Raw genomic sequence first — 57252 nt, forward strand, 5'->3', positions numbered from 1 at the left:
TCTCACTTAGCACCAATTCAGAATTTAAAACCTTAAACGATTCAGCATTCGCCCTTGCTCCGTTGTCTATTACTTTGAAAGCAGGTAGTATCTTAGTTGTATCCAAGCTTATACGTGCGCCTACTACATCTTTACTTAAGTCCGCCAATTCGCTCACCTCTCATAGGGTTCAGGAAACTTTTCCTGCCCTGAATACAGAAAAAGAGGCATCCTGCATGATTGCGGATGCCTCTTAATTTACTTGGCGAAGAAACCAAGATCAGATAGTGACTTGACCTTCTTCGGTTTTTTATTCTCCACATTGCCACCGTGAAGAATGATTTCAAATTCCCGGTTTCTGTTCTTGGCCTTCATGAGCGCTCTAATTTTTGGAATAGTCATATTAGGCCACTCCGAATCAGAAATACCATTGCTCACACATAAAGCCCAAAGTTCTAACCAGTCCGTTTCATGCTCATCCTCGACAGGGTTAGACTCCTCCTGTTCATCTTCCTCATCTGACTCTTCATCTGGAGGAAACGACTCAGAATAGAAATCGGTCTAACAAATCATCCAGTACTGCAATACCGTCCTGGTCAATCAGTTCGTACTCTTTTTCCGTTATTTCCTCAACCAGCACGAGATTAAACACCTTTTTGTACATTTCCTCCACTTTAGGCCAGTCAACTGCTTCCCGGTCTTCGGTAGCCTCCCATTTTTTCCGGCCTATCGAAAAGGAAAACTTGTGTACTACACCATCCATTTCTTCACGAACCTGACGGATCAATGCAATAGTCCCGATCTTCACATGCTTTTTGATGCCCTCTGCCAACCGAATTTCTGAACCTATATTAAGAGTTTTATCCAACTGTTTGTCTGTACTCATTAAATTTCCTCCTCAATGTATGTAACCCCCTACCTGAGCGATAGGGGGTTTAGTTAGTAATTGATTAGATACCGAAAATGATTTCTACTGCATATCCACTAGGATTCTCTGGCGTGATATCCGGCTCCATAATCTCCAGCGCCAATGTATTGGTGGTTGGCTTTTTGCGCTCTTGGGACACGTCCAAAGTCCCGCCGCCGAGAGCCTTCCAAATAGTGAGCTGGCAAGGGACTTCTTTACCGTTCCGATCATCGGTTAAGGAAAAGCGGTGTACCAGTTTAAATGGTTTCGGACGGCGTTTACCACTTAAGCTACTTCTTGTAGCATTCTCTTTTGACCATTTGAACGTAACGGTTATTAACTTCTCTTCGTTTGCAACATCAGATGTAATTTTACCCTCGGTAATTACATACTGTTCTGCTGTTGGAGCAGATGCTACACGAGTCAGTTCAGTGAGTTCTCCTGAGGCAGTATCTTTTAAATACACACGGTCACTCTTAGCGACAAAAGTTCCGCTATACTTTGAAGGCGCTTTTAGCTGATAACCATCCGTAGCAGTCAAGAATCCTTGCTCCACTTCGTCAAATTGAACCGTACCTTTTTCTGATTCGGCCCCTTGAGACAACTCAGCGAGGATGTCTGAATAACGAGGAACCTCCATAGAGGCTTTATCCCCTAAATCCTTAGCAGTATAGTGGAATGCATATCCACTATCGCCGCCCATTACTTTGTCCCAATCAAACTGTAATTGCAAAGTTACTTTCGTGATTTTATCATCAAGAAACTTGAGCCTTCCGCCTTCTTCATAAACCTGCGCTGACCCCACACCATCAAATACTAAAGGTTGCATATAGTTTCATCCTCCTTATATGTGAACACAAAAAAACTGGTCAGCTTATTTGACCAGTTCCCATAGACGCTTATCAATTTCTGCAATGCGACTGTACTCTTTGGTTAGCTTGTAACCCTGTTTTGGATTCCATATCCCCATGATACCCAATCCTTTAGCAAGCGCGATTTTTTCAGCAATCAGCGTTTCCCACTCGGTAGGTTCTGGTTTAGGAGGATTAGGTTGAGTCCAATTCAATTCGGCTTCATAAGTTGTACCAGCAAGAGTAACAACATTAAATTTGTACTTCTTGGTTGCATTTGCTTCACTAAACCATAGAGTTTCCTGATCATTCGGTTCAATTTTAACCCCATCTTTTTCAATACTGGATACGTTGGTTTTAGCCAAAGAAACTCGCTTTTGTGCTGAATCCAGCAGCTCATATTCAACGTGGTTAACACCATTGTGATCACCGGATCTCCCCGTTGCTTTCCATACAGCTGCTTCTGCCATTCTCCTCACCTCAATTCATTCTCAAGTAATCAACATCGAAAATTGCTTTGTACCCCTTAACCCCTTGGATGCCAGTAGCAAAATCTGAGTCATAGGACAGCACACAAAGATAGGACATAAACCCCTGTGCAAACAACCTTTTTTCGTGCAAGGTTTTGAATGCTCTTTCAAATAGAAGCTTTGCTTCATATGCTGTCTTACCGTAAAAGTCGATACAGAACTTGCCTTCGAACACCAGTGGATTAGTGGCATATCGTCCCGGCATGACATATTGGCAGATATGTGGAACTGTATCCTTAGAAACCGTTATCTCAGGCTCCATGCCTTTCGTAAATCGCTTTACGACATCAGCAGAGGATGATGAAGGAGTAAGCTTCAACATGCTCATAAGTTCCGAATCTTCTTTCAAAGCATTCTGAACAGCATCAATAAGTTGTAGGCTCACTCCCGTACCTCCTTGAAGTATCTGTGATACGGAAACTCAGTTATTACACGGCTAATGCCATCCAAAATACGTTTCCGGTTAGACTGAATTGCAATACGCAGGAAGTAGGTTGGTGGTGTGGCCCTAAATGAAGGATCAATATCACCGCGCTCCGCAAGCTCCTCCAAATCTACTCCAGCATATCCCCCACCTGATTCCTTAATGGTACCGTCAATCGCTCGGTACTTTCCACGGTAACGACCTACAATAATACGATCACCTTTGGACCTCAGTCGGTTCCATGCTTCACTATTCATGTAGGTTATTAAACCGGGATTTTGGCTGCTGTCTGCCATCTTGGAGCCTTTACCGAATTGTTCAAGCCACGCCTGCCAGTAATCCGCTGTAATGTCGCCTGAAATCATTTGATTAGCAAGCACGAACATGTGCATCTCCAAATGGTCCCGAACTGCTGGATAGTACCGTATGCCACTTTTGGCTGTCAGCATGACCAGTTTCGTTAGTCCGGTAATTTCAACAGCCAGCTTATTCTCTAAATCCTTTGCGGCCCGCACTGCATCATATCCCGTAATCATCGGCGATCCTCAGATAGCTGGATGTGCAACAGATTAGGATACTTGATCCTATCTACGACATCCACCTGGTATGTCTTCCCACCCATCGCTATCCGGTCAGGTGCAGACAGAGTTGAATCTTGTGGGTCTTTTACGTCAACCGTTGTTTGCAACTGTAGAACAAAAACAGTGCTGGGTAATAGTCCTGGTTCCTGTTGCTGTAACTGTGCTGAAACATACTGTGCGAAGCAGACAACATCAGCAGTAACGGACACAAATTCAGGATCACCTATCGGGTTATCGTTTGAATCATAGGACTGCTGATAGCGTTGGACTTCAATTAAAGCGTTCGTTTTAATCAGAGAACAGTACTTGTCCTTCTCAGTTGTTGTACGTAGAGTCTGTACCAAATACGACGATTCGTTCTGAACTATATCTCCCGGCTTTACAAATGATTTCGAAGAAAACAAACCATTGTACATATACTCTTTTCCGATAACCGTTGTGGCTTTCGTTTCCCTAGACAATATAACGACATCAGGCTCACCATTGACAGTACAAGGTGAATGCCTATGAGCGAAGTCTTTAAACATTAGTGACGCCGCCTTTCTCTCGCCCGAGTCGGCCCAGCTACACCGAATACCGGAACATCTGTCCCATGCTGTACTGTTGATATGGACTCGATAAACTCATAGGCTTCATAAACAAGCTGAACAGCGTACTTATTCCAATCAACAGCCTGATTTTCAAAAGAGAAGTCAAAGTCCTTTTTAGACTTCTTGATTCTCGCTGTCATGGAAGGGGCCAGTATGGCAGCAACCATACAAACGGCTGCTGCATACACATAATTTTGATCATCGCCAGTTAACTCATCATAATCAGGAACGGCTTTTACAATCCTCGATTCTCCAATGGGTAAAACAGAAAGAGCGTCTATGTCAGCATCGGATATTACATCTTCACCAACTCCCAAACGCCCTCTAATTTCCTCATGATATGTTTCAGTAATGAGTATCTTATTTGCCATCTGCTGCACCGCCAGCAGCACTGATAGCCTGTTTCAATTCTTCAACACTCATTTTGGTGTATCCGGGTATTTTCAATTCCTTAGCTGAGGCTTTCAATTCTTTCAACTCACCGTCGGACTGAAGAATATCAATTTGCTCAAGTAATTCTGCTTCTCTCGCTTTGGACTGTTCTAATTCAGCCTGAAGTTGCAACTCCCGTTCTGAAGGTGAACCATCGACAGCTCCGTTAGCATCTACAATTTCCGCAAGCAATTGTCCGGTTGCCGCATTACAAATTTTTTTCTTTGCGATATCTACAAGACCATCAGGGGCATCTGTTACGATGTCCCCCGAATTGTATTGCCCAACAGCATCAACCAATACTCTTACAGTTGTCATAAATTCGATCTCCTCCCTTACGCCACTGTTGCGAAGATATGCCAGTTAACGTATTTCAGACGCGGTAGCACTGTTGCACCATTGATGGCTTGCCATTGATCGGGGTCTCCTTTGATCAACTTAGTCAGTGCAAACTTTCCTGTATGACCGGTGAAAATGTCTTCATAGTTATTCGGGCCGGTCACAAGATCCATAATTGAGCCTGTCATACCTTGACCGATTATGATTACTGCATTATCTGGAATGAACGGATAGAATACGCCAGAGTCATCAATGTAACCACCATCGTAAACTTCATACTTAAGACCATTCAAATTTTGGCTGACAATTTCAGCAAGCGAACCGTCAGTGACAACATCTTTACCAAAAGTGTACTTGATCAATTCGCGGATTTTAGCATTCTGCTTCAAATAGATATCGACTTTCTTATTAACAATAATTTTAACAGGACGAGCCCCACTTCCTCGGAATCGAAGTGACCAGCCATCCAAGTCAGCCAATGGATCTGCTGTTTCGGTATTACTCCACAATACGGATGCTGTTGGCTTGTTACTAGCTGGAACACCATAGTCAATCGTTCTGGCTGGTTTGGTGGATGTGGCTGGTACAATAAGTTTTCCCGTTAATGACTGCCATCTCATCCACTCAAACCGTGTCTCAAGGCGAAGGTTCAGACCGACCATTTTCTCAATCATGTATTCTTCGCCCCACTTTTGCTCAAGACTGTTGCCTGGCTTTCTCAATGTAGCAATCTTTTCACGGTCAATAACAACCTTTTCTCTCCATTCTTGGTTCGTGAAGTTCATGTGTTTCACCACAGGTGGAGTATGAATAGGTGAAGGATCATTCAATCCTGTAGGTGGCGTCATACCCGTGTCGTCATAGGTGATGTCGTATTCAATAGTGAGTCCAAGTTCCGGTTTGAAGTCAACTCCATTGGTTAGCAGTTGAGCCCCTCGAAAGCTGTTAATATCTGTTCGGATGTTCTGAACAACTTCCGTAAGGAAATATGGATCAAGTACGTTTGCCATGTGTGTTTATCCCCCTTATACAAAGCAGCAAAGCTTCAGCACTGTTTTAGCTGCTGCATCTAAGCCAGTCAATTTGGATGAATCAAAAATACCTGCAATCCACGCAGATGCCCCGATATCAGAAAGTGTTGTGTCATGATCATTATCAAGGATACACAGTGCCACTTCGGAGCCGTTGGTTGCTGCGGAACTATAAGCTACCGCTTTATCCTTATCCGCTCCTGCTGCTGTGATCTTGCCTATAATCGTCCCTTTTTTCAGGATTCCTTGCCCTTGTTTCAGCAAGATCCCTCCCGGTAGTTTAGCCTGAAGGTCAGTAGACGCTAGAACCTCCGTAAACTCTTGAGTAATAACCTGACCGGGACCAGGAGCGCCATTATACTGAGATTGCATCATAATTATTTATCCTCCTTCAGCAGATTACCTCTGCCTGTGTTCTTAAGTGCCGCCCGAGCTTCTTCACGAGCTAATGCTTTAAGTTGTTCTGGAGTTTTCTCGCCACCATCATTTTGTGAGTTAGTTGGTGGTGTTCCATTCAGTGCTCCTTCAGGAAGGTTTACATCTTCTCCTTGTGTATGGCGACCACCTCCGCCTAAGGCGGCTTGTGCCTGCGCCTCATACGTTGCACCGATCTTTTCAATTTCAGATACTGGCAAATGAGATAATGCCGTTTTCATAGCTTCTACATTAAAGGCCTCACCAAGAGCACGGACGCCAGCTCCGCATGCTTGTTCGGTGACCTTCACCTTGTACATTGCTCCATCAGCAGCTTGAACACTTAGCGCCGTAAGCTTCGCTGGGATTTCTGCGTCACTTTCAACGCCCAGTGCAGCCCGTATTTGTCCAAGCACACCATTAGCCGCTGCCAGAGCAGTTGCTTGGGTTTGCGCTGCTGCCAAAGCAGCTTTTTGTTCTTCATTCATAGTGTCATCTCCTTGGGCCAGTGTCTCGGCCTTTTCTTTTGTTTGCTGCTTAGATACAAAAGCATTCATACCGCCTTTGTTGCTGAAAAAATAAAAGACGCGTCCATCGCCATCAAGCGACTTCGCATCTAAAGGTAATGGTTCGTATTCAGTTTGTCGCTGCTGATCAGCTTCAGCATGTTGTTTCACCGACAGAGATTCACGTGTTATTCCAGCACCTTCATATCCTCCATCAAATACAATGGAGTTTTCCATGATATATCCATCATCCGCGAGAACAAGACATTCTTTGTCATCGTACGTTTGCCCACGAATGTGTGAACATGCTGAGGAACCATAATAATCACTGCCACAAATGCTACACGTATGCTTCGTAGTAACAAACCCTGCCGAGGTATCAAAGATAGTTCCTGAATCAATACCGGTAGCAAGTTGATCCGTTGAGATCCCATTAGCTTCTAGCCCCTTTGCCATGTAATGATCACCGTAAAGTTCCAGTTCCCCTCCCTCTTCGATAATTCGACTGTCAAAAGTTCTGCCATACGGGAAAGATAAGGCTTCCCACTTCTGCCACGGATGGTCAACCAGCAAGGCAACTCCCTCTTTAACTTGATCTGCCATTTTGCGTAGGAAGTTTGGAGTAATCTTCATTTTGTACTTATCAATACGCTTGGTTCCAATGATTCTCGCTTGAAACACATGAGTCTGTTCATCGGTTAAAGGGACCAATGCTTTTTGATTGATCTTCGCCAATTGTTCGGGTGTAGGTTTAGCCATATTGTTTATTCACCTCCCTCCGATGGAGTATTTTCTTCATTCGAATCAGATTCATGCTTCTTTACAAGCAGAGGAAGTAATTCAGCAGGAATTTTGGCATTAATACCAAGAGTCCAACGTATTTCCTCAGCAGCTTCCAAAGGTGTGATGTAAAAATTCTTCTCCGCTATGATGTAGTTATCGATCTTTGAACGGCGGTCACGTTCAATTTCATTTTCAGAGCGTAGATCTATGGGGAGATAGTCAGCTTCAACCTTTGTTTGAGTCCCCTTTACTCTTGCAGACAACGAAAAAGCCCGCTGCCAGAAACGTTTGGTTACGCTCCGCGCGGACTCTACATTTTTGATATATATTTGAGTGTCAATCGAACTGTATGTTTCAGTTGATCCTTGATGCCTGGAAAGGATGGTAAGCAGTGTTTTTAGTGAAGTAGCCATTTGAGTATCAATGATATCAATCAGCTTCTTAATATCAATCATTGGCCCAGAATTACCGCCTTTGAGGTATTCCACCTTTACACTATCCCAGTGTACAAGGGCATCGTCTGGATTGAGTGAGTTGAAATGGTTTATCATCTCTTCCATTCGCTCTTTAAGCCATTTCTGTTGACCATCGGGATTACTTTTCAAGTTGTTCGGCATATTCTTCAGCATGATTTCTTCCAGCATGGAGATATCAAGCCGTGGATACCCCTGGTTATGGACCACTGCTTTTAGATCCGCTAACACCTGAAGATGAAAGAATACTACTTGCAGCACTGGAAGCATAGGCGTTCGTCCATAAGGATCATCAACCATAGGATCAAACTCTTCATAGATGAATGTTGGTGTGTCAATCTTTTTGTAATTGCCAAACCATTCTTCATTTGTGCCCCTTCTTGGGTTCTTTACATACTGCCACGGTGTAAGTCGATTAGTATCTGGCTCCCTACGGAACCAAATTAAAGCTGGATCAACCGGGACAATATCAATGACATTGTTACATCGCTCATTCAGTACTACTTCGCCAGCACATGCACCCCGAACCATAATCATCATCCGTTGAATCGTGTCCAGTTTATTTAACGACCGTCCATGCTGATATCCTGGCGAAGGTAAGGGTGTGTTTAGCATAGTTTTTAGTTCATCCAGTACCCGTTGTCCGGCCTTATCTGCGTCCCCATTTGGCTTCCTCGCTGTAAACGTTAATTCAGTATCTCCCATACGTAAGTATGTGTACAAAGCATAAGATACATCTGGGTGGACGGATACAAGAAGCTCAAGTAATTCCTCTGCTGTATAGCTTTGCAACTTGGTAAGGTCAATATTGTGAGCCTGTTGATATTTCTTTGGTAGCCAGTTAAATATGCCCCACGGATTATGATTATTAGGTACTGTTGCTCTGCCTATAACCATCATTTGTCGTTTTACTGCTGCGGGAAGAACAGAGTTTGCAAATATATATATGGCTTTATGGTACCATTTCAAGATTTCACCGCCTTTCTTGGCAAACTTCTATGAATAAAGGATAACATCCGTTTTATTCGGATTTACTACTGATTTTCGAGAGGATAGGCATTATGCTTACATATATCTTCTTTTAAGGCGGAATATTGGAACAAAAAAAGTAGTCAGGAAAAGTTTCCTGACTACTTATAATATCGTAATGTTTAGTTCACGTACCTATGGCATTACGTTTTATTCTACAATTTCCAGATCCAAGTATTGTCCATCCCAAACATCAAGTTTATACTTCCCAGGCGGCAACTCGCCTGTAGAAATAGTAACCGGTTTATTTACTTCACCATTCGTAACAATTATCTTTTTACCCCAGTTTTCTGCAACCAAATCATCGTAGTTACTTTGGCTTCCCCAAACAAATGTATTTAGTAGATATACTTCTGAAACGTCTGAAAGAGAGAATGTAATATCCCCTCCTTTTTTTACCTTTAACATATTCCCGATAGGTTGAATCATTGTAATTCTGACCGTTCTTCTATCTCCCCAGGTCTGAAATTCTTGATTTAATTCACCATTTGATGTAACCACGGAGCCTGTGACTAAACGGAATTTATAAATCAACCGATCCTCCAAATGTTTAGGCAATATAAAGACTTTATTGTCCTCAACTCTTACAGCCCCATCTTCCTTTGTGAAAGGCGTAAAAGGACCGTCACCAACAGACCACTGAACGATATCTTCCGTTGTCTTCCCATCAGCAAGCTGTAACAAACGGTTATAATTAAACGAAAATTGATCAAGTCTATCCTTTCTTTCAGAATATTGAGTATATATCGGTGACTGATCCAGAGGCTCGTTCTCATCCAAAACCGTTATTTCCTTACTACGATAGGCACCATTTTTGTCATAAACGGTCAGATCAAATTCAAAGTTGTTAGGATAATCCCAATGATTAATATCATATGTCGAGAAACTGACGGAATTATTAGCCGGAACCTCCATTTTCAGCACCTCGCCGCTTTCGACACCCAACTCAAGAGATTGCAGATTACGGTAATCTATGAAATCACTTGAAAAGTAAGCAGTGCCATCATAAGAGCTAGTAAAATAAACGGACTCTCCGACTGTTACTATTTTTTTAGGAACAGAAATGCTAGCGTCTCCATTATGCTCTGGTGCTTGAGGTGTATCATCTTTCTTGTCGTCATTTTTTTTATGATCATCTTTTTTTGGATTATCGGATTCATTAGAGTCACTAGAAGAACCCCCACCGCCGCCTGATGATGTTGTCCCTTGTGATCCTAATGTATTTGTCGAATTGCCTATCGTGACCTTAACATCGCTATTTACCTTGTCGCCATTTGTCACAGATTTAGGTTTTGTTTGAAAAGAAACATTTTCAGCATTAACTATGGCCTTATCAACAGAACCTAATCCTATTACCTTGGCAGCAGCATTAAGCATTAGAGAGAGAATAGAAGATTCTTGTGCCGTATCTATAGTTGTACCCGTAGCGTTGTCAGCTACGTTTAACGTATCAATTTGTCCGTTTGGAATGTTTACATTAATAGCGAATGCTTCCACGTTCACCGTGTGGAAGTATCCTGTAAGGCTCACATTCGATTTTGCTGGGAGCTCATTTGTTAGAGTAACCCGATCAACACTAGCCCCCTGTGAGACATCCAAGGCTGCGCCCGTCTTAATTTTCACTTCACTTATGGAAGTTGCACCTTCCGCCACCAAACGAACGGTTCCATCCACTTTGTTTACGATGATACTAACTAGCACAGAATTGTTCAGATGAACGCTATGCTCTCCACCGCCGTAAACGTAGGTTTGACCGTGGACTTTGACATTCTTCAAGAATACATCGCCGTTCCCAACGGCTTTCCCGATAATTAAATCACCCCCAATTTCCGTATTTTGAAGCGTTACACCCGTTGTGTTGATGACAACATTGCCTGACTGCTTGGCGAGTCCAGTTGAAGGTCCATATGTTCCTGATTCTCCATACCAAGCACTAGAATGATTCACAGCACGATCCAGAATCGTGACCGCCTCAGCACGAGTCAACGGTTTTTGAGGCTGAAATGTACCGTTCTGGTAGCCTTCAATAATGCCCGCTGCCACTACAGCATTAACGGCCTTTTGGGACCAATTGTGCAGAGATGCGCCATCTTTAAAGGTTTTATTTGAAACGGAAGAAGGGATTTGAAGCAATTGGTTTATGGTCACTGCCGCCTCTTCTCTACTTAATATTTGCGTAGGGCGAAAGCTGCCATCCTCGAATCCTTTCATATATCCAGCATAAACTGCATCCGTAACGGTTGGAGCAAACCAATCATCTTTATTTACATCGGTAAAAGATACTGCTTGTCCTGGCTGAATTTGAAATGCACGATTTAGTAAAGCAGCCCACTCACTTCTCGTAATCGGACGATTCGGCTCAAAACGAGCGTTTTCTACACCCGAAACCACACCTCGGTGGCTCCATTTTGTAACGCTATCCGTTGCCCAATGGTTCGCCATATCCCCATAAGGTTGAGATACAGCAGAACTTTCTTCCTTTGTTACTTGGTGTGAACTATCGGCTGCAAATATGGGGCTAGCCCATACAGAGGTCGCTAAAATTCCAGCCGTGAAAACATTAACCCACTTCTTCATCTTTTTTGTCCTCTCATTTATGTAGTGTTAAATCAAGACTATGTACCTAATATTTTAGGTATATAGAATCACTTACCTATTATTACAAGATTAATCGATGATGTCACTACTTATTAATCCATAAGAGGATTTTTCTTGAATAAATATCAAAATAATGACGTCAGCCCGACTTGAGAATTGCCTCTACACAAATGAGATTCTTGTTGATTTAGCCTACCATATTCGTATACCATTCAACATGATCACGAAACGCGTACATGCCTTCTCTGAACCCCTTACAGCATTTCGTTCATAAACAGAAGTAAAGCTTAAGACATACATTCAATCCTACAAAATTAAAAGAAGAGCCCCCGAAGGTTGCTCCTAATTGAGAAACAGCTTAGCCCAATAATATAAAATAACCAGAACACCTACACATGCTAGGATTCCAGTTAATCTTTTTCCAAGTATTTTTTTAATGGGAATGCATACAACACACCAAAAGACTGAGGCTAAAATAAATATTAATAGCTTGTTTCCTCCTACAGCACCCCATATATCTACATTTGCACCTTCAAAAACATTCAAAAATATTCCTCCCTAGTTTTTGTCTAATTCCAAAATTATATATCCACTCCCTTTCTCGCTTTTTATCCTGCCTTCCTGGTTACAGAATTCTTTTGTTTAACCTGCAGAATTATTTCAATAAGCTGCTCTCGGTTAATCAAGCGAACGTTATTGGACCTTGCCAGTTTGTATGCTTGCTCAGTGTAATCGCTATTTGTCACAACCCATGCTGAAGATGCGCGATAATGAGCTACCGCACCGTAAACCTCCTGAACCGCTTTAAGCCCAACATTTTTACTGTACCGTTTCGCCTGAACTACGATACGCTGACCGCTTTTTGTAAGAACCAAATCAGCACCGTAATCTCCAGCAGCTTGTGTAACCTCAGCTTTGTATCCTTGAGCACTGAACAAAAGTCCTAAATATTTCTCGAATTGACGCCCATCCATTTTATCAATTTCAGCAATCCCAGAATTACGTAGTCTTGTTGCAGCAGCCATTTGACGATAAAAGATAAATGATATGACCATTGCTACTGCTACAAAAGATGCAAAAACAGAGGCACCGATTGAACCCGTAACTGAGTAGATAAAGAAAAACGGGGCTATTAGCGCAATCCCTGCAATAGCCTCTTCAATAGAATTTTTTTTCTGCTTTCTTCTCCGTCTTCTAGCCATTGATAATTCCCCCTTATTCTGTATATATCGTCAATAAAGTGATTGGAATTAATAGGTAGAAGGAAAGCACGCTACGGAATTGAACCGCGCAAGGGGTCCGACCAGAATGTTTCCAATGGTTAACGTTACCTTGTCGCTGCGCGGGCTATGTAAAATGGCCGGCTCATTGGCCGACCTAATCACCGAGGCAGAAAGCTATAGTGCATTCCTTATTTGATTATCCATGATACAAATTTACCACATGAAAAGTCTAGTGACAGATCATAAAACAGTCATTTTTCAATCAATTAGATGTCATCATTAAAACTCCGACTATAGCATATTAAAAAGACCACTCGCAATTGAGTGGCCCCAAGAAAGGTATGGTACTATATGGATTTACGTTTCCTTATCTATACTGACCTACAAATGAGATATTATCAATTGTTGCTGAAGGATCAGCAAAAGTTACAAAATCAAGGGCTCTATATCTGTAGGTTTTGTCCATTGTGTACGATGTTTGTTTACCAGAGCTTGAACCACTAAGCGTAGTGTCTACTGTCTTCCCGATGTTCCCTTGGTCATTGATAACCCCAAAACCAGTGAATCTAACGCCAGCAGTTATGTTTCTCGCTTTACCATTCCCATCCCAAACTTTCATATAAGCCCGCACTTCACGATCAATAATACCATTGTCAAAAGTTACGTACCCATCCATTCTACCGTCAATACCCTGTGAATTTTTGTATCCACTAAAGGTCTGTCTTTGGACAGCTTGGGTGCTGAATTCACCTGATGCTGCTGGTTTAATTGCATATGTTTTTACAAATTCAGCATCTTTGTCGGACAATGGCTCGTTAAGATCATATGAATTGCTTATTTCTGTCAATCTTGCTTGAATATCATTATCCTGTGTTACACTTTCAGTGTTTTCTTCTGCGAATGCGGACATGGCTGGGAGTAACAACACCATAATAAGCGAAGCGATGACACTTTTCTTAAATCTGATTTTCACAAGTACCCCTCCAGTTTTTTAACATACGATAAAAAAATTAATACCATACCGTCTCTACCGTAAAAATATACCATTGGTAAATATAGTTTTTCAACAAAATATGGTTATTTTGATCATAATTAAGAAATAAGTCCTTTTTTTATTCAAAAAAATTAGTAGGAAGTACCCAACCTAACACATGAAGGAAGCTTAACAATATTGAATTAACTTTGTTACGCGATGTTTAAACAACAAAATTGTTACAACATAGAATCTTATGGCGATTTCTATTTTTCCCAGAATAATTCAAGTATGCTATAGTGAATATAACGCAATTTTCAGGAGGTGTTCTAGCTGTGGTGATAAACTTCGCAAGTTTATTATTGGGATTGTTGGTATTGGCCCTTCACGTAGCTTTATGTATTTGGGTATATAAAGACATAATGAAAAGCGGAAACAGCTACGCGTGGGCTGTAGGCTCGGCTATAGTAGTTTGGCTTTTTCCGGTGCTAGGATTTATTGTATACCTGGCGCTTCGCAAACACATGAGATTTCTACACCAGTGAGACATATAGACAAAAGGGAGTGCAGAGGCACTCCCTTTCCAGGCTGTCGAGAAAGTCTCGACAGCCTATTTTATGTTAATTTTGTTTAAGACGACACCGCGTTAATGTTGTATAATATAGGTAACTATTGTAGAACGGATGGTGTTGATATGCTACGCTCCAACCGCGAAAAACAACAATCCTACGAATTTGTTTCCATCGAAGATCTGGTTCCTCAAGATCACTTGCTCCGCAAAGTAGATAAGTATATCGATTTTTCGTTTATCGATGATAAAGTTCGACCACTGTATTGTGCAGACAACGGGCGTCCTGCCATTGATCCTACCGTATTGTTTAAAATGATCTTTCTCGGTTATTTCTATGGCATTCGCTCAGAACGGCAACTCGAGCGAGAAATTCAGACGAACCTAGCTTATCGTTGGTTTCTGGGGTTGGGCTTAACGGATAAAGTTCCGGACCATACGACGATTAGCTGGAATCGTCGCACTCGCTTTAAAGACACCACGATCTTTCAAGATATCTTCGATGAAATTGTGCTGCAGGCGATCTCTCACCGAATGGTGGGTGGGCGTGTTCTCGTCACCGATTCCACACACGTCAAAGCCAATGCTAACAGGCACCAGTACACCAAAGAACAAGTGTTGCAGAATACTAAAGACTATATGGACGAGCTGAACGAAGCGGTGAAGGATGACCGGAGAAACCACGGAAAAAAGCCTTAAAATCCCGAGAGGAAGTGAACGAAGAAAAAGAAATTAAAGTGAGCAAAACAGACCCGGACAGCGGCTATATGATCCGTGATGGCAAGCCCGAAGGCTTCTTCTATCTGGACCACCGCACGGTGGATATGAAGTACAATCTGATTACGGACGTGCATGTGACACCGGGGAATGTACATGATTCTGTCCCCTATTTGTCCCGTTTGGATCGCCAAAGAGAACGTTTTGGTTTTCAAGTAGAAGCTGTTGCACTAGATTCAGGTTATTTAACAACGCCGATTTGCCAAGGTTTGCAGAACCGAAAGATTTTTGCCGTGATTGCTCACCGAAGATTCCATCCCAGACAAGGACTGTTTCCGAAATGGAAGTTTGAATACGATGCCAAACGCAATGCGTATAGATGCCCAGCCCAACAGGAACTGCCCTACCGAACGACGAACCGTAAGGGATACCGGCAGTATGCCTCTGACCCAGCCCAGTGCCAGCATTGCCCACTGCTAAGTCAGTGTACCCAGTCTCGAAACCACCGCAAAGTGGTGACTCGGCATGTCTGGGAAGACAGCAAAGAGTGGGTACGGAGCAACCGGCTGAGCCCATCTGGTAAAAAGCTGTACCGCAAACGAAAAGAGACGATTGAGCGAAGCTTCGCGGATGCCAAAGAGCTCCATGGGTTTCGCTATTGCCGTTTGCGCGGTCTTCCAAACGTCAGGGAACAAGCCCTTATGACGGCAGCCGTGCAGAACATGAAGAAGATGGCGATCCACCTAGATCGCCTGGAGAAACAGGGGTAACCCCCTGCTTCTCCAGAGACCAGAGCATTATGATGTAAAAAAGAAACCCGCGTCTCAAAATGACGGGGTTTCTCGACAATCTGAAAAGGGAGTGCAGAGGCACTCCCTTTCTATTTTATCCGATTACCGCTGTATTCAATTTAGTATAAAAAACCTGTAAGCGTAGGGCTGCGGCAAGAATAGATATAGCGTCTGTTTTAACCCTTGCAAATGTGCTCTCGCTAATCTCCATCTCCCCACAACTGATATAATCAAATTCCCCTTCATCATCTAAGTAGCTCCGTTGAATAACCTCACGCTGAATGCTGGAAAGTTTACTCATTGCCATATCGAGCAACCGATCCTTAGCAGCCATCTCTGCTTCCTTGTCCACGTTGTATGTGGCGATTACCACTGTCTACTTACTGATCGCATTGGTGGACTGATGTTCTCTATATGAATAAACCCGATAACCGTACCTAACAAAACGAATTTTCCAATTTACCTTCTTACTCCCACACTGCCTATTAAAGGAAGCATAATATGTGTAGCCGGTTCCATTAAATATTCTCCAAATGTCAAAACAAAAGCGTCAGCTCGGTCTGGTGACTTGAGCCCACGCTTTTTCATATCCTTCTTACTTTCAAGCAGCATTTTACCCTTGCTGGTCATGTTCCATTTACGTGCTGTAAGTTGGGTTATAAGAACATCGTCATCAGGCAATTGAAGAACGCTCACATCTCCATTAATGAAATTACTCATATTCTGTTCCAATTGATCCTTAATAGAGGCCCACATTTCAGTAACTAGGTTTCCATAGTGCTCATCTAATGAAGAAGAACCATTGTTAATTGGAATGATTTCATATGGTAGCCCTTCTTCAGCTACGATTTCATTTAGTCGATCCGTTACTCCTCCGCCAACGCCGCTATCATCGACTCTTATTCTAATTCGGTTCAAATATGGATGAGCAACATGCAACTCTTTAGCTAGGTTAATCACCCAACCAGCAGTAACCATTGTGTCTTTCTTGAAATGATGGTGTTCCCCTACAACTCTTGGCCCTATACCAGCAAACATTGAGGTTTCATCATCACCAAATCGTGCAACGTCAACGCCTATGGTTAGCATATCTCCAGTAGGTTCCAATTTCACTTCTTTAGCTGCAAATTCAGCTACTTCCAGCGAAATAAATGTATCCGATTCTCCACGGGGAAATTCACCTTCAACCCGGACCCTCCATACATCGCTGCCTTCACCATACTTACGCTTGAGCATGGCGATATTATCCTTGCTGGTTCTCGGGCTGTCTAAGCATGACACCTTGCGTGTTTTATAATCTGCTCTATCCTTATTGTGCGAATCATAAAAAACACCCGACGTTTTTGTCGGGTTGCCGCACATCAATATTTTATTGAACTCACCCGATAGAGTACCTAAAATAGCCTCCATGATTGGGTCAGCAACACCCGATGCCTCATCCACGATAAAGAGCATATAGTCCTCATGGAAGCCTTGCATATTCTCGGGCTTGGTAGCTGTACGAGCTGTAGCGAACCAGCGTTCCTCATAGTTCTTCATGTATATTTTAGTCTTTGTCCACTTAAGGATTCGTTTCAATACCGGGCTCTTAGATTGCCATTTATTAATCTCAGCCCACAACACATCATGTAGTTGCTGCCTTGTAGGAGCTGTACAAATCACTTTTGGATAAGGGAAACATGACAGAAACCAAAGGGCTGTTGCAGCTTCCAGCCCAGTTTTTCCTACGCCCTGACCTGAACGTACTGAAACGCGCGGATTATTAGCTAAATCCATTAGAGTGCTTGCCTGCCAATCATCAGGAAAGAACTTAAGCATTTCTTGACAGAACAATATAGGATTCTTACGGTACTCAGGAATCCGTATCTTGAATGCTTGAAGCCTCCGTTTCGTCTCCGGCGAGTCCTTCTGCTTCATCACCTACCACCGCCTCTACCCAATCGTCAATTAGATCGTCTTCTGTATTTCCTTCTCCCGTGACTTTTGCTCTTTCAAGTTCAAGTTTCTCACGCTGCATCTTAAGTTTTTCGTCTTCAACCATTCGTTTATGTTTGTCTGGAAGCAGATCCATGTATTTAGTCAGCACATCCAATGCCTTAGTTTTATCGTGTAGTTTAACACTTACGCCATCCTTGCCCTGCTTGACTTCTGAAACCAGAGTTCCATCAATTTCATCACAGTTCTTAAAAGAGACATAGTTGTATCTGTACTTCTTCGTTTCTCCAGTGTCAGGATCAAACACGGGGTCTCCTTCCAAGCCAAGAACATCCTCTTCCTTTTGACCGAACTCCACGTAGTCCGTTATGTCTGCAAAAGCAATTTTCATGTACTCCATCAGCACGCGTTGAGCATTCAAGCCTACCTCGTCGATCATGGATTCCTTATGCTGTCGAATAATGTTTTGAATTTCAACTTTCTTCAACAGAGCGAAACCAATCTGGTAGGCAGTTTTCTTGCTGTACCCCGCCGCAATGGCTGACCTAGTAGCGTTGAAGTCTCGAAGGTATTCATAAGTGAATATCCTTTGCTTAGGCGTTAAACCATCCGCATCGGGAATTTCAGGTTCCAGTTCTTCAACAACAATTGGAACGCTCTGTGCTTTTTTGGAACGTTCCATATTACCGGAACGTTCCGATACTTTTTTCGGAGCGTTCCGTATTTCTGGAGTAGCAACTTTTAGTTCTTTAGAGAGCGCATCAACTGTAAGTGGGGTAGCATATACTTCTCTTGGCTTATCACCCTTATATGTACCGATAAGTTTGCGCCGCTCCATTTCATCAATCAGTCTGGCTGCTCTGCTATAACCTATCCTCATTCTTCGCTGCAATAAAGAAACCGAGGCTTGTTTGGCCTCGGCTACAATTTGAACGGCTTTTAGAAAAAGCTCATCCGAATATGATGTTGTTTCTTCATCTTCATTTGGAGGTTCCTTCTTTTGATCAGTTTTATTCCCGTCGGAACGCTCCGTATGTTTTGCTTCTCCAGCAATCAAACTCTCCCACTTATCTTTAGCCTTCCATCCTCTTACCGTACCTTCAGATACACTAAGTTGAGAGGCTATATCTGTGAGACGTATGTTGCCGGAACTGGCTTTGTATAAATCGAATGCTTCGTCCCGTTTCGGATCTCTCTTTCGTCCCATATTTTTCTATTCACCCCTTTTGATAATGTATCTAAAGCTAAGGAAAAGTTTCCTGAACAAGAAATAAGAAGCCGCAAATTCATTGGCCTCTTATTCTATAGATTCAATATATGATTGTTTTGATTAGTTGTTACTGCGGTTTATCCATGCGTTTACATGCATATATCCTAAATGGAACTAATAACTGAGTGTCGTCTAACATAATTGCCATCCGCTCTCTCCATCCCCAGTTATGCTATTTTAGGTAATTGATAAGCTATCGTTAGAATACAAAAAGCCACATCAATATGGCATTAAAAAGGTTGTTCTTGTCATCTTACAAGTACCCTTGTTTTTGCTGCCCATTTAACCATTCTTCACTACATTTGCAGCACCCGGTGTTCGCCTGGCTCTGCTCGATCAGATCATATATTTAGCGCCTGCGCCGAGAAGCATCCAGCCATTCCGGCGTCCAAGCAGCATCCTGGTCGTCCGTTTTTCTTCCAGGAGGAACGATCACATCTATGGCGTCAAGCAGATCGGGGCTAAGCGTCAAATCAGCTCCGGTTAAATATTGACTCAATTGTTCCGATGTGCGCGGCCCCACGATGATTGAAGTGACGGCTGGATGGCTCCTGGCAAACGCGACAGCCATATGCGCCAGCGTCATACCCGCCTGATCTGCAACTTGCTGCAGCTGATTAATGACCGCAAACTTTTGCGCATTTTCCGGCAATTCCGGATCGAGCATGCGGGCAACAGGCCCTTTTAAAAGCGCCGCGCGCGCCCCACTGTCCGCTGCCCGACCGGACGCATACTTGCCCGTCAGCAGCCCGCCTGCCAGCGGGCTGTAAGTCAACAAAGCGAGATCGTGGTGCCGAGCGACTTCAGCAATATCCATCTCGATGCTTCGGTTAAGAATCGAGTACGGAGATTGCTCGCTAACAAACCGCTGCAAATAACGACGTTCGCTCACTGCCTGTGCATCTGCTAGCTGCCAAGCCTGGTGATTGGAAGTGCCGATATAATGGATCTTGCCTTCTTGGACCAGATCGCTCAGCACGCCCAGAATTTCTTCGAAAGCAACGTCCCCAAATGGGCGATGCAGCTGATATAGATCGATATAATCCGTTTGCAACCGCTGCAAGCTTTGTTCGACCGCTTGCCGAACCCAGCGGCGGGAAGCACCGCCTTGATTTCGCCCGCCATTCGGCTCAGCCCCAAATTTCGTTGCCAGGATTACCTCGTCCCGTCTACCCTTGATCGCTTCACCGATGATTCTCTCCGATTCTCCGTCCCCATAACGGTTGGAAGTATCGATCAGATTGATGCCGGCATCCAGCGCCTTCTGAATGATTCGGATCCCCTCTTCTTCACCGGCGAGTGATCCAAATACGCCCCCTCCCAGGGCATATTGACTCACCCTAACGCCCGTGCGCACGAAATCCCGATATTGCATGAATATCCATCTCCTTTTTAATGAACAGGTGTTGATAAGGTTCATGGAATTCATTATAATAAGGCCAATCATTCAGAACAATCAACAATCTAGGCGAATTGTTCAATAAAAAACACGAAAAGAACACTGTCCATGATGTTTAGCTATCGAAAGGAGTACGGATGATGGAGAGAAGTACGGATCTGCGAGCAGTCCGAAGCCGTAAGCTCATCGAGCAGGCGCTGACGGACATCTTGAGCAATCAAGGGATCAAGGAGTTAACCGTTAAAAATCTGGCGCAAAAAGCCGGCATTAACCGCGGCACCTTTTATTTGCATTACAAAGATATTTTCGACCTAGTCGAACAAACCGAGTGGATGCGGGGCTTGCTTGAAATATTCGAGCCCATTCGGCTGGGAGATCTGATGAAGCATTCGGATGAGAAATCTCCTTTCCCGGCTATCGCTGAAGCCTTTCGATATATGCATCGTCATGCTTCTATTTTTAGGGCTGTCTTTCATTCCTCGGCTCCCGTCGAATTCAGAGAGCGGCTGCAGTACCTGGTCGGAACCCGTTTGTACGAAAATCTGAAGCAGGATCAACCCGATTCTAGTTGGTCCGTTCAGCCCGCCGGTTATATCATCGCATATTTAGGTTCTGGTCAGTTCGGATTGATTCAGCATTGGTTCATGACCGGTCGAACACTCTCCCCGGACGAAATTGCCTTGATGCTGACTCGGTTTATCCGTAATTCCCCCTGTCTCTCCCATCATTTTTGGAGTTCTGACAGCAAAAAATCGCGGATCGAAATGACGTAAAAATTGTAACGATAGTGATTGGGGTAGTCATTTACCGTCTCAGTACCACCCCGACAAAGTGCGTCTCTCTTCCGCCACCACATTCAAAAATTACAGGAGCTCTGCTGCGAGCTGTTTGAGAACTGGCGGCGTAGAGATGAGTTGACCGTCAGACTTGTTGCCCTTAACGTAAGCCTTGTCCTCACGAGCATAGTAACAACGCCTTGGCCCTCTACAATCGGGAAGCCGCTCTCATCGTCAATCAGCGGAGTTTGTACGTGCTTTCCATGCTGAGCAGCGTGTGCCTCGTCATGAAGGTGCAAAATACCTTCTGAATCCAAAAATGCAAAACGCGGTTGTGTAGACATGATTAATGTCCTCCTGTTTATGGGTTTGATTTGTTCCTGAATAAAGTGTAAATCTTTTCTACTATGTACCTACTACGGATTTACATAGTTCCTACTGTCAGCAGAAAATAAAGTATTAGACTGAGCCTAGAAATTGAAACAGCGACAACCAAGGACGAGAAATTAAAGTCCTAGACTGTCGCTGTTCCATTCAACTAACGTTAGTTGAGTCATTAGCTAAGGATCGAATCAAATCAGTATAATTATTTCACTGATGAGCGTTTCATCAAATTCGTTGAGGAATCGAAACGGTTCGTTCATTCACCACATTCCCCGTATTTAGAGTAGTTTTTGGTTCGATTAATAGTAAATGGACCTCTTCTTCAGCAATTGGCTGATGTTCAACTCCTTTAGGTATAATAACAAACTCCCCTTCGTTAACAGCTATTTCACCATCTCTCAAACGGATTAGTAGTCTCCCTTTCCATACGAAGAACATTTCGTCCTCGTGATCATGGTGATGCCAAATGAATTCACCCTTGATCTTTGCCATTTTTACGTATGAATCGTTCAGCTCCCCGCCTATTCTGGGATTCCAATAATCAATTATTTGCAAAAATTTATCTTGTACATTGACCTTCGAAATCATGAAATTCCCTCCTCATTATTGGTAACGTGTGCTGCATTTTGCCCCGGCTAGAAACTCCTTTTTCCCCATTCACCTCCTCATGATCAGATAACGAGGTACTCAATCACTTGGTTTTGGTGTAAATCCCTCTTATTCACTAAGTTTACATACTGCGATGCATCACGTAAAATTAAAAAATGGTGTATAGTTAATCACATTTTGTGATGCAAAAAGGAGAGAGTTGTTTTGGACATTAGATCTTTGGAGGTGTTTAAGGCAGTAGCAATTGAACAAAGCATTACAAAAGCTGCTGAGAAATTGAATTATGTACAGTCCAACGTTACTGCACGAATACAACGTCTTGAGCAAGAGTTGGGCGTTCCTCTGTTATATCGATATCATAAGAAGGTATCCTTAACGCCTGCAGGACGTGAACTGTTGCCGCATGTAAACAAGTTGCTTTACGATTTCGAGGAAGCGATTGAGGCAGTTAAGCTTTCTTCTGCCCCGCGGGGAACTTTGCGCATTGGAGCTATGGAGTCAACTGCTTCTACACGATTGCCATTGATTTTTACACAATATCACAAGAAATTTCCACAAGTAGAATTAAGCTTATATATGGCACCTACTGTAGATCAGGTTAGTACCATTCTCAAGTATAAGGTAGACGGCGCATTTGTGGATGGGCCAATTCTTCATCCGGAAATTGTTGAATACCCTGTCTTTGAAGAATCTCTAGTTTTGATTACAAGCTACTCTCCGGAACCATTCCAATTAGAATCGATTTTACATGAACCACTGCTTTCGTCATTCGCGCATTGCATCTATTTGGGACGTTGGCAGCGATGGCTAGAGGACAATGGCTATGCTCCTATGAAGGTGATGGAATATGGCACTCTAGAGGGTGTCCTTAAATGCGTTGAAAACGGGTTAGGAGTCACTGTCTTACCAATATCTATGGTTGAATCACGGATGCAGGGAAGACTTAACTGTCATCCATTACCCGAACCGTACAGAACAGTGCCCACTGTGTTTATAAGGCGTCGTGACTCGTACATGACCAGTGCTCTCTCTCGATTTATGGAGCTGGTGGGTATAACCAATCTGTGATCTGTAGCTATTTGCCAACTTAGAGTATATTTGAAAATATAATGATTTGCCCCAGAATCCCCTTTAATTTTCACCTTACACAATGGAAGTGATTGATAAACCCAATGATACTATCTTCTTCATGCATTACTTCATTCCATTTCATTATCCATCAGCTATATTCAAACAGATTTAAACAATGAATAATGCATATAAACCATATATTACTATGGTAAGTCACTAAAGATAACTGCCCGTTAGCTTAATGAAGCATCGTCAAGACTATTACTTTATTTTTCAGTCTAGAACTAGACACCTACAATAAAGACCGCAAAGGCTTAAGCCCTTACGGTCTAAATTACTTCTGGCATCCTGAGTCTAATTTCTCCTTCTTGGTTTCGGCCCCGACCATAGTCGATGATCACAAAATCCAATGTTCGGTTTACTTTAAGACTTTTCGCTAAATTTTCTATGACCTTTCGTCTTTTGTCAGCGAATGTCGTAGCTGATATACCATGAATCCCTTTTTTATACTCTCTGCTCATGTACTGTTGAGCTTTTAGATACTTCATCCCATCTAGGAACAAAAGTTTAGCAGCAAGCCTTTCATGCACATCTCTAATGTTAGAGATTGCAAAACGGATATTGTTTGTAATGAGGAGATAAAACCTGTAATTTATGTGACGCTGATCCTTGAGCAAAACAGCATTTGCCGTCACGTCTGCTATCAGTTCTTGACCTGTTATCCTTTTTGCTACAGAGCCTTCGGCTGAGAGTAAGTCATAAGCCGACATTCCGTTTTTAATCTGCTCCAATGAATGTTCATAGTTTTTTATTACATCTATTAAATCAGTGTATTTGTTTAGCAGCCACTTTGTTTTTCTTATATCTACTGCATCTACATCGTCAAAAAAGTTTACTTGGACTATTTTCTGTGTCTCGGTAGAATCATTATCAGATTGGGCGCTTAAAATTACAGACTGAGCAAGTCCCATAAACATGCATCCCTTCAAAATGTAATTTAACATTAAATGACTCTTCAATTTTTTATAACAATATAGCTATATGAAAGTGATTAAAAATCTGCAATCAGCTATTTATTCTATCAAAGTTTCGTCTCACAGTTGTTTAATGGCTCACTTGCCTCATAATTTAAAGATATTCCAGGGTTTTGGATTATGAAATTGACTCCTGATTCATTCATCTATAAACTGAACGTTTTTTATCAGCTCAACCAAATTCCCATCCCCGAACTCTCCTATAAATTAATATCGGGGGATTATGCTGCCCATCACACATTCCCCCGATCGATACGCCGGGTGCATTAATGAGAAAACTAGGGGTTCTGAGACGCTACTAAACGTCTCCTCTTAGTAGACAATTATCAACAATATTAAATTATAGTTCTTTAAGCAATATGAAATTATGGTTTTTTAAACGATTTTAATTTTTTTCTACTCAATCATTTATATAATAGATAAAAAAATTGTAGGTTGTAGGGAAAGGGGCTTAGCCCCAAAAGCTTTAAGTTCTGGGGCTCTCAAAAAAACCGCGAAAAACTTCACCGATCATCAGAGTCATTCCCAACTCAACCAACTTCTCAAGAATTGTCCAGTATTGTTCCGAAGTAACGACAATCATATTGTTATGTACTCCGAGAGCAAACAAACTGACAATCAAAAAAGATATGATACCGAACTTAATGTAGTTTCTCATTTAATACACCTCTTGTTAGATTTTTTCGACGTATCGAGCTAACGAGGTGCGCATTAGGCCATCCATTATGAGGTGACTATCTAAGCTCACCCCGTTGTATCGCCATATCTATAGTACCATATATTCCAAATAATAAAATACATTTATAACGTCATTTGTCCCTTGACAAAATGATATAAACATTAAAATAGGTAAATTGGAATAGGTTTAATTAAATTCATTAAAGTTTATGTTCCTACCACTTTAAACACTCAGCTAATTATCTCCACTACATTATGTTATCTGCATCTATTAAGCGTGGTTTATCTGGCATCTATATATCCTCCCTTAGTGGGTGTAGGACACCCTGCATTGGTTAAATCATCATAAGTGTTGAGTTAAAACTTCGTCTCTCATATTGTCAACAACTTCATTTAACATATTGTTAACCTCAATTAAATCTGATAAAATTAAATTCAAAAAATTAGGAGAAAAACATGGACTTTTTAACAGTACTTCTCATGTGTATTCCGCTTTATGCTGCATTCAGAGCTTTTATAATCACTCGTGATCCAGAAGCAAAAAAAAGAATCCCAAAAACGACACTAAAAGCTCTAACTTTTTTTGCTTACTTTATATTTATCGTTTTGGGATTTTTTATAATTACAGAAGGTATAGAATACCTCTCTCAGTTATAATTGAATTGGTAGTTGCAAGTAGTTTTATAAATATGAAGGGATTTAGAGTACGGGGGTATAGGCTGCTATGCCTCAACCCTCCTCAAATATTCCGTAGCAAATCCTCCGACGTACCCTTCAAGCTGCACAACCTTCGAACCGTACAAGTCCCAAGGCTCTGATTCACTGTCCATACCTTATCCTTGTACTTCTCCTTACGGGCCTCATAGCAACCGTGCGTTACAACCTAATCGCCTTTTTGTAGCTTATATGTCCGTTCATTCACCTTTACCGCCTCCTTGGGAAGCAGAACTACTTTGATAGGAATCAGGGATTTCAACCTTTACAGGCGGTCGATCATACACAGCCAGGATTAATCCTTTGCGGAAATATTCCAGATAAAAATGAGTTCGTATTATTTGACCTTCGCGTATAAACTCGAACTCTAAATAATCTCCTTTAATGTCAGTTATAGTCCCGGTTACATCTATTTCATCGCCGCCCTCGTCTTTACCGGAAATACGCGCCCGCATCCAACGTAAATTGGGGTTAAACGCCCACGACTGTACTGCTAATTCCATTTATAATCGTCTCCTTTTAGGGGGATAGGGTAAGAGGCCAGAAGGCCCCTGTTTAGGCGTTGTACGGCAGTTCTTGTACCTCTGCTTCACAATCTTCATCCGTCATGGTTTCAAGCAGGCTTTCCTCATAGCCGATCTCACGCAGCAACTTACGATCATTCGTTTCTGTAAACATGTTCATTCGCTCCTTTGATATTTGTATTGGGTAGGGTAAGAGGCTGTTATGCCTCTCCATCATCAGCGTCTGGGCCTTCCCCGTATAATTCCGCACATGCTGCTGAATCGGGCCGCATAAACACACAGTCATCCCCGGTCACTTTACAAATGAAGCGGTTAGTTTCGGGATCATATCCCCCGGATGCTTTACATGACCTGTATATCTCTCCTTTATAGGTAGTAGGGGGTGTATCCCCCTTAAAATAGGGTTAATTGACGGTTGTCGAAGTTCATTAACAACATTTCCTCTGTGTCGATATCTGCGCCGGAACCACCCACCACTTGCTTATGTGCGTCGAATGGATCTCGAGTGAAGTCGGGGTAAAGCTCCTTTACAAGCTGATCGTCGTAGTATGACAAGACGACTTTTCCACGTACATTGTGCAGCAAGTCCGCCAGGTCGCGATGGTCACGCTCTGTGAAACTGCCTGCGTAATATTTCTCCCTGCCCACGTAAGGCGGATCCACGTAGAACAGGGTATGAGGATCATCGTATTTCTCAATAATCGTCCGAAAGTCTGTATGCTCGATCATTACGCCTTTCATCCGCTCTGCGAAGTCCGGCAGCAGCTTACAGGCGCTAAGGTATCCATTCGCCGGGCTTTGGCCAGAAACTGTACTGTGCCGCCAGCCTGTTTGCGGAACCTCTTCCGCATTCCCCTTGCCTATGGCTGACCGATTCAGATAGAAGAAACGTACAGCTCTTTCAAATTCATCCTCCGGCATCGCTTCACGTTTCCACCGTTCATACAACTGCCGACTATATGGCAGCGACTCACAAGCTTGCCGAAGCCGTTCAGGATCCGTTCTGTTCACCAACAGAAAATTAACAACCAGTCCGTCAATATCGTTGTATACCTCATGGGTTATTCTCGGCTTTTGAGCAAGTACATGAACCGCGCCGCCAAAGGGTTCAACATACTTTCTATGACTGGGGAACTTGCTTATGATGTGCTGTGCATATTTACTCTTACCGCCAAACCAGATTAATGGGCTGCGTACTCCTTGCATTGTCTATCCCCCTTATGGAGGGCTGTTCCCTCCTTCTTATCCCCTATGGGCTACTTTTTTGATTTGTCCCAAGAGTTTGATGACACAATTTTCACAGTACCAGCAACATTGTTCAGTGTGTATTTCCGTTCTTCTTTGCCGTTTTCTAACTTGTTCCAAGGGTCTATGTGAAAAGAAATCCCATCCTGCTTATTTAAATAATTGGCTACTACGTTCCAAGCTCGTTGTACATCCTTTGGTACTTTTCCCATTGTTATGTCCTCTCTGCCCTTGGGAGGCTATATTTAATCCTCGAATCGTTCTCCATAGCCATAAGATGGAGATGGTTTACTGAAATTGTTCAAGGCATCGGATATCATATTTGTAAAAACAAGCATTTCTTTATCATCCATAGACTCTAGCAAACGCACTTCTTTAGCTTTCAAAGTTCGCCCTGTCGCTGAAGTAATCAGTTCAACGACTGGCTTTATGCTCTCCAAGCGTTCTTTTTTCTCGAATTCCACACGTTGCCGCGCCGCTAGTTTACGGTTGTGCTCTTCCCAATCCTGTTCATCGAACCAAAAGTAATCGCCATATTTATCACGGAATGCCGATATCCAAAATTGAAGGAGTTCTTCATTTGTTTGTATCCGATCATGGCAAGGCCAGCAGAGCCGCAGTCCGTTTGTCTTGACTCCTCGCCCTTTTCTCCCACGCGGATAAACGTGATGAGTAGTCGTAGCTTCGGCGGCTTTGCAACATTCACAGATTCCGTTTGAATCAGCAATCAGTTTCGCAATTACATCCTTCGGGAATTCTCCACGCTCCTTGGTATTAGGCCGTGACTGGTGGTGAGAGAGAATATCTTTCTTCCATTCAGGAACAGGTTTTTTATCTTTTTTCCGTTGTCCTAGGCTGCTGTAAGCCTTCTTTTGCTTTGGCTTTTTCTCCGGCTTCCAAAATGTTTGATGGGACATTCCCCTCGCCACCTTTCCAACAGATAATTCGTATTCCCTGTGCTTATGCTTATATTTTGAGCCTAAATCACTACGGCTCCACTACGGATTTTAGAGGTTCAAGCAGTCCTGCTTCTTCTAAAATCGAATAATACTTATATCTTTCTAACGTTGTTACGCGCACTTTATTTATCGTATGTGATGCGTAGAAGGCTACAGCCTGCTGTACCTCAATAGGCTCTTCATCAAGCTTGTTTAAGTCGAGCATTTTCACGAACTACTCTCCCTTGTAAGGCGATTATATTTTTCTTCAAAATTATGCTTTATGTCAGGTGGTAAGGTATCAATGGCATCATTCCAAGCGTTCAATAATTGGTTGTTATGAGAATTATATTTTTGTATCTCCACATAACGTTCGGATAATGCTGTGGTGAATTCATCCGCTTCTTGCTCCGTCATATCCACCCCTCCTATATGTTTTTTTGGTTCCAGTACAATGTTGCTCGTTCGGATACAATGTAGAGCGTAGGAAAAGTTTCCTGAGTTGATTTTTTGCTTGTATCAATCTCACCTGATAATCTCCACAATTCTGCGGACTTCCATTATTCTATATCGTATATCGAATTGCAATTCTTGACCTAATAATATACGATATCGAATATAGAGTCAATGCATATTGCTAATAAATATTCGGTATCGTATAATTCGACTGAGAGGTGAAGTGCATTGCTTAAAGTGAAACCGAATTTGACACCTTTGTTAAAAAAGAAAGGTATCATTCAAATGGAATTGTCTGAAATGACTGGAATTCCACAAGGTTCAATTAGTAGATTTGATAAAAATAGTCGCCATGAAGCCTGGCATTTATTTGCTATCGCTAAAGCGTTAGATGTTACGATTGAAGATTTGTTTATTGCTGAGGAGCAAGAGGATTAATTAAGAACCCTCTATGCTCCTTTTGTTTTGCCTAAATCGGATTAAGAAGTCTTTCAAGCCGTATAACTTCTTTCTGGAGGTACTGAATTAAATCAGCTGCCTCCTCCAACGCCATAAGCTTCCAGTCATAGGCCGTATCAGATACCTGGTCTATTGTGGTTCCATACTTCTTGAGGCCTTTCTCATTTTGTTTGTCCAGCAATTCTATGATCCGTCGTGTTACTTCTGGACGTACAATTTCATTTTGGGAGTGTTTCATTTTATCTCCTCCTCCGCTTCCGAAAGAATAAGCGCATTACCCTCAAATTTCATCTCCGCTTGATTTGAGTCACTTATTGGCCCCCAATGGTTATTAGTTTGCATGATACGAACAATATCAGTGGCATATGGTTCGTCTGTGTTAACTACCAGATACGTATTAAGTGGAGGCTTTCCATCCAGAAGCCGCAGCTCCTGAACCTTCCACAAAATACGAGATAGATCACTTTTCTCACGTTCATCAAGGTATTTATTGATATCCTCATTTTTTAATACGGTGAATTTTACTTGCATTCCGGCTAGTCCTGACATTTTTCCTCTCTCCTTCTGCTTGTTTTAAAAGTTTATTGATAGCTCGTTTCCGATCCGCTTTTTCTTTCTTGAACTGCTTGATTGGAATGAATTCTCCTCGTTTTTTAGTGAGTATATCAATAAGTAAAGTCGGATATTTTGCTTGGAATAATTTCAATTTGACACGGAATGTCGATGTCTCTACACCCTTGATATCTATTACTCGCTGAGTATCGTCCAAATTAGTGACCAGAAAATCAGCAATGTAGGTCACTTTTGGTTTCTCCTGTAGTATAAATACAGGGTGGCACTTGAAGTCTTTGATTTCTCCATACTTGCGCTGACGAAGGAGTTCTTGGCAATACTCTCCCTCTGCTTTGCTATCAAAGAGAGTACCTATCACATCTAGTTCATACCTTTTTACAATCCATTCCTCAAATAACGTTCCGTCCTCCGTGACAATGACCTTTTTGGCATTATATTTACTCATCTTATCCAGCCACCCTATAAGGAAGAACAATGTAGAAACTGGACTCGTCACTCCGAAGAGTGAGAGGCTTTAAAGAACCTGTGTACCCGAGTGTAATTACATCATTTTCTAAGACCTTCAAAGCATCCAACACATATTTTGCGTTCAACGTCAGGTTGAAATTTTCTCCGTTGAAACTAATTGGCGTTATACTTTCTGTTGCCTTGCCCGTTTCCTTACCCTTACCTCGAATGTTAATTTCTCTTTCTGAAACAGAGAATGTGACAGCGTTATTTTTTTCTTCTTTCGCCAATGTAAAAATAAGCTCTAATGATTCGATCAGTTCTTTCCGGTTCACGGTTATTTCGGTAACTGCTTTAATAGCCATAGCATGGGTTGTATCAGGGTAAATACCTTCTAGAACACGAGAATAAAATATAAATCTTTCTGTTCGTGCAAACGCATATATCACTTCTCCGCCAGAAGACTTGGAAAAACCGAATTCTACTTCATCGTTATCATTAACGATCTTCTGTAACTCAATTATTCCTCTAGCTTCAATAACTGCCGTTCCGATATCTCCAATATCAAATTCTCTCTCAGCACGGGCCAGTCGGTGTCGGTTCGTTGCCACCATTTGAATTTTCCCGGTCTGAAGGATAACGTTTACCCCTGTAATGATAGGCAATGACTTTCCGTCTATATCTGCCGCGAAAACTGTCTTTTTGATCAGATTTTTTAAGTCTTTTCCCTTAATTTCAACAAACTCATTTTCATTTATCTCTGGAGGAGCAGGATATTCTTCTGGAGGCATTCCAGTAATCTCAATTTCCTTATTCCGTGACTTTATGGTGACTTGATTCCCATTTTTAACTTGCAGTTCTATTTTCCCATTGATCTTCTGGAGAATATCTAATAGAACTTTGGGCAGAGCAGCCGAACCAGTCTCTTTGATGTCTATGTTTTCTTCGACAAATGATTGGATAGTTGCTCGGTCATCGGTACCAGTAACGGTTACCCTGTCCTCCGTTGCCTCGATCAAAAAGCAACTCAATATAGGGATTATTGCTTTTGTTGAAATCGCCTTACTGGCATCTTCCAAAGCCTCTGCTAATAGAGCACTGTCCACTACTATATTCATAAGGTTTGATCTCCTTTTTCGCATTAGGATTGCACTCCGGGCAAGGTCCCAGCATTACGATGGAGCCTTTGAACTGAAATGCCACCTTACTGCCGCTGCAAGTTCTACACATACCCTTAAACCCTCCGTCTATTTCTACCACCCACCGGCAGTATCTTTACAAATGGTTCTATTCGCTCAAAGATCCGGGCCGCTTTTTTGTCATTCTGTTTCTGTTCGCTCGGCTTGCTGTCTTTCACATTCACCAAATGCTGTTTCAGCTCACTCATGGTTAAATTCGATGTGTAGATCGTCGTTAGGCGTTCCATCCGCCGCTGAAGTATTGGTCCCAGGACTTCATCCCTTGTCCAAGTCGTTAATGACTCGGCCCCGATATCGTCCAATATCAACACAGGAACAGTTCTCAAAGCATCAAGTTTGCTTTCAACAGTCTCTGTCTTTGAGCCAATTGCATCCTTGACCTCCAGTAGAAAATCAGGAACATAGACCATCAGTACGCTTACGTCACGCTTAGCCAACTCTTGGGCAATGGCTCCAACAATACGACTTTTGCCTACACCCATTTGACCGTAAAAGTACAAACCTTTTGTTGTTTCACCTGGTACAAATTTATCACAAAAGTTTATTGCCGCCGCAATTGCAGATATCCGCTGCGGGTCAGGTTCAATGTCTTCAAAGGTGGCATTCAGGATGTGAGCCGGGATGTAGTGACTCTTGATCCTCTGACCTATCCCTTGTTCCCTTTCGTAAGCAGCCAACAATGGGCATTTTCGAAGTCGAAAGACCAGTTCATCACCTTTGATCGGGCTAGGTTCTGCAACGCTTGTATGCCCCTTCTGTTCGTTCTGGCAATCCAGTAAACCCGGACACTCGCTGCATTTATCGCAATAGGATATATGCTGTGACAGATCTCTATATCTTTTTGGTTCGGTCAGATCCTCGGTTTGTTCAGGAAATTCATTCTTTAATCGCTGAACCTCAGGGTGGTTTGCAAGATGTTCAAGCGCCGCAGCCTGTCTTTTAGCAAAACCAGCGGGTATTAATGCCTTTAGTTCTTTACCGAAGCTCTCCATATGGCATCAACCTCCCTGTTTAGCCCTCAGTTTTGCAAGCATGCTTTGAATGTCCGACTCGGTGTATTCGCTTGGTGGCACATCTATTTGTGACTCAGGCTTACAAGTCAAAGCACTTTCGGTCCTCTCCCCCTTACCAATATCTTCTCGTAAGGCGTGTAAGGAGAAAATAATAGTCGCACAATAACTCAGACTCCGTATCTCGTCGCGCTTATGCTTGGGTTTGAAATTATCAAAAGCCTGGTCAATGCCATCTAAAACAGTTTGAAGTGGTACGCCTTCCTTGATTAGCTCGTCTATCGCTTGATCATCAGCAATCGTTATCTCTAGGCCCTTCCCACGACGACGAAGATATTTATCAGTAACAGCCTGCCGATAATCAATATCCGAAGATGATATTTCATTCTGTTCAGAGTCAGTATCTGTTTCAGAAGTGGCAGGAACGGTACCTTGCCGGGAAGACGGTATCCCCTCATCTTTGGAATTGATTTCATTCTCAGCCGTTAAACAACAACTACTGTCTTTAATATTGTCTTTAAACATGTCTTTAGGAGTGCCTTCATCCTTACTCCCACAAGGGTTTTCATCCTCTTTGACTTCCACTTTTCGTAAGTCGTCACTTACACTTTTCGTAACTCCTGACTTACATTTTTCGTAACTTCCCACTTCATCACCCGCCTGTTTACTTACACTTTTCGTAACTTTATATACGGTAAGATTTATTGAAATAAGTTCCTTGAATTTTTCCTCGTTCCATTCTTTAACAAGACTTACACGCCATTCATCATAATTTTTATTTAAAGAATAGATTTGCTTACCGTCCCACTCTATTACTTTGCACTGCTTCAGATAGGTAATTTCCTTCTTAGCGTCCTGTATACGTACACCACACAGCTCAAAATTAGTTAGTAGAGGGATTGTTGCACTTTTCTTCTGGCATCCGTAGGAAAGCCGCAAAATGAGTTTTAATATCTTTTGCTGCCTCTCAGTAAACTTCCGGCTTATGATCTCATCCCAAATGCTGTTGGCTATTCCTATGAACCCGTCTTTTAATTGGGGACTTACCACTCACCTCACCCCGGTACTTTCTGAATACTATCTAGTCCCGCTGGCGTTGTTTCCAAACTCCGCTAGTAGAACCTTGAGGCTATATTTTAAAGAGTTAATTACTTGGTCATTACTTTCTACAGCATTATTCCAGCGGACTTTATCAGCTTCTGCATCTGCTTCTTGGTTGCGAAGTTTGATTACCGCCAACTCCGCTCGCTGCTCCCTAAGATTCTCTGCCGCAATATACGCTTCTGCATAAATACGCTTTCTCTCAGCATAGATCCGCTTATACTCTCTTACGGCATCAGCAGCCTTACGCCCCAAGATAACCTGGACTTCTGTCAACAATTCAATCTTACGAGCCAGGGTAGCAGGGTAATCATGGCTGCATTGATCCGCAAGGCTATAAAGCTCTCCGAGCGTATATTGTTTTTGTTCAGACAATGCAGCCACTCCTTTTTTATACATGCGCTCCTATATGGAGTAATCGTTCTCTAACCTCAGGCCAAAGGTATGCTTGTCCACCTTCTCCATTTCCATCCCGGCAGAACCATTTTGAAATAGTTGGTTTCCCGCCAGTGACATAATCCCGTAAGCCTTTAACCCAGGATGATTCTGTACTCGACATAGCCAGTGAACGAGTGTAGAGAGACATAATTCGAGGTGGATCATACTTTTTCTCACCCAGTCTGTGCCCCAAGAAATATGGGTTCCCTTCGGTTTCCATCAGACCAAGTCGGCCATTATCTTTTTTAAAGAACTGGAATTTACGAGAGGTCCAGTTGATTTCATATAAGTAATCCAGCACGCTATTCGCTAGCTTAATCCTTCCGTCTTTCCCAGCTTTTTTAGCTGCTGTATTCCACTCCTTTAAATTAGCCTCACTAGGAATGAATCTGGATTTTGGGTTGTGATGACCTGATTTCTTCGTCAGTTTTCTAAGTCTGTTTTCGGGTTTTGTAGCAAGGTCAAACAATTCGAAACTTGCCAAGTTGGTATAGTAGTCTTTATTAACTATGACCCACCACATATTATTGATATTGTGGTAGACGGTCCCGCGCATCAACGTTCCTTTTCTGCCTCTGAAATATTTCACTTCGCCGTTATTTATCCGTATCCCATCTTTATCGAGAGCGTTATAATCAGGAAGATTTTCTGAACTCCAGTGTCTGCTTGGCGAATTAAGCTTATGAAATACCCTAGCGTATGACGTTTTTAGTACTGGTTCAGAGTCACAAGTAAATCCTTCCTTCAGTAAAAATTGTTCCATATATCTGACTTCAACTAGAAACCGCTTTTGGAGTAGATAAGGCATCTTTTCAAATTTGTTAAAGTCATATCTACCGCCGTGTGGGTTCTCTACATTAATTTCTTGATAGAATTCAAGTTTTGCACCACAGTTATATTTTTCACCAACAAACAGAAGTTCTCCCTTGTTGCCAGCAAAGTGATCCTTAGAAAGGATAGAATAATCACGGTCAATTCGTGGATCAGATCCAATGACAAAACCTCTATTTCTCATCATGTCTAACATTCGTAAAAAGACAGGATGGGATATTTCTTTATCGCCTCTTACAGCTATGCTTGTATTCCAAATGCTAAAATCCTTGTCTCCTCTCACAAGACAGGCCTCCTATTTTCATTTTCAAAATCTTGTGTTATACTTCCGTTGAATTGTTTATTAAGTGATCGTGTTGGTAGCACGATTGTTCTTCTGGACTTTTCTGTCTTTTCTTTTGCGGTATAACTTACGGCAATAGTAATTACAGAAAAGTCCTTCTTCTTTTGGATTAGGAAACTTTTGGCCTGCAAAGACTTCTTTCCCGCAATGCTCGCAGATACCTATCCCTTTACCGGATATTTTGTATCCCGATGGTTTAGGAGCTTCTAGGCCTTCATATTCCTCGTTTTTAAATTTCTCCAACTTGCTTAATTGAGCAGTTAGTAAGTCTATTTGAGCATGAATTTCGTCATTAGGTAGCCCAAATTTCACAGCGTCAATGCTGTCCTCATATAACTCACGTAATTGCGCTCTAAGCACCCTAGATTGTTTATGCTCGTCCAAGTCCAACTCTCTCAGCTCCATATCTCCGCTTCAAGTTCGGATATTCTAGTTTTTAATCGCCTTTCTTGTTCCCTCAAAGGCTTCATCTTCTGAATGCAAACGTGATTAGGCCATGGACTATCTGTAATAGCATATTGAGTTTTATAAATGGCCCGAAGCTTTTGTTCAGTTATTTCTTTTTCCTTTTGAAGAGAAAGCTTTTTCTTATCCTGCTCTGTCAGCTGTAGCATCTCAATATCTACCGAATGTTGACAATTCAACCAACGATGCATGAGTAATACAGCGGCTATAAGCGAGTCTGCTGGTTGATCCAATGTAAATTTGAATCCTTCATCATCCACAATAGGAATAGAGTAAATGGTTTGCATTTTGCTACTCATTTTGACTTGCTCTTGCGTTGTATATTACGAACGATAATGGCATGCTGTAATTCGTTTTCGAACCAGATACGAGCCAATTCCGGTAGAGTCATAATCATTCACCCCTTAGATATAGTCTTCTGGACGAAAGTCTTTAACGAAGTAAATGGAATCATCAAAATCAATGCGCCGGATGTGACTGTACTTCGCGACTGAGAACAAAACTTTCAACTTACTCCAAATCATGCGGCGATATTTTCCGACCGTTTCGTTAAATTTTCCATCTGTCTCCTTGTAACGATCTTTTGTGAGAGTAATGGACCTAATTCTTACTGCATCCTGTAACTGATAGCATTCAGCATCCGTCAGCGTTACACTGTCCCGAACCTCTTGAACCATCATCTGAACTTCTTCCACTTTTTCAGTTACATCCAAATGCATTTGCTTAATACCGTCTACGAGGCCTCTAATTGCCATGCCTTGGGCTTCTGTCAGTTGCATTTGCTTTTCAACTACAGACAAAAAATCTGGCTGCTGATTAGGATTAATTAGTTTCATTTTTCTACCACCTTTCTACCGTTAACGGCTGGACGAAGTTGTTCAATGAAGGCTTCCAACATATCCAAACTTTCAGACAACCGTTTCTTTTCAGAGCTACTTGCACTGCCTATTGCCCCCAACATGAAAGAAGTAATTCCAACCTTTTGCAGAAACTGTTTCACATGGATACTCACTTGGATCGTGTTGCTGTCCGCTTCAAAGCGAAGCTTCTTCATTTGAGCAGCGGCCTCCTGTTCGTTGAAGTCGTCTGGCTGCTGAAGCTTAAGAGCTTCCAACTCTTCTTTAGTTCTCTGATAGCCACTCTTCAATTGTTCAACTTTCAAACGCTCTTTTTCTAAATCCTCACTGATTTTGTTTTTCCAATATTCGTCCCGCTGCTTAAGTTGGGCCTCGGCTTCTTTTTCCTTCTGCCGGATGAACACAGTGGTTTCTTCTTCATGACGTTCTACAGCGGCAGATACGGCATCCTCAAGTTGATCTACAGGAATGGCATCTTTGTACTGTCTTTGTAACTCAAGCTTGTCCCGCTCTGCCTGCTCTGCTCTTTCCTCTGCCTCACGCACAGCAGCTTCGAGCCGAGCTTTGGTTTCTACAAATGCTTTGTGAGTGCTAATCAAGCCTTCATCAAGCTGCTGAATGATTTCAGGAGTAGCATTTTCCGCAATGAACTTCGCTTTGTCGTACTGCCTGCCGGAACCAAAGCCTGCTTGATCCGCTACAATGTCCCGCACTTGTCCGGTTGGTTGGTCAGGAAAATTTTCCGTACCTCCAGCCATACGCTCTTTGGCCTTCAAACGTTCGACTTCTTCAAGTCGCCGCGCCCATTCTACTCGCTCGGAAAAAGTGAACTCCTTACGATGTTCATTCTCGGAAATCTCAAGCTGAAGTTGATGCTCAAAATCCTTGATTTCCATAACTCTTACCGTCACTTCTGAGCGACCAAGGAACTGATGCGCTCTCAGTCGCCGCTCTCCAGCAATTAACTGATAATCCGGTGTTACTACAATAGGGTTAATAAGTCCATTTTGCTTAATATCCTGTGCCAGTTCTTCTATCCCGCCAAAATCCTTTCGGATTCGGTCACTGACTTTGATCTTGTTTATATCTATTTGCAAGTTTTTTCTCCTCTCTTTAATAAGTTATCTTTAAGAGTGGAAGAGTTCTCGTTGATCCAAGAGAAAACATGATCTCTTGGATATCTTGCTCTGATTTGCTTGAACTTCGGAAATGTTGGAATATCTACGATTTTGTTCACTGCCGAAAGCTCTACTTGTAAAATTTCTTTGAGGTTATTTTTGGTGAGCAGTGTGGGGAAATTGTATTTTTTTCTCCCTTCTTCCACTCCTAACTCATAAGCCTTCTTTACAAGTTCCTGTACATACTTATCAATCTCAGGAATATGAACAGTCATTGTCGTTTCCATCTAATCATTCCTTCTCATTTTTGTTTTTCCAAATGTCCAGCTCTTACCATTAAATCTTCATAACTTAAGTCCAACGCGTATGAAAATTTTTTTATAGTATCTGGTTTAGGCGTTCCTCTCTTTCCAGTTTCAATTCTTGAAATTTGAGCAATACTTATCCCCGATAGTTCTGACAACTCAATTAGGTTCAGACCTTTCTTTTTTCTACGTTTTTTTAGGTACACACCTAAAGCATTGGTCATTGAAAAGCCACCTCCTTTTTCCTTCAGGTAAATGATACCATCGTTTTTCTTTTTGGTAAAATTTATTTATCGCCGTTTTCTAGTATAAAATTAGCTAATACGCTTAATTTCATCTGTTTCCTTAATAATCCTAACTAAATATTTACCTCTAGGTAAAACCATGTTATTATGTTACCAATAAGAAAAAAGGTGGAGTTGTAGTGTCAAACGAACTTGGTATTTGGATTAAGCATGCACGTGATAGCAAGGGGCTAACATTAACGGATGTTTCAAAGATATCGGGGATAAGTATTGCTCAATTGTCAAGAATTGAGACGGGTAAACGAAACGTACCAAAACCTGATACGTTGAAGAAAATTTCTTCAGCTTTAGATATATCCTTTAATGAATTAATGATAATTGCTGGACACATCGACGTTGATGATGATGATGTATTAATCAAGATTGATGATCAGAATTCCAATCTTTACCTTGACGAAAAAATTAAACAGGTAGCACGTTTGCTTGTAGATGAAGAGGGTAATTTTTTATCATTTCTTCATAAAGAATTGTATACAATTTTTGGTTTAATTGAGATTAATGATGAAACTAGCGCTTTTTACGAATTATATAAGAATGGTTTAATTGAATATGAAAACGATCCTGACACTCTCACCGAACTCACCCAAGATACTTTTAATTTAGTATGCAACCTCGGTATTCTGAAAGAAGTTATTTTAGAAAAACTAAATCTCGAACAAAAAGAATGGATTTTAAATGAGTTAACAAAGATATCTAAACGACATAATTTATCGAAATCTTCAAACTCAATTGAAGATGCTGCCAAGAAAATATCGTTAAAAGAAACCAAAGATTTAGAAAAGTTCCTTAATCAACCGGAAATTAAGTTTAACGGAAAGCTAATAACAAATGAGCTGAAACAACGAATCTTAGGTTATGCTGAAGCATTAATTGACCAAGAGAAAAAAGACCTCAAAAAATGATTTCTAACCTTAGACAAAAAACTCCCTTCTACTTTTTAGGTTTATAGCTGAAAAGCTATTTCCTATACAAACAAAATCGAACATATATTCTTAAAATAAGAATATATGGTTATTTTTTCAATCCATTAAGAGGAGCGTTTTAGTATGGCATCATTTAAAAAATACAAAACAAAGACAAAAGGAACACTCTGGATGTTTAAAATTGATACCGGAGTCGATCCCCAAACAGGGAAGAGGACAAATACAACACGCAGAGGATTTGCTTCAAAACCCGAAGCTAAGTTGGCCGCTGATGAATTAGAGGTTCAATTACAAGATGGAACCTTGATAAATGAAAGTAAAAACATTTTAATTAGTACATTTCTTGAAGACTGGTTAGAAATATATAAGAGGAAGACTGTTAGGGATAACACTTATAAACAACATAAAAATAATATAAAAAAACATCTAGTTCCAAACTTAGGATTCGAAAAAGTCACTAAATTAACCAATGCTCAATATCAAAGTTTTATTAATGAAATGATTTCAAAGCGTAGTAAAAGAACTGTTGAGATTATTCATACAACCATGTTGAGTGCTATGTATAAAGCTGTGGAATTAGAAATAATTAAAAAAAATCCTTGTTCCAAAATTACTATACCTGATCCAAATATCAATAAACTTAAATCACCTGATACTTTGAAATATCTTACAAAAGAAGAGGTATTTGATTTTTTGAATGCTGCTTTTAAGGATAATTGGAAATACTACATTTTTTTCAAAACTCTGATTGAAACTGGTCTAAGGAAAGGGGAAGCTCTCGCTCTACAAAGGGCTGATGTTAACATTGATGAAAAAAGGATTATAGTCAACAAAACATTAGTATACGATGAAATGCAATATGAAAATTTTTTCTCTCCGCCAAAAACAAACGCTTCAAACAGAAAAATTCTGATAACGGAAAATTTATCAAGAGAATTGAAAAGCCACATACTAAAACAAAAAGAAGACGAGTTGCAACTAGATCAAGCCGACAGGAATGATTTTGGATTAGTTTTTAATCGGGGTGACGGGCTACCATTCGCGAAATCAACTTTGCAACGCGCTTTTAAAAGGATATGCAAAAACGCAGGTATAGATAAGAGCATCACAATCCATGGACTCAGACATACTCACGCTGTTATGATGCTAGAATCAGGAGCTAGTATGAAAGAAGTCCAAGAAAGATTGGGTCACGCTTCTATTGAAGTCACTGCCGACATTTATGCTCATATTACTGAATTTATTGAGGTGCGTAGCATAGATAATTATGCCGCCTATATGAACTATCCCCAAATTAAATAGTCGCGGTCAAAATCGCGGTCAAAGTAGAAAATCCACCTTTCCTCAAACTAAAAAGGAAAAGCCCTGGCATGCTCAAAAAGCAGCAATACCAAGGCTTCGAGTATTTTAATACAGCGTCAGATATTGATCGCGTTCCCACTGGTGAACTTGTGTGCGATACATATCCCATTCAATTTCCTTAAGCTCATAGAAGTAGGCCAATGCATGGTCACCCAGTGCGTCAGAGATAACTTCGCTACGAATAAGTTCAGACAAAGCTTCTTTCAAGTCTGCAGGCAGACTTGGAATGCCTTCTTCAATCCGCTCTTCTTCAGACATCACGTAAATGTTACGATCAATCGGAGCTGGCAGAGCCAACTGACGTTTGATCCCATCCAAACCAGCTCTCAGCATCACTGCCAAGGCCAAATAAGGATTCGCTGCCGGATCAGGGTTACGAACTTCGACGCGAGTGCTCAGACCACGAGACGCGGGAATCCGAATCATTGGACTGCGATTGCTTGCAGACCAAGCCACATAACAAGGCGCTTCATAACCAGGTACGAGACGTTTGTAGGAATTTACTGTTGGATTCGTGATCGCTGCCATTGCACGTGCATGTTTCAGAATACCAGCCATATAGTGGCGGGCCGTCTGGCTTAATCCGAGTTCGTCCGTTTCATCATAAAATACGTTTTCATTGTCCTTAAACAACGATTGATTGCAGTGCATACCAGAGCCATTTACACCAAACAAAGGTTTTGGCATAAAGGTAGCATGCAAACCATGCTGACGAGCAATCGTCTTAACAACGAGCTTGAACGTTTGAATCTGGTCCGCAGCTTTAATCGCGTCTGCATATTTAAAGTCAATCTCATGCTGACCAGGTGCAACTTCATGATGGGATGCTTCAATTTCGAAGCCCATCTCTTCAAGCTTAAGTACAATTTCACGACGGCAGTTTTCACCCAGATCCATCGGAGCCAGGTCAAAATACCCGCCTTGGTCATTCAGTTCTGTAGTTGGCTCGCCTTTTTCATCCGTTTTGAACAAGAAGAATTCAGGCTCTGGTCCGACATTCATCGAAGTGTATCCCAGCTCTTCGGCTTCCTTAAGTACACGTTTCAAGATGCCCCGTGGGTCACCTGCAAATGGGACTCCATCCGGCTTGTAAATATCGCAGATCAAACGAGCTACACGATCCGAGGTTACCCAAGGGAATACAACCCAAGTGTCCAAATCCGGATATAAATACATATCAGATTCTTCAATACGCACATAACCTTCTATGGAAGATCCGTCAAACATCATTTTATTATCCAATGCCTTTTCCAGTTGACTAACCGGAATTTCAACGTTTTTAATAGTGCCCAGCAAATCTGTGAATTGCAAACGAATAAAACGAACATTTTCCTCTTTCGCAATCCGAAGGATATCTTCTCTGCTATAACTCACTCTAACCTCTCCCTTTCTGTAACGACTATATACGAATCAGTTGTTCTATAAATTACTTAAATGATGAGACCTGGTTTTAAAGTAAGGCAACCTTATACCAAGAGGTAAGTCAAAGCATTATCTCTTATTGAAGAACCGTGATAATTCACCTTGGATCAGGGATACCTGTCCTGGTCTTTTGCCTGCAACAAGTTGTTGTTTCAGCAAGCGGTGAAGCTGAGTATCAGACATTTCACGGCGTTTAACTTCCGTATCTGCAGTAATAACCGTAGCTTCCTCCGATTCCTTCGTAACCGGATTCATGACTTGTTTAATTCCCGCAATGTTAACACCTTTCTCGATCAACGCCTTAATTTCAAGCAGACGCTCTACGTCATTAAAAGAAAAAAGACGTTGGTTTCCCGATGTACGGGCAGGAACTATCAAGTTATGCTGTTCATAATAACGAATCTGACGCGCTGACAAGTCCGTTAGCTTCATGACAATACCTATTGGAAATAAGGCCATATTTCTGCGAATTTCGTCGCCCATTTGTCATCAACCTTCCAGTGATCTATTATACACCTTATTGTACATTTAGCTGATGCAAAGTGTCAATGACATGTTAGAAAAACTCACAATAATTTACGTTCTTTCATCGTTTGCAGAGCCATAAGCACTCCAAATTTAACATGAGAGTAGGTTAACCCCCCCTGCATGTAACCAATATAAGGCTCACGAATAGGAGCATCTGCGGATAGTTCCAAACTTCCCCCTTGTATGAACGTACCTGCAGCCATGATAACTGGATGCTCATAACCCGGCATATCCCACGGCTCCGGCACCACATGGCTATCCACAGCAGCCGCACGCTGAATGCCCTGTACAAAAGCAATTAGATGCTTTGGTCCACTAAAAGAAATAGCCTGAATCAAATCCGTACGCTCTTCATGCCAGGCAGGTTTGGTCTCAAATCCCATCTCTTCAAAGACCGCAGCTGCGAATACGCTCCCTTTAACCGCTTGCCCAACCAGTGTTGGAGCAAGGAATAGTCCCTGAAATATGCCTCGTGTAGTACCTAGCATGGCTCCTACTTCTCCACCAATTCCAGGTGCAGTTAATCGGTAGGATGCCAGTTCTACATACTTTTGTTTGCCGCAGATATATCCACCCGTTTCTGCAATGCCACCACCGGGATTTTTAATCAACGAACCTGCCATCAAATCGACACCGACTTGAGTAGGTTCCAGCTTCTCGGTAAATTCACCGTAGCAATTGTCAACAAAGACAATGACGTCAGGTTTTATTTCCTTCACACGTGCTGTCATTTCTTCAATATCTGCTACACTAAACGAAGCTCTCCAATCATAACCGCGTGAACGCTGAATACCGATCACTTTGGTATTGGCATGGATCGCAGACTCCACCGCTTCCCAGTCCACATTACCTTCCGCTGTTAGTGCGGTTTCCCCATAAGTAACGCCAAAATCCTGCAATGATCCTGTTCCGTCGCCGGGCTTACCAATCACTTTGTGCAGTGTATCATAAGGCCTCCCAGTAATGTATAACAGTTCATCCCCTGGACGCAGCACACCAAATAAAGCAATGGCAATTGTATGAGTACCCGAAGCAAAATGCGGACGCACCAACGCTGCCTCCGCACCGAACACTTCCGCATAGACTTCTTCCAGCACCTCACGTCCCCGGTCATTGTAAGCATATCCCGTCGAACCCGCAAAGTGGAAATCGCTCACTTGCTTCCGCTGGAATGCCTGAATTACCTTCCACTGATTTGAATCTACAATATGATCTATGTGCTGTATACGTTCTTGTATTTTATGTTCTGCCGTTTCCTGAATTTTCTGTATTTCTGGACTAAAAACTACCATTTACTTTCTTGACCCTCTCTCTTACGCAGCCTTAGGCTATTCATGTTATATTATTGTTCACTTTGAACGATGAGCATTATCATTCTATTGACCCAAAAACATCATTAGATGTTAACCTTCTGTGAACTCGCTGAGCGCATGACCATACTTTTCGTACTCGCCTCTTTGAATTTCAACTTCATAAATGACATCATTGCCATCATACTCTGTCAGTAGTACATCTCCAATTCGATAAAGCACCGATGTTAAATCTCCACGTTCCGCAGGAATGCGAAATCTCAGCGTATCACCACTCAGATGCTCTTGAATCAGTTCACGAATGCCCAGCAAATCCCCTTCATCAAAAGCGCTGATTTTCAAATAACCCTCCCCGGAAGGAAGCATTTCGAGTTGCTCAGGGGTACAGGCATCTTTTTTGTTAAATAATACGATCTGAGGCTTGTCCGCAGCCCCTAGCTGCTGCAAGATCGTCTCTACAACTTTCATCTGTTCGTCTCGCATATCCGAAGACGCATCCACGACATGCAAAATGAGATGTGCCTCATTCGCCTCCTCCAAAGTAGCCCGGAAGGAAGCCACCAAATCATGAGGAAGATTTTGAATAAAACCGACCGTATCCGTAAGAATAACTTCTTTTCCACTCGGAAGTTCCATTGTTCTGGAGGTAGGATCCAGCGTCGCAAACAGTTGGTTCTCAATATATACATCGGCTGCTGTCAGTTGCTTCAACAGCGTCGATTTGCCAGCATTGGTATAGCCAACAAGTGCAACCTGAACAATACCGCTCTTTTGTCTGCGCTCCCTGTGCAAATACCGGTGACGGGTCACTTCCTCCAGTTGGCGTTTCAGATCACTGATTCGGTCACGGATATGACGACGGTCTGTCTCCAGCTTGCTTTCACCAGGACCACGTGTTCCGATTCCGCCGCCAAGACGCGAGAGGTTTTTGCCATGTCCAGACAAACGGGGGAGTAAATATGACAACTGCGCCAGTTCAACCTGAATAATACCTTCCCGGGTTTTTGCACGTTGAGCAAAAATATCCAGAATCAACTGTGTACGGTCAATAATTTTGAGATCCAGACTTTCTTCCAGATTCCGTACTTGGGCCCCCGAGAGCTCCTGATCAAAAATTGCTGTATTCGCTCCCAATTCTTCAGCAACTGCACGTAATTCCTCTACTTTTCCTTTACCAATAAACCATTTTGAGTCCTTGGCTTCCTTATTCTGTGTCAGGACGCTCAGTACTTCAACTCCCGCTGTCTCAGCCAGTTTCACCAGCTCATCCAACGAGTATTCCGTATTAATGCCAGATCGTTTGACTTCATCCGTAATCAGACTGACCAGAACCGCCTTGTCCTGCATTTCGGTTTGTGTATCATGAGTGGAGTTCGCCATATTGTTTGCTCCTTTATTTTCATGTCAACTCTCGAACAGAGACCGACCTGATGTTCAGGCCGGCCCCCCGTTCGATGTCATACCATTCGATGTGATTCAGATTCCTATTATCGCCTATCTTTTATCCATTTTCAAATCCTCTGGACGCAGCGTCATCAATTCCTGTTTGCCGGGTTGCCCGCTCCTGTACTGATTAAGCAACCTGACAGCTTGGTGCCGAATCGCTTTTTCAATCACATTACGAACATAGCGTGCATTACTAAATGCATGAAGACTGTCATTACGCTCGTTTAGCAAATGCTCCTTCATTTTAATTATGGACTGAGGCATGAGAATATAATCCCGCTCCTTGGCCATCATCTCGGAAATTTGGATGAGCTGATCCACAGTATAATCAGGAAAATCCAACTGGATTGGAAAGCGAGAAGGAAGACCAGGATTCGTTCGTAAAAAAAAGTCCATTTCCCCCGAGTATCCAGCGAGAATCAAAATAAATTGATTTTTTTGATCTTCCATGGACTTTACCAAGGTATCAATCGCTTCTTTTCCAAAATCCTTTTCCCCTCCGCGTGCCAAACTGTAAGCCTCGTCAATGAACAACACGCCGCCAAGAGATTTCTTTACCAAATCTCGCGTTTTTTGCGCCGTGTGACCAATATACTCACCGACCAGATCAGCCCTCTCCACCTCAATCAGATGACCTTTGCTCAGTACCCCCATTTTTTGCAGCATTTTAGCGATAATGCGGGCCACTGTCGTTTTCCCTGTACCTGGATTTCCTTTGAAAATCATGTGATACACGTGTGCATTGCTCAACAGTCCTGCATCCGTGCGCATATGGGCGATCTGCAAAAAGGCATATACCTCAAATACCAGGTCTTTGATGTTATCCAAGCCGACGAGATGATCGAGTTCTTTCTGAATTTCCTGATAAAGACTGAGATACTGCGGTAGCGCCTGTGACTTGGTTGAAGCCACTGCTTCCGTCTCGTCCACAGTCACCGAAGCTATCGGCTCCGGGCTACGCAGCACGACATTAATTTGTCTGGAAGGTCTCTCCTCCGACCGCTTGCCCGCGGCGATTCCCCGTCCGTTCATGCATCCATCACCTCAACATTTCTTCAGGCACAGCTTACCCTATTAATGTATTCGGTCTGGCATGTCCTTATTAGCATAAAAGCAACGGGAACGTGCACAAAGCCTTTTCTTTAATTCAGGCAACCCAAGTTTGAGCGCTGATCCACCACCGTTGCAGCGTCCATTTAGCGTATGCCAATACTTCTCTTGATTGATGAATTGGCATATTCAGCACTTTAGATTCCGTCAGAGCCATCTGAGGATGATCAAACTTTAAGAATTGAGCAATCTCCATCGCCCGAGGGCCATGATAGCTATGTGTGATGATCACGGTAGAGGTCCATCCATATTCCTTCATAATGCGCTGGCTATAGAGCAGATTTTCGTAAGTACTGGTCGCATGGTTTTCCAACACAATATGCTGTACAGGGACCCCTCTATCTACCAAATAGCGTTGCATGCCCTCAGCCTCCGTATACGGAAAATCGGGTTTATCCAGTCCACCACTTACAATTAGACGCTGTACCGTCCCGTTGCGGTATAAGCGCAAGGCTTCTTCCAGCCTTTCCTTCAATCCAGGACTGGGCTCAGCCCCCCACATAGAAGCACCTAATACGATACCAATTTGCACTTGCTGGAGCGGAGTGGTAGAGGCGGCCGTATTCATGTTCCACACTCGGATTCCTGCCCATACCAATCCGATCAAAATGAAAATTATCAAAGAAAGTACAAGACGCTTGGTTACCATAGATATTTTCTTAAGGCGACTCTGCCTGCTTTTCAACTCAGGGCGTTGGGACCCGATGTCTTTAATCCACTGCAAAACTTTCACCGTTCTCTCTTGAAATCACCGTTGTGAAACCATTCTGCCCGGTGTTTCAGCGACATTTTAAAATAAGGGAACACGTGGGCATCTATCTGATGTAACACATCAGCCGCTGTACGGTTAGCCAATTCTGCCTCTTGCGTTGAGATATGCCCCCTTTGTAGCGCCTCCTCCAATTCATCCTCATCCACCAGGAAGATTTCACCGTTTTTAAGCACCACAACATCCAAATACAGATCGTCAAACCAAGGGACTCCTTGATCGGTCACACCCTGATTTCGGCAGGTATCAATATACCATTCAACGATTTGCTCCCGATTGTCAAACATAGCAGTCACCACATAGTGCTCACCTTTTGGATAATATTGCAGCCAGGAATATCCTTTATCGGCTATGCAAAACGTATGACCACCGTAACTCTTCCATAACGGCTCCTTGAGACTCAAAATGGTATACAGGGTCACATATCCTGTAAACGTGTCACTTTCTACATACCGGCAAGCAAACTTGCGATTGGTGATTCTGCGCCAGTTGGCCCGGTCTCCGAATTTGCGCTTCATAAATGATGTTCCTCTCCAACATTGGTAAAACCAGCTTACCATATTTAAACTGTACACTCAAAAAGAACCCCTTTATAACAGCAAAAAAGGTATTCTCAAACCGTGAAACGGTCTGAAAATACCTTTGATTTGAAGCCAATATCATCTTACATAAAACATATTCGCTAATCCCGGTTGTGACGTCCACGATTGGAGTTTGAATGACCGTTGGAATTGCCTTCTTGAGTTCCATCCGTTGTGACTTCAGTCGTAGATGCATCCGTATTTTCTGGATTTACCATAGTATCTTCATCAGAAATCCCTGCATCCGGCGTAGTAGTCTGACCATTTTCCTGATTTGTATCGTTTCCATTGCCGGAATTGCCATTACTGTTACCTGTGCCTCCAGCACCATTCCCATTCGTATCTCCAGGAGATGCCGGAACCTGACCTGAGCCATTATTGTTATTGGTACCGCCAGGATCTGTATTTCCCTGATCTGTACCGTTTTGTCCGTCTGTAACTCCGCCATTATCCGGTAAGGTTCCATTTTGGTTAGGATCAGTTCCTGACTGTGGATCAATGGGAGTAGTCTCTGCCGGAATTTCTACACGGATCGTATTAGAAGCCTCGGATTCTTTACCATCCGCCCCATAAGCTACTACATAATATTCATATGTGTTTCCAGCTATAGGAGAAGTGTCTTCACCACTCGTACCCTTCATGGCCTCCATGATTGCCGCAAAGCCTGCGTCGGAAGCCCCTTTGCGATACACGCGGTATTGTACATTATCCCCCGTCGCCGCAGTCCAGGACAACGATACAATTTGGGTGTCCTGACTATAAGACCCGCTCAGTCCGCTTGGAGCGGTAGCCTGAACCGGCTCTTCTGGCTTCTGCTCAACTGGTGGTTCATATCCCTTCGGCTCGCTGAATTGCGTAACCGGATGTCCCTTGAGAGCTTCACCCATGACCCTTCCGAAAAAGGCTGCCGACTGCCCACTATAGTTTCTGAGCATATGTTTACTGTCCGGCTTATCATAACCCATCCATACTGCTCCGGTATATTCTGGCGTATAACCGACAAACCAGATGTCCCGGTTACCACTATTACCGCTAATTCCACTTTGGGTCGTCCCCGTTTTACCGGCTACAGGCCAGTCAATACGTGCTTTGCGACCTGTGCCGCTATTGACTACATTTTGCATCATTTTTGTCATTTCATAAGCCGTTTTTTCACTCATTACAGATTTAGTTTCCTCTTCATGAGTATAAACTACTTGATCATCACTATTGTTAATTCGCTTAATAGAATAAGCCTTTTGGAATTGTCCTTTATTGGCAAATGAGCTGTACGCCTGCGCCATTTCAAGGGTATTCGTCCCTTTGCTTAATCCACCCAATGCGATAGCAAGTGAGTGATCGTTTTTGTCCATCGGAATGCCTACGCTCTCGGCAAATTGAACCCCTTTTTCCACACCGATTTGGTTCAGCAACCATACAGGTGGAATATTTTCAGACTTCGTAATCGCGTCGAGCATGCTGATGGTCGACGAGTAACCATGCAAGTTTTTCGGACTGTATCCGTTAAAGCTCTGGCGTTCGTTACTCAAAGGAGTATCCATCGTAAATTTACCGGATTCGAGAGCTGGCGCATAGGCTACAATTGGCTTGAAGGCCGATCCTGGCTGTCTGCGGCTCTGTGTAGCACGATTGAAGGTTCCCTTTTTGTAATCCCGTCCGGGTGCCATCGCGGCAATTCCACCTGTCTGGTTGTTAATAATGACCATCGAGGCTTGAACTGGCTGATCGTCAGGACTTTTTTCGAACATGTCATCATCTGCCATCGCCTGATCCAGCGCATTTTGAGCCTGGGCATCCATTGTGGTATGAATTTTGTAACCGCCAATAATCAGATCATTGCCGCTAACTCCTGGCAGCGCATCCTCTGCCTCATCCATGACATATTCCATAAAATTTTGATACTTTTGAACTTTTTCCGGCTGTTTGTAATCGTAATTTACAGCTTTGGCCTCTTCCATTTCCTGCTTACCAATCATTCCCTGCTCAAACATCAGTTGGAGAACCACTGCACGTCGTGCCTTCGAGTTCTCCGGGTTACTGATCGGATTATACTTGGATGGCCCTTTCGGAATAGCTGCCAGTGTAGCAATTTGCCATAATTTTAATTCTTTTAAGTTGGTTTGCCCAAAATAACCTTCCGACGCTGCCTTAATTCCAGAATAGGAGCGTCCAAACCAAATCCGATTTAAGTAGAGAGTAATAATTTCATCTTTAGTCAACCTCCGCTCCAGCGCCATTGCGATGGATACCTCTGTCGCTTTACGGAAAAAGGTTTTGTCACGTGTCAAAAACAAGTTTTTGGCCAGCTGCTGAGTTAGCGTACTGCCGCCCTCCACTGCCGAACGGGCCACGATATCCTTAACGGCTGCCCGACCGATAGACCAAATATCAACTCCTTGATGCTCCATAAAACGCTTATCCTCGGTTGCAATAAAAGCTTTTTTGAGCAAGTCTGGTATTTCTTCACTTTTGACAGGATCACTTTTTTGCACAGACAACTCACCCATGAGCACACCGTTGCGGTCATAAACCTTTGATGTCTCATTCACTGTGATTTTGTCCTTGTTCGCATCGTAAATTTTTTCGCCATTTACCATGACAAATAAATAGCCACCAAGTGCGCAAAATATAGCTACCGCCGCGGTAATAAACAGCGTCCATCCAATTCGCTTACCTGTAATTTTCTTTTTCTTGCCCTTCGGCTTCTCTTTAGATGTGTTTCTATTGCGATTGCCGGATCTGGACAATGAATCGTTTGGCATTCCCCTGACTCCCTTTCGCGAATAATCATATGGTACCTAACATAAGCTTAAAGCTTGCTGTCGGCAGCTTGAAAGTAAACGGAATGAAAAGAACAACCCTGATCAGGTTGCTCCCGGTCACATTCCTATACAGTTAGACGAGACGGACGCCTGAAAAGTTTCATGAACCCAAGACGACCGTCAAGCCGTAATCAGTTATCGCTAGCGCTATCCTGTTGCTGTACAAGCGATACATTGCGTTGCGGTGTAAAGGTGGAGATGGCATGCTTGTAAATCAGCTGCTGCTTTCCATCCGAGTCGATCACAATCGTAAAATTGTCAAATGCTTTAATCGTCCCTCGCACCTGAAATCCATTGATGAGGTATACCGTTACAGGTATAGAATCCTTGCGCAATTGATTCAGAAACGTATCTTGGATATTAATGGACTTGTTCATTTTAGCCGTACCCCCAATAATCATTTGGATTGTTTTGAAGTATATTCAAGGTCTGTCCGGAACTTTCCTGCTATAATTTCGTGTATTTGGGCTGCATGAGCAGAAAAATTTCCGAAATCAGTGACATCTACCCACTGGATATCCTTCATATGGCGAAACCACGAGAGCTGTCGCTTCGCAAAATGACGCGTATCCCGTTTTAGCCAAGTCACCGCCTCTTCCAAAGACACCTCTCCCCGCAGGTAGGAGGATATCTCTTTATAGCCTAGACCTTGCATGGAGATGGCATCGCTTCGCACTCCCCGTTCCATTAAGGAGGTTACCTCAGCAACAAGCCCTTGATCGAGCATCCCGTCAATTCGGTCTTCAATACGTTTATATAGCATTTGCCTATCCATTGTCAAACCTACGATGCAGAGTTGGTAGGGAGATTCCTTTTTTTGACTGGCAAGTTGAGAGCTAAGTGTCGTTCCGCTAACATGGTAAATTTCCAGTGCCCGAACGACACGACGACGATCATTAGGATGCAAACGAAGTGCACTTTCGGGATCAACCGCCTGTAGTCGCGCATGAAGCGCGTCAGCTCCAAACTGTTCGGCATAGTCCAGCTGCTCCTGACGAAAAGCTTCGTCAGCCCCTACCTCGGAAAACTGGTATTCATAGCAGACTGATTCTACATATAAACCTGTTCCGCCTACGATAAACGGTAGCTTTCCTCTAGATTGAATATCAGGTATGAGACGACGACAGTCCTCCTGAAATTGGGCTACTGAATATGGGTATTCAGGCTCATGAATATCAATTAAATGGTGCTTGATTCCTTCCATTTCCTGTTCGGAAATTTTGGCAGTTCCAACGTCCATATGACGGTATACCTGCATGGAATCCCCGGAAATAATTTCCGCGTCAAATTGTCGAGCCATCTCAATGCTTAGTTTCGTCTTGCCAACCGCAGTCGGGCCAACAAGAACGAGTAGTTTAGGCTTAGGTGCCACTGTCAATATCAATCACTCCGTACACTGTTTTCGTTGTGCCCCGCTGCTCTACACGGAAGCCGAGGCGGGCAAATTCCCCGCTACCCCGTTTTTCTTTTAATACAATTGTTTTTCGTGCAATCCGTTTCGCATGAACAATACTTTCCTCACTCAACGCCTCTGGATTTGCCAACCCTCTCAATGGACCAATTGCGCTGGAATCGAGCAACGGATCACGAAACATAGGGTCAAAATAAATAATATCTATACTGCGATCCGGCAAACTACGCAAATAGTCCAAATGATGACCAAAACGAACGTCAATGTTGGAAAAGGCTTTATCTACTTCAGCGTTGCCGGAACGGTAATGCCTCATTCCATCCTTGATTAAAGCGTAGACGGGGAAAGAACTCTCCACAGCCGTGACTTGTCCAGAGCTTCCCGTTCCAATTGAAAATAGAAGAGAATCCGTACCAAGTCCTGCAGTGCAATCCAGCACGGTATCACCCGGGACGATCCGGGCAGCCGTCAACATCGGGTCAGGTTCACCCTTTAATACCCGTTTGGCGCGAATGAAGCCCATACTGGGGTGAAAAGCCATCGGTGGTTGTTCTGGGCTAATCAGCCTTACTCCGCCCTGCACCAGAACCAACGCTTGACGGACTCTGTGAGCCGCAATTAGCTTAGCTACCGATATGCCACGACGAGGGGCATACAGCGCCCCTAACTCGGCTGCAAGCAACTTCGCTCGCTCCACAACCTCAGCCGAGGGGGAATCCCCTGTCGTGACGAGTAATTCGACTTGCTTTTCCCGTAGGCTCGACTGCTCTTCTTCACGGTTTTCCCGGTCCTCAAACATATATATACTCCCTTACATTACTCTTTTAAACAGCTTCTCTAAATCATATGTGGAAAAGGAAACCACAATAGGTCGCCCATGAGGGCAAGTATAAGGTTGTTTGCACGCTGCCAAACGCTCTAGCAGCACAATAGCCTGCCGATCAGTCAGCTTCTGGTTTGCTTTAATCGAAGCCCGGCAGGAGCACATGATTGAGGCTGCTTCCCGCAGCTTAGCAAGATCAATGGCTCTTTCCTCCAGCACCCATCCGGCCATTTCCTCAATGACATCCGCTTCTTCCCCTTGGGGAAGCCAGTACGGGTAAGAGCTGACACGGAAGGTTTGACCGCCAAAATGCTCCAGATACACCCCCGCCTGTTCAAACCAGTGCAGCCTTGTTTTCAACTTTTCCGTTTCGGAAGGCGTAAAATCCAGTGTAATTGGCAGTAGCAGCTCCTGCGATACTGACTCGGGATTGCCGAATTTTTCATAATAAAATTCATAATTGACTCGTTCATGTGCGGCATGTTGATCAATTAAATACAAGCCCTGGTCGTTCTGCGCAATCAGATATGTCCCATGGTGCTGTCCGATTAAATTCAGTTCAGGAAAAGTAGGCAGCTCTGGAACTTCTCCCGACACCGCTGCCAATTGCTCCGCATCCAGACGTTGCTGGCGCGGCTTCTGATCCGCGAAATGACGGGAATCCGTAGCTTGTCCTGCAATCGGCGGCATAGAATATGGGTAAGCAGCAGAAGCAGCTGTTTCCTGTATCCCTCCGCTGTATAAGGTAGTTGTGCCTATTGCGGCATTATCTCCTTCGGACGACTGTACGGTCGCCCCATCAGGAAGCGGCACTTCCCTTTTAACTTCACTCCCGTTGTTTTCTTCCACAAAATCTGCATCCAGTTCATCATCATTAATACTTTTACCTGAAAGATTGTTTGCCCGTCCAATGGCTGAGAGACTATCCCTGCTCGGACGTTGCTCACGCTCCTGGCTACCCCTGTTATTCTCTTCGTTCCTGTTCAAGTAATTGGATTGGCGCGATTCCTGGCTCTCCGGCGAAGTCACGGAAGGTGGCAGTGCTCCCCCCTGGTCTTTGCCGGAAGGAGCATCCCCTTCCGCACCATTTCCCTTCGAGAAGTGAAACTGCTCTTGCACAAACGAGCCACTGTCCTTGCCACCGATCTCGCGCTTGACTGCCTTCGGAATCAGCACTTGCTGCCCCAAAACAGCTTTTACCGAATCTTCAACCAGCTGAAACAGTTCAGCTTCTTTACTGAACCTTACCTCCAGCTTGGCAGGATGAACGTTAACATCCACCAGAGAAGGATGCATTTCCAGTTGGATCACAGCCAGCGGAAAACGATTGATCGGCAACAAGGTATGATACGCCTTGAGCAACGCCTGATTAAGCCCGTAGCTTCGTACAAAACGTCCATTCACTACTGTCGAGATCGCATTGCGATTTGATCTCGTCCACTCTGGGCGACTGACATAGCCACTAATTCGGTAATCCAGGCTCTCTCCTTCTAGCAGCAGCATGGATTTCGCCGCAGAAGTTCCGTAAATAGCGGCAATCACCTGCAGCAAATCACCATTACCCAGCGTTTGCAGCAATGTATTGCCATTATGCCGCAATGTGAAGGCCACTTCCGGGTGCGAAAGCGCCATTCGGTACAATACATCCGAAATGTGTCCCAGCTCGGTCTGGATTGTTTTCATATATTTCAGCCTAGCAGGTGTATTATAAAACAGCTCCCGTACGGTAAAATCCGTCCCTTGCCTACTAGCAGCATCCTCGTGAAGCAACAGCTTACCGCCTTCAATCACTAATTTACGGGCACGCCCGTCATCTCCGGCTGCTGTAAGCAACTCTACTTTCGATACTGCCGCAATACTTGGCAACGCCTCTCCCCGGAAGCCGAGACTTGTGATCTGAAACAGGTCGCGACCATGTCCAATTTTACTTGTCGCGTGCCGATAGAATGCCGTTTCCACGTCTTCAGGCTCAATGCCACTTCCATTATCCGTCACCCGGATACTCTGCAAGCCGCCCTCTTCTACCCATACGTCCACCCGCGTACCGCCTGCATCAATCGCATTTTCCACCAGTTCCTTCACGACGGAGGCTGGACGCTCCACGACCTCACCGGCAGCAATCTGGTTCGCAATATGTTCATCCAGTACCCGAATTTTAGACATCCTTTTAACCTCCTCCTGACTTCAAAGTGTGATGAAAAATAAGAATAATGTCACTTATTTTAACTACAGGCCATTGGCCTTATTTTTAAGATCATTTAATAGCTGCATTGCCTGTAAAGGAGTCATATTCATGACATCAGCATTTTTTACCTTGCGCAAAATTTGGCGCACAATTGGATTCGTCTCTACTGTCTCTGCGTGGGGCTTGGAGGTGGCAAGCTCCTGCTCTCCAAAAATGGACAGCTGTACCACTTCGGTTACTCCTTGCTCCAACCTACTGGAATCCTCCACAGTCTGTAGAGTATCTTCTTTTACCAGGGTCGCCTGCTGTGATAAAGACTGAGCTGATGATGCAGTTTCTCCGCTTTCTCGCAATGTCTGGCCTGAATTATATTCGGTCAAAGAAGAAATATCCTCTGTCCCTGAAACTGTACGAAGATCAGTCCCTTCCTTCCCTCCTACTACTATCTCGGTACCTGCCGTTACTTGAGCCGCTGCCTGTTCAAAACCATTCAGCAGTCCATTCGCTCGCTCAATAATGTTATTGGGCAAGCCTGCTAGCCGAGCACAATAAATACCATAGCTACTGCTAGCCGCTCCCGGTATGAGCTTGCGCAGGAAATTCACTTTGTCGCCGCTTTCCTGCACGGCCATAGAGTAATTTCGCAGCGAAGACAGGCCTTGCTCCAAATGCGCCAGCTCATGGAAATGCGTGGATACCAGTGCCTTACAGCCGATCGTGTCATGGACAAATTCGATGACTGCCTGTGCAATTGCCATTCCTTCACTGGTAGACGTACCTCGTCCCAGTTCATCAATAATGATCAAGCTTCGCGGAGTTGCCTTGTCCGTCATTACTTGGATATCTGCCATTTCGACCATAAACGTACTCTGCCCGCCAATGAGATCATCCGCTGCGCCGATCCGTGTGAAAATGCGATCCAGCATCGGCACCTTGGCACGTGCAGCAGGGACAAAACAGCCAATTTGAGCCATAATTGCAATAAGTGCGACCTGACGCATATACGTACTTTTCCCAGCCATGTTCGGCCCGGTGATAAGTAGAATATGCGCATCCGCTTCCTCCAATACCGTGCTATTGGCGATAAAACCGCCATCTTTCATTACAGCCTCCACCACGGGATGGCGACCCTGCTCCACTACGAAATCATATCCTGTAGTCAGCTCAGGTTTCACGAATCCCCGTTCCGCGCTAACCGATGCCAGCGACTGATACACGTCAATTTCAGCCACTTGCTCTGCCAGCTTTTGCAAACGGGGAATTTCAGCGTTTAGTTTACTGCGAAGCTCGGAGAAAAGCGTATACTCCAGATCAACCATTTTATCCTCGGCTTCCAGAATTAGAGATTCCTTTTCCTTCAACTCTGGTGTAATATACCGTTCCGCATTCGCCAACGTCTGTTTGCGTTCATATCGACCTTCTGGTAATGAGGCCAAATTGGATTTGGTCACCTCGATATAATAACCAAATACTTTGTTATATCCAATTTTAAGTGACCGAATGCCGGTTGCTGCACGTTCCTTGGCCTCTAGCTCAGCAATCCAACGCTTACCGTTGACACTCGCCTCGCGCAGTTCGTCCAGCCGCTGATGGTAGCCTTCCTTAATAAGACCTCCATCCCTTACGGAAATCGGCGGTTCATCCGCCACCGCTTCCTCAATCAATGTACACAGGTCTGTACAGCTATCCAGCGTTTGTGCAATCCGTCTCAGCGTCTTCGAAGGAGATTCAGCGCACAGCTCGCGTAAAGAAGGAATTTGGGCCAACGACAGCTTGAGGGCGATCAGATCACGTGCATTAGCACTACCAAAGGCAATCCGCCCAACCAGACGCTCCAGATCGTAAATCTCTTTAAGCTGAGCACGAACATCCTCTCGGAAAATAAACTGGTGGTATAGCTTGTCCACCGCCTCCAAGCGTTCCTCAATAAGACTGCCGCTCAACAACGGCTTGTCGATCCAACGACGCAACAGACGCGCCCCCATGGAAGTCTCTGTGCGATCCAACAGCCACAGCAGCGAGCCTTTCTTGGAGCGTTCACGTACTGTCTCCACCAGTTCCAGATTCCTGCGGGTAAATGGATCCAGAATCATAAAATGGTTTGGCTCATATACGGAGATTTGGGTCAATTGGCCTAACGATCTTTTTTGCGTTTCATTCAAATAGGAAATCAAGCGTGATACGCACCGTCTGCGTTCCTCCGTAAGCCTTGCCCACGTGGCTTCGCCAAATTGATCCCGAACCAAATCATCCTTGGATTTGTCCCAGGCCGTATACACAACACGCCGTCCAACGGGGGACATACGGGAAGCCACAAAATCGAGCAGATGACCATCC

At 43.3% G+C, this 57252-nt stretch carries 67 protein-coding genes (2 of these 67 only partly in view); 7 read left to right on the forward strand and 60 right to left on the reverse strand.

Annotated features, from left to right (window positions below; translation table 11 throughout):
* The 18 genes from MKY35_RS14110 to MKY35_RS14195 form a co-directional block, all read right to left on the reverse strand.
* Window positions 1–148 carry the 5' end (the start) of a phage tail tape measure protein gene (locus tag MKY35_RS14110; protein ID WP_342444039.1) on the reverse strand. Its footprint begins 5267 nt before the window's first position, so the window shows 148 of its 5415 coding nt (coding positions 1–148); the start codon lies at window positions 146–148; its stop codon lies beyond the left edge, outside the window.
* A gap of 89 nt (window positions 149–237) precedes the next feature.
* Window positions 238–381 (reverse strand): hypothetical protein, encoded by a 144-nt coding sequence (locus MKY35_RS14115; protein ID WP_016822032.1) that lies wholly within the window; start codon window positions 379–381, stop codon window positions 238–240.
* A 142-nt stretch (window positions 382–523) separates the two neighbouring features.
* Entirely contained in the window at window positions 524–865 is a 342-nt protein-coding gene (locus MKY35_RS14120; protein ID WP_014599920.1) for a hypothetical protein, read from the reverse strand.
* Between the two features lie 64 nt (window positions 866–929).
* On the reverse strand, window positions 930–1715 hold the full coding sequence (locus MKY35_RS14125) for a hypothetical protein (protein ID WP_342444040.1): 786 nt from the start codon (window positions 1713–1715) through the stop codon (window positions 930–932).
* Window positions 1716–1760: 45 nt separating this feature from the next.
* A complete protein-coding gene (locus MKY35_RS14130) occupies window positions 1761–2207 on the reverse strand; it encodes a hypothetical protein (protein ID WP_342444041.1) in 447 nt (148 codons plus the stop codon).
* A gap of 10 nt (window positions 2208–2217) precedes the next feature.
* A complete protein-coding gene (locus MKY35_RS14135; protein ID WP_126665780.1) occupies window positions 2218–2652 on the reverse strand; it encodes a hypothetical protein in 435 nt (144 codons plus the stop codon).
* Window positions 2649–3227 carry a hypothetical protein gene (locus tag MKY35_RS14140; protein ID WP_342444042.1) on the reverse strand — a complete coding sequence of 193 codons (579 nt, stop codon included), beginning with the start codon at window positions 3225–3227 and terminating at the stop codon, window positions 2649–2651. The genes MKY35_RS14135 and MKY35_RS14140 overlap by 4 nt, the downstream gene beginning before the upstream one ends.
* Window positions 3224–3799, reverse strand: a complete 576-nt coding sequence (locus MKY35_RS14145; protein WP_342444043.1) for a hypothetical protein — start codon at window positions 3797–3799, stop codon at window positions 3224–3226. The genes MKY35_RS14140 and MKY35_RS14145 overlap by 4 nt, the downstream gene beginning before the upstream one ends.
* Window positions 3799–4233, reverse strand: coding sequence for a hypothetical protein (locus MKY35_RS14150; protein WP_342444044.1), 435 nt, complete (start codon window positions 4231–4233; stop codon window positions 3799–3801). Before MKY35_RS14150 ends, MKY35_RS14145 begins: the two co-directional genes overlap by 1 nt.
* Window positions 4223–4612: a hypothetical protein gene (locus MKY35_RS14155; RefSeq protein ID WP_342444045.1), complete on the reverse strand. Its 390-nt coding sequence runs from the start codon at window positions 4610–4612 to the stop codon at window positions 4223–4225. Before MKY35_RS14155 ends, MKY35_RS14150 begins: the two co-directional genes overlap by 11 nt.
* Window positions 4613–4629: 17 nt before the next feature.
* Window positions 4630–5643 carry a major capsid protein gene (locus MKY35_RS14160; RefSeq protein WP_342444046.1) on the reverse strand — a complete coding sequence of 338 codons (1014 nt, stop codon included), beginning with the start codon at window positions 5641–5643 and terminating at the stop codon, window positions 4630–4632.
* A 15-nt stretch (window positions 5644–5658) separates the two neighbouring features.
* Window positions 5659–6039 (reverse strand): head decoration protein, encoded by a 381-nt coding sequence (locus tag MKY35_RS14165; RefSeq protein WP_342444047.1) that lies wholly within the window; start codon window positions 6037–6039, stop codon window positions 5659–5661.
* Between the two features lie 2 nt (window positions 6040–6041).
* The gene (locus tag MKY35_RS14170; protein WP_342444048.1) at window positions 6042–7343 is read right to left on the reverse strand and encodes a hypothetical protein; all 1302 of its coding nucleotides are present in this window, start codon (window positions 7341–7343) and stop codon (window positions 6042–6044) included.
* Window positions 7344–7348: 5 nt separating this feature from the next.
* On the reverse strand, window positions 7349–8809 hold the full coding sequence (locus MKY35_RS14175) for a hypothetical protein (protein ID WP_342444049.1): 1461 nt from the start codon (window positions 8807–8809) through the stop codon (window positions 7349–7351).
* 210 nt (window positions 8810–9019) lie between these two features.
* Window positions 9020–11446: an S-layer homology domain-containing protein gene (locus MKY35_RS14180; protein WP_342444050.1), complete on the reverse strand. Its 2427-nt coding sequence runs from the start codon at window positions 11444–11446 to the stop codon at window positions 9020–9022.
* Window positions 11447–11809: 363 nt separating this feature from the next.
* Window positions 11810–12013 carry a hypothetical protein gene (locus MKY35_RS14185; protein ID WP_342444051.1) on the reverse strand — a complete coding sequence of 68 codons (204 nt, stop codon included), beginning with the start codon at window positions 12011–12013 and terminating at the stop codon, window positions 11810–11812.
* Between the two features lie 62 nt (window positions 12014–12075).
* Window positions 12076–12669 (reverse strand): restriction endonuclease, encoded by a 594-nt coding sequence (locus MKY35_RS14190; protein ID WP_342444052.1) that lies wholly within the window; start codon window positions 12667–12669, stop codon window positions 12076–12078.
* 388 nt (window positions 12670–13057) lie between these two features.
* On the reverse strand, window positions 13058–13663 hold the full coding sequence (locus MKY35_RS14195) for a hypothetical protein (RefSeq protein ID WP_342444053.1): 606 nt from the start codon (window positions 13661–13663) through the stop codon (window positions 13058–13060).
* A gap of 694 nt (window positions 13664–14357) precedes the next feature.
* Here MKY35_RS14195 and MKY35_RS14200 point away from each other — a divergent pair.
* Window positions 14358–15718 (forward strand): IS1182 family transposase gene (locus tag MKY35_RS14200; RefSeq protein WP_342444054.1). Its coding sequence is split into 2 segments (ribosomal slippage): window positions 14358–14928 and window positions 14928–15718, totalling 1362 coding nucleotides; the frame shifts between segments, so codons are not numbered across the junction.
* A 115-nt stretch (window positions 15719–15833) separates the two neighbouring features.
* On the opposite strand, the gene MKY35_RS14205 is transcribed toward MKY35_RS14200, so the two are convergent.
* From MKY35_RS14205 to MKY35_RS14220, 4 genes are all read right to left on the reverse strand, one after another.
* Window positions 15834–16091 (reverse strand): hypothetical protein, encoded by a 258-nt coding sequence (locus MKY35_RS14205; RefSeq protein ID WP_342444055.1) that lies wholly within the window; start codon window positions 16089–16091, stop codon window positions 15834–15836.
* Between the two features lie 107 nt (window positions 16092–16198).
* On the reverse strand, window positions 16199–17656 hold the full coding sequence (locus tag MKY35_RS14210; RefSeq protein ID WP_342444056.1) for a DEAD/DEAH box helicase family protein: 1458 nt from the start codon (window positions 17654–17656) through the stop codon (window positions 16199–16201).
* A complete protein-coding gene (locus MKY35_RS14215) occupies window positions 17592–18881 on the reverse strand; it encodes a terminase small subunit (RefSeq protein ID WP_342444057.1) in 1290 nt (429 codons plus the stop codon). Before MKY35_RS14215 ends, MKY35_RS14210 begins: the two co-directional genes overlap by 65 nt.
* A gap of 412 nt (window positions 18882–19293) precedes the next feature.
* The gene (locus MKY35_RS14220; protein WP_342444058.1) at window positions 19294–20319 is read right to left on the reverse strand and encodes an aldo/keto reductase; all 1026 of its coding nucleotides are present in this window, start codon (window positions 20317–20319) and stop codon (window positions 19294–19296) included.
* 161 nt (window positions 20320–20480) lie between these two features.
* On the opposite strand from MKY35_RS14220, the gene MKY35_RS14225 reads away from it, so the two are divergent.
* Window positions 20481–21116 carry a TetR/AcrR family transcriptional regulator gene (locus MKY35_RS14225; protein ID WP_254349692.1) on the forward strand — a complete coding sequence of 212 codons (636 nt, stop codon included), beginning with the start codon at window positions 20481–20483 and terminating at the stop codon, window positions 21114–21116.
* 83 nt (window positions 21117–21199) lie between these two features.
* Here MKY35_RS14225 and MKY35_RS14230 read toward each other — a convergent pair whose 3' ends face one another.
* Window positions 21200–21463 carry a hypothetical protein gene (locus MKY35_RS14230; RefSeq protein ID WP_342444059.1) on the reverse strand — a complete coding sequence of 88 codons (264 nt, stop codon included), beginning with the start codon at window positions 21461–21463 and terminating at the stop codon, window positions 21200–21202.
* A 265-nt stretch (window positions 21464–21728) separates the two neighbouring features.
* Window positions 21729–22091, reverse strand: a complete 363-nt coding sequence (locus tag MKY35_RS14235; protein ID WP_013308297.1) for a cupin domain-containing protein — start codon at window positions 22089–22091, stop codon at window positions 21729–21731.
* A 225-nt stretch (window positions 22092–22316) separates the two neighbouring features.
* Between MKY35_RS14235 and MKY35_RS14240 the strand changes: the two genes are divergently transcribed.
* Complete coding sequence (locus tag MKY35_RS14240; RefSeq protein WP_040102038.1) at window positions 22317–23180, forward strand: LysR family transcriptional regulator; 864 nt, start codon at window positions 22317–22319, stop codon at window positions 23178–23180.
* 332 nt (window positions 23181–23512) lie between these two features.
* Here MKY35_RS14240 and MKY35_RS14245 read toward each other — a convergent pair whose 3' ends face one another.
* Both MKY35_RS14245 and MKY35_RS14250 read right to left on the reverse strand, forming a co-directional pair.
* Entirely contained in the window at window positions 23513–24154 is a 642-nt protein-coding gene (locus tag MKY35_RS14245) for a hypothetical protein (RefSeq protein ID WP_342444060.1), read from the reverse strand.
* 529 nt (window positions 24155–24683) lie between these two features.
* Window positions 24684–24875, reverse strand: a complete 192-nt coding sequence (locus tag MKY35_RS14250; RefSeq protein ID WP_209942575.1) for a hypothetical protein — start codon at window positions 24873–24875, stop codon at window positions 24684–24686.
* Between the two features lie 476 nt (window positions 24876–25351).
* On the opposite strand from MKY35_RS14250, the gene MKY35_RS14255 reads away from it, so the two are divergent.
* Entirely contained in the window at window positions 25352–25552 is a 201-nt protein-coding gene (locus MKY35_RS14255) for a hypothetical protein (protein ID WP_192442746.1), read from the forward strand.
* A gap of 257 nt (window positions 25553–25809) precedes the next feature.
* Here MKY35_RS14255 and MKY35_RS14260 read toward each other — a convergent pair whose 3' ends face one another.
* The 7 genes from MKY35_RS14260 to MKY35_RS14290 all read right to left on the reverse strand — a co-directional run bounded on the left by MKY35_RS14260 (window position 25810) and on the right by MKY35_RS14290 (window position 28733).
* Window positions 25810–26112, reverse strand: coding sequence for a hypothetical protein (locus MKY35_RS14260; protein ID WP_342444061.1), 303 nt, complete (start codon window positions 26110–26112; stop codon window positions 25810–25812).
* A 52-nt stretch (window positions 26113–26164) separates the two neighbouring features.
* Entirely contained in the window at window positions 26165–26287 is a 123-nt protein-coding gene (locus MKY35_RS14265) for a hypothetical protein (RefSeq protein WP_289306526.1), read from the reverse strand.
* A gap of 239 nt (window positions 26288–26526) precedes the next feature.
* Entirely contained in the window at window positions 26527–27339 is an 813-nt protein-coding gene (locus MKY35_RS14270; protein ID WP_342444062.1) for a DNA adenine methylase, read from the reverse strand.
* Window positions 27340–27389: 50 nt separating this feature from the next.
* Window positions 27390–27590 carry a hypothetical protein gene (locus MKY35_RS14275; RefSeq protein WP_342444063.1) on the reverse strand — a complete coding sequence of 67 codons (201 nt, stop codon included), beginning with the start codon at window positions 27588–27590 and terminating at the stop codon, window positions 27390–27392.
* Between the two features lie 33 nt (window positions 27591–27623).
* A complete protein-coding gene (locus tag MKY35_RS14280; protein ID WP_342444064.1) occupies window positions 27624–28295 on the reverse strand; it encodes an HNH endonuclease signature motif containing protein in 672 nt (223 codons plus the stop codon).
* Between the two features lie 70 nt (window positions 28296–28365).
* On the reverse strand, window positions 28366–28548 hold the full coding sequence (locus MKY35_RS14285; RefSeq protein ID WP_342446716.1) for a hypothetical protein: 183 nt from the start codon (window positions 28546–28548) through the stop codon (window positions 28366–28368).
* Window positions 28545–28733, reverse strand: a complete 189-nt coding sequence (locus tag MKY35_RS14290) for a hypothetical protein (RefSeq protein ID WP_342444065.1) — start codon at window positions 28731–28733, stop codon at window positions 28545–28547. The genes MKY35_RS14285 and MKY35_RS14290 overlap by 4 nt, the downstream gene beginning before the upstream one ends.
* Window positions 28734–29000: 267 nt before the next feature.
* On the opposite strand from MKY35_RS14290, the gene MKY35_RS14295 reads away from it, so the two are divergent.
* Entirely contained in the window at window positions 29001–29210 is a 210-nt protein-coding gene (locus MKY35_RS14295) for a helix-turn-helix transcriptional regulator (RefSeq protein ID WP_342444066.1), read from the forward strand.
* A gap of 31 nt (window positions 29211–29241) precedes the next feature.
* Here MKY35_RS14295 and MKY35_RS14300 read toward each other — a convergent pair whose 3' ends face one another.
* The 14 genes from MKY35_RS14300 to MKY35_RS14365 all read right to left on the reverse strand — a co-directional run bounded on the left by MKY35_RS14300 (window position 29242) and on the right by MKY35_RS14365 (window position 38142).
* Window positions 29242–29469, reverse strand: coding sequence for a hypothetical protein (locus tag MKY35_RS14300; protein ID WP_342444067.1), 228 nt, complete (start codon window positions 29467–29469; stop codon window positions 29242–29244).
* Entirely contained in the window at window positions 29466–29762 is a 297-nt protein-coding gene (locus MKY35_RS14305) for a hypothetical protein (protein ID WP_090738452.1), read from the reverse strand. The genes MKY35_RS14300 and MKY35_RS14305 overlap by 4 nt, the downstream gene beginning before the upstream one ends.
* Window positions 29731–30249: a DUF1064 domain-containing protein gene (locus MKY35_RS14310; protein ID WP_342444068.1), complete on the reverse strand. Its 519-nt coding sequence runs from the start codon at window positions 30247–30249 to the stop codon at window positions 29731–29733. The genes MKY35_RS14305 and MKY35_RS14310 overlap by 32 nt, the downstream gene beginning before the upstream one ends.
* A 1-nt stretch (window position 30250) precedes the next feature.
* Entirely contained in the window at window positions 30251–31369 is a 1119-nt protein-coding gene (gene dnaN / locus MKY35_RS14315) for a DNA polymerase III subunit beta (protein ID WP_342444069.1), read from the reverse strand.
* Window positions 31370–31485: 116 nt separating this feature from the next.
* Complete coding sequence (dnaI, locus tag MKY35_RS14320; RefSeq protein WP_342444070.1) at window positions 31486–32442, reverse strand: primosomal protein DnaI; 957 nt, start codon at window positions 32440–32442, stop codon at window positions 31486–31488.
* 6 nt (window positions 32443–32448) lie between these two features.
* Window positions 32449–33510, reverse strand: a complete 1062-nt coding sequence (locus MKY35_RS14325; RefSeq protein ID WP_342444071.1) for a replication protein — start codon at window positions 33508–33510, stop codon at window positions 32449–32451.
* 27 nt (window positions 33511–33537) lie between these two features.
* A complete protein-coding gene (locus MKY35_RS14330) occupies window positions 33538–33945 on the reverse strand; it encodes a hypothetical protein (RefSeq protein ID WP_342446652.1) in 408 nt (135 codons plus the stop codon).
* 7 nt (window positions 33946–33952) lie between these two features.
* Window positions 33953–35113, reverse strand: coding sequence for a hypothetical protein (locus MKY35_RS14335; protein WP_342444072.1), 1161 nt, complete (start codon window positions 35111–35113; stop codon window positions 33953–33955).
* Window positions 35114–35173: 60 nt separating this feature from the next.
* Window positions 35174–35578 carry a hypothetical protein gene (locus MKY35_RS14340; protein ID WP_342444073.1) on the reverse strand — a complete coding sequence of 135 codons (405 nt, stop codon included), beginning with the start codon at window positions 35576–35578 and terminating at the stop codon, window positions 35174–35176.
* Window positions 35569–35937, reverse strand: coding sequence for a hypothetical protein (locus MKY35_RS14345; RefSeq protein WP_137078705.1), 369 nt, complete (start codon window positions 35935–35937; stop codon window positions 35569–35571). The genes MKY35_RS14340 and MKY35_RS14345 overlap by 10 nt, the downstream gene beginning before the upstream one ends.
* A 105-nt stretch (window positions 35938–36042) precedes the next feature.
* The gene (locus MKY35_RS14350) at window positions 36043–36474 is read right to left on the reverse strand and encodes an ORF6C domain-containing protein (RefSeq protein ID WP_342444074.1); all 432 of its coding nucleotides are present in this window, start codon (window positions 36472–36474) and stop codon (window positions 36043–36045) included.
* Window positions 36471–37592: a ParB N-terminal domain-containing protein gene (locus MKY35_RS14355; protein WP_342444075.1), complete on the reverse strand. Its 1122-nt coding sequence runs from the start codon at window positions 37590–37592 to the stop codon at window positions 36471–36473. The genes MKY35_RS14350 and MKY35_RS14355 overlap by 4 nt, the downstream gene beginning before the upstream one ends.
* Window positions 37583–37900 (reverse strand): hypothetical protein, encoded by a 318-nt coding sequence (locus MKY35_RS14360; RefSeq protein ID WP_342444076.1) that lies wholly within the window; start codon window positions 37898–37900, stop codon window positions 37583–37585. Before MKY35_RS14360 ends, MKY35_RS14355 begins: the two co-directional genes overlap by 10 nt.
* A gap of 14 nt (window positions 37901–37914) precedes the next feature.
* A complete protein-coding gene (locus MKY35_RS14365) occupies window positions 37915–38142 on the reverse strand; it encodes a helix-turn-helix transcriptional regulator (RefSeq protein WP_342444077.1) in 228 nt (75 codons plus the stop codon).
* 200 nt (window positions 38143–38342) lie between these two features.
* Between MKY35_RS14365 and MKY35_RS14370 the strand changes: the two genes are divergently transcribed.
* The gene (locus MKY35_RS14370; protein ID WP_342444078.1) at window positions 38343–39125 is read left to right on the forward strand and encodes a helix-turn-helix transcriptional regulator; all 783 of its coding nucleotides are present in this window, start codon (window positions 38343–38345) and stop codon (window positions 39123–39125) included.
* Window positions 39126–39269: 144 nt separating this feature from the next.
* Entirely contained in the window at window positions 39270–40448 is a 1179-nt protein-coding gene (locus tag MKY35_RS14375; protein ID WP_342444079.1) for a site-specific integrase, read from the forward strand.
* A 105-nt stretch (window positions 40449–40553) separates the two neighbouring features.
* Here the strand turns inward: MKY35_RS14375 and glnA are convergent, their stop codons facing one another.
* From glnA to mutS, 13 genes are all read right to left on the reverse strand, one after another.
* Window positions 40554–41882 (reverse strand): type I glutamate--ammonia ligase, encoded by a 1329-nt coding sequence (glnA, locus tag MKY35_RS14380; RefSeq protein WP_013310575.1) that lies wholly within the window; start codon window positions 41880–41882, stop codon window positions 40554–40556.
* Between the two features lie 117 nt (window positions 41883–41999).
* Window positions 42000–42413, reverse strand: coding sequence for a MerR family transcriptional regulator (locus MKY35_RS14385; RefSeq protein ID WP_007430683.1), 414 nt, complete (start codon window positions 42411–42413; stop codon window positions 42000–42002).
* Window positions 42414–42496: 83 nt separating this feature from the next.
* The gene (locus MKY35_RS14390; RefSeq protein ID WP_342444080.1) at window positions 42497–43750 is read right to left on the reverse strand and encodes a methionine gamma-lyase family protein; all 1254 of its coding nucleotides are present in this window, start codon (window positions 43748–43750) and stop codon (window positions 42497–42499) included.
* 111 nt (window positions 43751–43861) lie between these two features.
* Window positions 43862–45148: a GTPase HflX gene (gene hflX, locus MKY35_RS14395; RefSeq protein ID WP_029517891.1), complete on the reverse strand. Its 1287-nt coding sequence runs from the start codon at window positions 45146–45148 to the stop codon at window positions 43862–43864.
* Between the two features lie 114 nt (window positions 45149–45262).
* Entirely contained in the window at window positions 45263–46246 is a 984-nt protein-coding gene (locus MKY35_RS14400; RefSeq protein WP_025718768.1) for an AAA family ATPase, read from the reverse strand.
* 115 nt (window positions 46247–46361) lie between these two features.
* Window positions 46362–47057 carry a YdcF family protein gene (locus tag MKY35_RS14405; protein WP_342444081.1) on the reverse strand — a complete coding sequence of 232 codons (696 nt, stop codon included), beginning with the start codon at window positions 47055–47057 and terminating at the stop codon, window positions 46362–46364.
* A complete protein-coding gene (locus tag MKY35_RS14410) occupies window positions 47054–47611 on the reverse strand; it encodes a DUF402 domain-containing protein (RefSeq protein WP_342444082.1) in 558 nt (185 codons plus the stop codon). The genes MKY35_RS14405 and MKY35_RS14410 overlap by 4 nt, the downstream gene beginning before the upstream one ends.
* A 164-nt stretch (window positions 47612–47775) precedes the next feature.
* Window positions 47776–50436, reverse strand: a complete 2661-nt coding sequence (locus MKY35_RS14415; protein ID WP_342444083.1) for a PBP1A family penicillin-binding protein — start codon at window positions 50434–50436, stop codon at window positions 47776–47778.
* A gap of 191 nt (window positions 50437–50627) precedes the next feature.
* Entirely contained in the window at window positions 50628–50873 is a 246-nt protein-coding gene (hfq, locus tag MKY35_RS14420) for an RNA chaperone Hfq (RefSeq protein WP_029518117.1), read from the reverse strand.
* A gap of 20 nt (window positions 50874–50893) precedes the next feature.
* Complete coding sequence (gene miaA / locus MKY35_RS14425; protein ID WP_069010611.1) at window positions 50894–51874, reverse strand: tRNA (adenosine(37)-N6)-dimethylallyltransferase MiaA; 981 nt, start codon at window positions 51872–51874, stop codon at window positions 50894–50896.
* A complete protein-coding gene (locus MKY35_RS14430) occupies window positions 51858–52706 on the reverse strand; it encodes a class I SAM-dependent methyltransferase (protein WP_342444084.1) in 849 nt (282 codons plus the stop codon). Before MKY35_RS14430 ends, miaA begins: the two co-directional genes overlap by 17 nt.
* A gap of 12 nt (window positions 52707–52718) precedes the next feature.
* Window positions 52719–54893 carry a DNA mismatch repair endonuclease MutL gene (gene mutL, locus MKY35_RS14435; RefSeq protein ID WP_342444085.1) on the reverse strand — a complete coding sequence of 725 codons (2175 nt, stop codon included), beginning with the start codon at window positions 54891–54893 and terminating at the stop codon, window positions 52719–52721.
* Between the two features lie 63 nt (window positions 54894–54956).
* A protein-coding gene (gene mutS / locus MKY35_RS14440) for a DNA mismatch repair protein MutS (protein ID WP_342444086.1) crosses the window boundary here: on the reverse strand, window positions 54957–57252 show its 3' portion. The gene runs 524 nt beyond the window's last position; 2296 of the gene's 2820 nt are visible here — the last part of the coding sequence; its start codon lies off the right edge, out of view; it ends in the stop codon at window positions 54957–54959.

This window comes from Paenibacillus sp. FSL L8-0638, assembly GCF_038593075.1.
In the GTDB taxonomy this organism is placed as follows: Bacteria; Bacillota; Bacilli; order Paenibacillales; family Paenibacillaceae; genus Paenibacillus; species Paenibacillus polymyxa_D.

Excerpts from the sequence above, each read along its gene's own strand:
- MKY35_RS14115 (WP_016822032.1), bottom strand. The coding sequence starts at position 381 with ATGACTATTCCAAAAATTAGAGCGCTCATGAAGGCCAAGAACAGAAAC.
- MKY35_RS14120 (WP_014599920.1), bottom strand. The coding sequence starts at position 865 with ATGAGTACAGACAAACAGTTGGATAAAACTCTTAATATAGGTTCAGAA.
- MKY35_RS14125 (WP_342444040.1), bottom strand. The coding sequence starts at position 1,715 with ATGCAACCTTTAGTATTTGATGGTGTGGGGTCAGCGCAGGTTTATGAA.
- MKY35_RS14130 (WP_342444041.1), bottom strand. The coding sequence starts at position 2,207 with ATGGCAGAAGCAGCTGTATGGAAAGCAACGGGGAGATCCGGTGATCAC.
- MKY35_RS14140 (WP_342444042.1), bottom strand. The coding sequence starts at position 3,227 with ATGATTACGGGATATGATGCAGTGCGGGCCGCAAAGGATTTAGAGAAT.
- MKY35_RS14145 (WP_342444043.1), bottom strand. The coding sequence starts at position 3,799 with ATGTTTAAAGACTTCGCTCATAGGCATTCACCTTGTACTGTCAATGGT.
- MKY35_RS14150 (WP_342444044.1), bottom strand. The coding sequence starts at position 4,233 with ATGGCAAATAAGATACTCATTACTGAAACATATCATGAGGAAATTAGA.
- MKY35_RS14155 (WP_342444045.1), bottom strand. The coding sequence starts at position 4,612 with ATGACAACTGTAAGAGTATTGGTTGATGCTGTTGGGCAATACAATTCG.
- MKY35_RS14160 (WP_342444046.1), bottom strand. The coding sequence starts at position 5,643 with ATGGCAAACGTACTTGATCCATATTTCCTTACGGAAGTTGTTCAGAAC.
- MKY35_RS14165 (WP_342444047.1), bottom strand. The coding sequence starts at position 6,039 with ATGATGCAATCTCAGTATAATGGCGCTCCTGGTCCCGGTCAGGTTATT.
- MKY35_RS14170 (WP_342444048.1), bottom strand. The coding sequence starts at position 7,343 with ATGGCTAAACCTACACCCGAACAATTGGCGAAGATCAATCAAAAAGCA.
- MKY35_RS14180 (WP_342444050.1), bottom strand. The coding sequence starts at position 11,446 with ATGAAGAAGTGGGTTAATGTTTTCACGGCTGGAATTTTAGCGACCTCT.
- MKY35_RS14190 (WP_342444052.1), bottom strand. The coding sequence starts at position 12,669 with ATGGCTAGAAGACGGAGAAGAAAGCAGAAAAAAAATTCTATTGAAGAG.
- MKY35_RS14210 (WP_342444056.1), bottom strand. The coding sequence starts at position 17,656 with ATGAAGCAGAAGGACTCGCCGGAGACGAAACGGAGGCTTCAAGCATTC.
- MKY35_RS14215 (WP_342444057.1), bottom strand. The coding sequence starts at position 18,881 with ATGGGACGAAAGAGAGATCCGAAACGGGACGAAGCATTCGATTTATAC.
- MKY35_RS14220 (WP_342444058.1), bottom strand. The coding sequence starts at position 20,319 with ATGCAATATCGGGATTTCGTGCGCACGGGCGTTAGGGTGAGTCAATAT.
- MKY35_RS14225 (WP_254349692.1), top strand. The coding sequence starts at position 20,481 with ATGATGGAGAGAAGTACGGATCTGCGAGCAGTCCGAAGCCGTAAGCTC.
- MKY35_RS14230 (WP_342444059.1), bottom strand. The coding sequence starts at position 21,463 with ATGTCTACACAACCGCGTTTTGCATTTTTGGATTCAGAAGGTATTTTG.
- MKY35_RS14235 (WP_013308297.1), bottom strand. The coding sequence starts at position 22,091 with ATGATTTCGAAGGTCAATGTACAAGATAAATTTTTGCAAATAATTGAT.
- MKY35_RS14245 (WP_342444060.1), bottom strand. The coding sequence starts at position 24,154 with ATGGGACTTGCTCAGTCTGTAATTTTAAGCGCCCAATCTGATAATGAT.
- MKY35_RS14250 (WP_209942575.1), bottom strand. The coding sequence starts at position 24,875 with ATGAGAAACTACATTAAGTTCGGTATCATATCTTTTTTGATTGTCAGT.
- MKY35_RS14255 (WP_192442746.1), top strand. The coding sequence starts at position 25,352 with ATGGACTTTTTAACAGTACTTCTCATGTGTATTCCGCTTTATGCTGCA.
- MKY35_RS14260 (WP_342444061.1), bottom strand. The coding sequence starts at position 26,112 with ATGGAATTAGCAGTACAGTCGTGGGCGTTTAACCCCAATTTACGTTGG.
- MKY35_RS14265 (WP_289306526.1), bottom strand. The coding sequence starts at position 26,287 with ATGTTTACAGAAACGAATGATCGTAAGTTGCTGCGTGAGATCGGCTAT.
- MKY35_RS14270 (WP_342444062.1), bottom strand. The coding sequence starts at position 27,339 with ATGCAAGGAGTACGCAGCCCATTAATCTGGTTTGGCGGTAAGAGTAAA.
- MKY35_RS14275 (WP_342444063.1), bottom strand. The coding sequence starts at position 27,590 with ATGGGAAAAGTACCAAAGGATGTACAACGAGCTTGGAACGTAGTAGCC.
- MKY35_RS14280 (WP_342444064.1), bottom strand. The coding sequence starts at position 28,295 with ATGTCCCATCAAACATTTTGGAAGCCGGAGAAAAAGCCAAAGCAAAAG.
- MKY35_RS14290 (WP_342444065.1), bottom strand. The coding sequence starts at position 28,733 with ATGACGGAGCAAGAAGCGGATGAATTCACCACAGCATTATCCGAACGT.
- MKY35_RS14300 (WP_342444067.1), bottom strand. The coding sequence starts at position 29,469 with ATGAAACACTCCCAAAATGAAATTGTACGTCCAGAAGTAACACGACGG.
- MKY35_RS14305 (WP_090738452.1), bottom strand. The coding sequence starts at position 29,762 with ATGCAAGTAAAATTCACCGTATTAAAAAATGAGGATATCAATAAATAC.
- MKY35_RS14310 (WP_342444068.1), bottom strand. The coding sequence starts at position 30,249 with ATGAGTAAATATAATGCCAAAAAGGTCATTGTCACGGAGGACGGAACG.
- dnaN (WP_342444069.1), bottom strand. The coding sequence starts at position 31,369 with ATGAATATAGTAGTGGACAGTGCTCTATTAGCAGAGGCTTTGGAAGAT.
- dnaI (WP_342444070.1), bottom strand. The coding sequence starts at position 32,442 with ATGGAGAGCTTCGGTAAAGAACTAAAGGCATTAATACCCGCTGGTTTT.
- MKY35_RS14340 (WP_342444073.1), bottom strand. The coding sequence starts at position 35,578 with ATGGAGCTGAGAGAGTTGGACTTGGACGAGCATAAACAATCTAGGGTG.
- MKY35_RS14345 (WP_137078705.1), bottom strand. The coding sequence starts at position 35,937 with ATGAGTAGCAAAATGCAAACCATTTACTCTATTCCTATTGTGGATGAT.
- MKY35_RS14350 (WP_342444074.1), bottom strand. The coding sequence starts at position 36,474 with ATGAAACTAATTAATCCTAATCAGCAGCCAGATTTTTTGTCTGTAGTT.
- MKY35_RS14360 (WP_342444076.1), bottom strand. The coding sequence starts at position 37,900 with ATGGAAACGACAATGACTGTTCATATTCCTGAGATTGATAAGTATGTA.
- MKY35_RS14365 (WP_342444077.1), bottom strand. The coding sequence starts at position 38,142 with ATGACCAATGCTTTAGGTGTGTACCTAAAAAAACGTAGAAAAAAGAAA.
- MKY35_RS14375 (WP_342444079.1), top strand. The coding sequence starts at position 39,270 with ATGGCATCATTTAAAAAATACAAAACAAAGACAAAAGGAACACTCTGG.
- MKY35_RS14385 (WP_007430683.1), bottom strand. The coding sequence starts at position 42,413 with ATGGGCGACGAAATTCGCAGAAATATGGCCTTATTTCCAATAGGTATT.
- MKY35_RS14390 (WP_342444080.1), bottom strand. The coding sequence starts at position 43,750 with ATGGTAGTTTTTAGTCCAGAAATACAGAAAATTCAGGAAACGGCAGAA.
- hflX (WP_029517891.1), bottom strand. The coding sequence starts at position 45,148 with ATGGCGAACTCCACTCATGATACACAAACCGAAATGCAGGACAAGGCG.
- MKY35_RS14400 (WP_025718768.1), bottom strand. The coding sequence starts at position 46,246 with ATGAACGGACGGGGAATCGCCGCGGGCAAGCGGTCGGAGGAGAGACCT.
- MKY35_RS14410 (WP_342444082.1), bottom strand. The coding sequence starts at position 47,611 with ATGAAGCGCAAATTCGGAGACCGGGCCAACTGGCGCAGAATCACCAAT.
- MKY35_RS14415 (WP_342444083.1), bottom strand. The coding sequence starts at position 50,436 with ATGCCAAACGATTCATTGTCCAGATCCGGCAATCGCAATAGAAACACA.
- hfq (WP_029518117.1), bottom strand. The coding sequence starts at position 50,873 with ATGAACAAGTCCATTAATATCCAAGATACGTTTCTGAATCAATTGCGC.
- MKY35_RS14430 (WP_342444084.1), bottom strand. The coding sequence starts at position 52,706 with ATGTTTGAGGACCGGGAAAACCGTGAAGAAGAGCAGTCGAGCCTACGG.
- mutL (WP_342444085.1), bottom strand. The coding sequence starts at position 54,893 with ATGTCTAAAATTCGGGTACTGGATGAACATATTGCGAACCAGATTGCT.